The organism is Sulfoacidibacillus ferrooxidans, from assembly GCF_022606465.1.
Lineage (GTDB): Bacteria > Bacillota > Bacilli > Alicyclobacillales > SLC66 > Sulfoacidibacillus > Sulfoacidibacillus ferrooxidans.
The window spans coordinates 1-48,990 of record NZ_JALBUF010000014.1 but is presented as its reverse complement, the minus strand read 5'-3'; the positions used below and the strand labels follow the sequence as shown (position 1 = coordinate 48,990).

General features: G+C 43.7%; 49 protein-coding genes. 14 read left to right on the top strand and 35 right to left on the bottom strand.

Annotated elements, in window-relative coordinates; all coding sequences use genetic code 11:
• Positions 1–1,013: 1,013 nt before the first annotated feature.
• Both MM817_RS13780 and MM817_RS13775 read left to right on the top strand, forming a co-directional pair.
• A complete protein-coding gene (locus MM817_RS13780; protein WP_241716183.1) occupies positions 1,014–2,012 on the top strand; it encodes a 2-oxoacid:acceptor oxidoreductase family protein in 999 nt (332 codons plus the stop codon).
• Between the two features lie 29 nt (positions 2,013–2,041).
• Entirely contained in the window at positions 2,042–4,327 is a 2,286-nt protein-coding gene (locus tag MM817_RS13775) for a thiamine pyrophosphate-dependent enzyme (RefSeq protein ID WP_419723404.1), read from the top strand.
• Between the two features lie 1,073 nt (positions 4,328–5,400).
• Here MM817_RS13775 and MM817_RS13770 read toward each other — a convergent pair.
• Complete coding sequence (locus MM817_RS13770; RefSeq protein ID WP_241716179.1) at positions 5,401–6,285, bottom strand: hypothetical protein; 885 nt, start codon at positions 6,283–6,285, stop codon at positions 5,401–5,403.
• A gap of 301 nt (positions 6,286–6,586) precedes the next feature.
• On the opposite strand from MM817_RS13770, the gene MM817_RS17475 reads away from it, so the two are divergent.
• Both MM817_RS17475 and MM817_RS13765 read left to right on the top strand, forming a co-directional pair.
• On the top strand, positions 6,587–6,805 hold the full coding sequence (locus MM817_RS17475) for an ArsR family transcriptional regulator (RefSeq protein ID WP_419723406.1): 219 nt from the start codon (positions 6,587–6,589) through the stop codon (positions 6,803–6,805).
• Between the two features lie 59 nt (positions 6,806–6,864).
• A complete protein-coding gene (locus MM817_RS13765; RefSeq protein ID WP_241716177.1) occupies positions 6,865–7,548 on the top strand; it encodes a PIG-L deacetylase family protein in 684 nt (227 codons plus the stop codon).
• Between the two features lie 627 nt (positions 7,549–8,175).
• On the opposite strand, the gene MM817_RS13760 is transcribed toward MM817_RS13765, so the two are convergent.
• From MM817_RS13760 to MM817_RS13740, 5 genes are all read right to left on the bottom strand, one after another.
• Positions 8,176–8,523 carry a hypothetical protein gene (locus tag MM817_RS13760; RefSeq protein WP_241716175.1) on the bottom strand — a complete coding sequence of 116 codons (348 nt, stop codon included), beginning with the start codon at positions 8,521–8,523 and terminating at the stop codon, positions 8,176–8,178.
• A 3-nt stretch (positions 8,524–8,526) separates the two neighbouring features.
• Positions 8,527–10,185 (bottom strand): single-stranded-DNA-specific exonuclease RecJ, encoded by a 1,659-nt coding sequence (recJ, locus tag MM817_RS13755; protein WP_241716173.1) that lies wholly within the window; start codon positions 10,183–10,185, stop codon positions 8,527–8,529.
• A complete protein-coding gene (locus tag MM817_RS13750) occupies positions 10,166–10,582 on the bottom strand; it encodes an ASCH/PUA domain-containing protein (RefSeq protein ID WP_241716171.1) in 417 nt (138 codons plus the stop codon). The genes recJ (MM817_RS13755) and MM817_RS13750 overlap by 20 nt, the downstream gene beginning before the upstream one ends.
• Positions 10,583–10,694: 112 nt before the next feature.
• Complete coding sequence (locus tag MM817_RS13745; protein WP_241716169.1) at positions 10,695–11,618, bottom strand: Rpn family recombination-promoting nuclease/putative transposase; 924 nt, start codon at positions 11,616–11,618, stop codon at positions 10,695–10,697.
• Between the two features lie 67 nt (positions 11,619–11,685).
• A complete protein-coding gene (locus tag MM817_RS13740) occupies positions 11,686–12,315 on the bottom strand; it encodes a hypothetical protein (protein WP_241716167.1) in 630 nt (209 codons plus the stop codon).
• Positions 12,316–12,999: 684 nt separating this feature from the next.
• Here MM817_RS13740 and MM817_RS13735 point away from each other — a divergent pair.
• On the top strand, positions 13,000–13,782 hold the full coding sequence (locus MM817_RS13735; RefSeq protein ID WP_241716165.1) for an SDR family NAD(P)-dependent oxidoreductase: 783 nt from the start codon (positions 13,000–13,002) through the stop codon (positions 13,780–13,782).
• Positions 13,783–14,173: 391 nt separating this feature from the next.
• On the opposite strand, the gene MM817_RS13730 is transcribed toward MM817_RS13735, so the two are convergent.
• From MM817_RS13730 to MM817_RS13680, 11 genes are all read right to left on the bottom strand, one after another.
• Complete coding sequence (locus tag MM817_RS13730) at positions 14,174–15,022, bottom strand: methyl-accepting chemotaxis protein (RefSeq protein WP_241716163.1); 849 nt, start codon at positions 15,020–15,022, stop codon at positions 14,174–14,176.
• An 82-nt stretch (positions 15,023–15,104) separates the two neighbouring features.
• Positions 15,105–15,470 carry a chemotaxis protein CheW gene (locus MM817_RS13725; RefSeq protein WP_241716161.1) on the bottom strand — a complete coding sequence of 122 codons (366 nt, stop codon included), beginning with the start codon at positions 15,468–15,470 and terminating at the stop codon, positions 15,105–15,107.
• A gap of 55 nt (positions 15,471–15,525) precedes the next feature.
• On the bottom strand, positions 15,526–16,464 hold the full coding sequence (locus MM817_RS17040; protein WP_336605179.1) for a globin-coupled sensor protein: 939 nt from the start codon (positions 16,462–16,464) through the stop codon (positions 15,526–15,528).
• A 53-nt stretch (positions 16,465–16,517) separates the two neighbouring features.
• Entirely contained in the window at positions 16,518–18,836 is a 2,319-nt protein-coding gene (locus MM817_RS13710; RefSeq protein WP_241716159.1) for a chemotaxis protein CheW, read from the bottom strand.
• Positions 18,833–19,195 (bottom strand): response regulator, encoded by a 363-nt coding sequence (locus MM817_RS13705; RefSeq protein WP_241716158.1) that lies wholly within the window; start codon positions 19,193–19,195, stop codon positions 18,833–18,835. The genes MM817_RS13710 and MM817_RS13705 overlap by 4 nt, the downstream gene beginning before the upstream one ends.
• A 72-nt stretch (positions 19,196–19,267) precedes the next feature.
• A complete protein-coding gene (locus MM817_RS13700) occupies positions 19,268–19,711 on the bottom strand; it encodes a chemotaxis protein CheX (protein WP_241716156.1) in 444 nt (147 codons plus the stop codon).
• 167 nt (positions 19,712–19,878) lie between these two features.
• A complete protein-coding gene (locus MM817_RS13695) occupies positions 19,879–21,588 on the bottom strand; it encodes a methyl-accepting chemotaxis protein (protein ID WP_241716154.1) in 1,710 nt (569 codons plus the stop codon).
• 47 nt (positions 21,589–21,635) lie between these two features.
• Positions 21,636–21,770, bottom strand: coding sequence for a hypothetical protein (locus MM817_RS17035; RefSeq protein WP_272880000.1), 135 nt, complete (start codon positions 21,768–21,770; stop codon positions 21,636–21,638).
• A 534-nt stretch (positions 21,771–22,304) separates the two neighbouring features.
• Complete coding sequence (locus MM817_RS13690) at positions 22,305–23,579, bottom strand: methyl-accepting chemotaxis protein (RefSeq protein ID WP_241716152.1); 1,275 nt, start codon at positions 23,577–23,579, stop codon at positions 22,305–22,307.
• Positions 23,554–23,781 (bottom strand): hypothetical protein, encoded by a 228-nt coding sequence (locus MM817_RS13685; protein WP_241716150.1) that lies wholly within the window; start codon positions 23,779–23,781, stop codon positions 23,554–23,556. Before MM817_RS13685 ends, MM817_RS13690 begins: the two co-directional genes overlap by 26 nt.
• Before the next feature lie 1,267 nt (positions 23,782–25,048).
• Complete coding sequence (locus MM817_RS13680) at positions 25,049–27,247, bottom strand: bifunctional diguanylate cyclase/phosphodiesterase (protein WP_241716149.1); 2,199 nt, start codon at positions 27,245–27,247, stop codon at positions 25,049–25,051.
• Between the two features lie 202 nt (positions 27,248–27,449).
• Here MM817_RS13680 and MM817_RS13675 point away from each other — a divergent pair, with 202 nt between their 5' ends.
• The gene (locus tag MM817_RS13675; protein WP_241716146.1) at positions 27,450–27,737 is read left to right on the top strand and encodes a hypothetical protein; all 288 of its coding nucleotides are present in this window, start codon (positions 27,450–27,452) and stop codon (positions 27,735–27,737) included.
• Between the two features lie 230 nt (positions 27,738–27,967).
• Positions 27,968–28,192 (top strand): IS3 family transposase, encoded by a 225-nt coding sequence (locus MM817_RS17470; protein WP_419723405.1) that lies wholly within the window; start codon positions 27,968–27,970, stop codon positions 28,190–28,192.
• A gap of 249 nt (positions 28,193–28,441) precedes the next feature.
• On the opposite strand, the gene MM817_RS17465 is transcribed toward MM817_RS17470, so the two are convergent.
• From MM817_RS17465 to MM817_RS17030, 4 genes are read right to left on the bottom strand one after another with little or no spacing between them, the layout of a single operon-like run.
• Positions 28,442–28,654 carry a DoxX family protein gene (locus tag MM817_RS17465; RefSeq protein ID WP_419723403.1) on the bottom strand — a complete coding sequence of 71 codons (213 nt, stop codon included), beginning with the start codon at positions 28,652–28,654 and terminating at the stop codon, positions 28,442–28,444.
• Between the two features lie 43 nt (positions 28,655–28,697).
• Positions 28,698–29,474 (bottom strand): DODA-type extradiol aromatic ring-opening family dioxygenase, encoded by a 777-nt coding sequence (locus MM817_RS13670; RefSeq protein WP_241716144.1) that lies wholly within the window; start codon positions 29,472–29,474, stop codon positions 28,698–28,700.
• A gap of 34 nt (positions 29,475–29,508) precedes the next feature.
• Entirely contained in the window at positions 29,509–29,817 is a 309-nt protein-coding gene (locus MM817_RS13665; protein ID WP_336605180.1) for an alpha/beta hydrolase, read from the bottom strand.
• A gap of 43 nt (positions 29,818–29,860) precedes the next feature.
• A complete protein-coding gene (locus tag MM817_RS17030; RefSeq protein WP_272879999.1) occupies positions 29,861–29,995 on the bottom strand; it encodes a hypothetical protein in 135 nt (44 codons plus the stop codon).
• A gap of 401 nt (positions 29,996–30,396) precedes the next feature.
• On the opposite strand from MM817_RS17030, the gene MM817_RS13660 reads away from it, so the two are divergent.
• The gene (locus MM817_RS13660) at positions 30,397–30,609 is read left to right on the top strand and encodes a winged helix-turn-helix transcriptional regulator (protein WP_336605178.1); all 213 of its coding nucleotides are present in this window, start codon (positions 30,397–30,399) and stop codon (positions 30,607–30,609) included.
• Positions 30,610–31,166: 557 nt separating this feature from the next.
• On the opposite strand, the gene MM817_RS13655 is transcribed toward MM817_RS13660, so the two are convergent.
• Positions 31,167–31,820, bottom strand: coding sequence for a metal-dependent hydrolase (locus MM817_RS13655; RefSeq protein ID WP_241716141.1), 654 nt, complete (start codon positions 31,818–31,820; stop codon positions 31,167–31,169).
• Positions 31,821–32,256: 436 nt separating this feature from the next.
• On the opposite strand from MM817_RS13655, the gene MM817_RS13650 reads away from it, so the two are divergent.
• From MM817_RS13650 to MM817_RS13630, 5 genes are all read left to right on the top strand, one after another.
• A complete protein-coding gene (locus MM817_RS13650) occupies positions 32,257–33,747 on the top strand; it encodes a spore germination protein (RefSeq protein WP_241716139.1) in 1,491 nt (496 codons plus the stop codon).
• On the top strand, positions 33,744–34,940 hold the full coding sequence (locus tag MM817_RS13645) for a Ger(x)C family spore germination protein (protein ID WP_241716137.1): 1,197 nt from the start codon (positions 33,744–33,746) through the stop codon (positions 34,938–34,940). The genes MM817_RS13650 and MM817_RS13645 overlap by 4 nt, the downstream gene beginning before the upstream one ends.
• The gene (locus MM817_RS13640) at positions 34,937–36,058 is read left to right on the top strand and encodes a GerAB/ArcD/ProY family transporter (protein ID WP_241716135.1); all 1,122 of its coding nucleotides are present in this window, start codon (positions 34,937–34,939) and stop codon (positions 36,056–36,058) included. The genes MM817_RS13645 and MM817_RS13640 overlap by 4 nt, the downstream gene beginning before the upstream one ends.
• 84 nt (positions 36,059–36,142) lie before the next feature.
• Positions 36,143–36,895 carry an iron-containing redox enzyme family protein gene (locus MM817_RS13635; RefSeq protein WP_241716133.1) on the top strand — a complete coding sequence of 251 codons (753 nt, stop codon included), beginning with the start codon at positions 36,143–36,145 and terminating at the stop codon, positions 36,893–36,895.
• A gap of 78 nt (positions 36,896–36,973) precedes the next feature.
• Entirely contained in the window at positions 36,974–37,681 is a 708-nt protein-coding gene (locus tag MM817_RS13630; RefSeq protein ID WP_241716131.1) for a glycosyltransferase family 2 protein, read from the top strand.
• Between the two features lie 21 nt (positions 37,682–37,702).
• Here the strand turns inward: MM817_RS13630 and MM817_RS13625 are convergent, their stop codons facing one another.
• The 6 genes from MM817_RS13625 to MM817_RS13600 are packed head-to-tail and all read right to left on the bottom strand — an operon-like array spanning position 37,703 to position 41,916.
• The gene (locus MM817_RS13625) at positions 37,703–37,900 is read right to left on the bottom strand and encodes a hypothetical protein (RefSeq protein WP_241716129.1); all 198 of its coding nucleotides are present in this window, start codon (positions 37,898–37,900) and stop codon (positions 37,703–37,705) included.
• 16 nt (positions 37,901–37,916) lie between these two features.
• Positions 37,917–38,504, bottom strand: a complete 588-nt coding sequence (locus tag MM817_RS13620; protein ID WP_241716127.1) for a tektin family protein — start codon at positions 38,502–38,504, stop codon at positions 37,917–37,919.
• A 1-nt stretch (position 38,505) separates the two neighbouring features.
• Entirely contained in the window at positions 38,506–39,342 is an 837-nt protein-coding gene (locus MM817_RS13615) for a glycosyltransferase family 2 protein (RefSeq protein WP_241716125.1), read from the bottom strand.
• A gap of 1 nt (position 39,343) precedes the next feature.
• Positions 39,344–40,066: a glycosyltransferase gene (locus MM817_RS13610; RefSeq protein WP_241716123.1), complete on the bottom strand. Its 723-nt coding sequence runs from the start codon at positions 40,064–40,066 to the stop codon at positions 39,344–39,346.
• 20 nt (positions 40,067–40,086) lie between these two features.
• The gene (locus MM817_RS13605; protein WP_272879998.1) at positions 40,087–40,830 is read right to left on the bottom strand and encodes a glycosyltransferase family 2 protein; all 744 of its coding nucleotides are present in this window, start codon (positions 40,828–40,830) and stop codon (positions 40,087–40,089) included.
• A 12-nt stretch (positions 40,831–40,842) separates the two neighbouring features.
• A complete protein-coding gene (locus MM817_RS13600; RefSeq protein WP_241716122.1) occupies positions 40,843–41,916 on the bottom strand; it encodes a glucose-1-phosphate thymidylyltransferase in 1,074 nt (357 codons plus the stop codon).
• 217 nt (positions 41,917–42,133) lie between these two features.
• On the opposite strand from MM817_RS13600, the gene MM817_RS13595 reads away from it, so the two are divergent.
• Positions 42,134–42,418 carry a hypothetical protein gene (locus MM817_RS13595; protein WP_241716120.1) on the top strand — a complete coding sequence of 95 codons (285 nt, stop codon included), beginning with the start codon at positions 42,134–42,136 and terminating at the stop codon, positions 42,416–42,418.
• A gap of 192 nt (positions 42,419–42,610) precedes the next feature.
• Here MM817_RS13595 and MM817_RS13590 read toward each other — a convergent pair whose 3' ends face one another.
• The 7 genes from MM817_RS13590 to MM817_RS13560 form a co-directional block, all read right to left on the bottom strand.
• The gene (locus MM817_RS13590; protein ID WP_241716118.1) at positions 42,611–43,498 is read right to left on the bottom strand and encodes an IS3 family transposase; all 888 of its coding nucleotides are present in this window, start codon (positions 43,496–43,498) and stop codon (positions 42,611–42,613) included.
• Positions 43,499–43,509: 11 nt separating this feature from the next.
• The gene (locus MM817_RS13585) at positions 43,510–43,797 is read right to left on the bottom strand and encodes a transposase (RefSeq protein WP_241716116.1); all 288 of its coding nucleotides are present in this window, start codon (positions 43,795–43,797) and stop codon (positions 43,510–43,512) included.
• Between the two features lie 742 nt (positions 43,798–44,539).
• Positions 44,540–44,725 carry a hypothetical protein gene (locus MM817_RS13580; RefSeq protein WP_241716114.1) on the bottom strand — a complete coding sequence of 62 codons (186 nt, stop codon included), beginning with the start codon at positions 44,723–44,725 and terminating at the stop codon, positions 44,540–44,542.
• A gap of 281 nt (positions 44,726–45,006) precedes the next feature.
• A complete protein-coding gene (locus MM817_RS13575) occupies positions 45,007–45,354 on the bottom strand; it encodes a hypothetical protein (protein WP_241716111.1) in 348 nt (115 codons plus the stop codon).
• Between the two features lie 3 nt (positions 45,355–45,357).
• Positions 45,358–47,016, bottom strand: coding sequence for a single-stranded-DNA-specific exonuclease RecJ (gene recJ / locus MM817_RS13570; RefSeq protein WP_241716109.1), 1,659 nt, complete (start codon positions 47,014–47,016; stop codon positions 45,358–45,360).
• Positions 47,017–47,272: 256 nt separating this feature from the next.
• Entirely contained in the window at positions 47,273–48,232 is a 960-nt protein-coding gene (locus tag MM817_RS13565) for a PLP-dependent cysteine synthase family protein (RefSeq protein ID WP_241716107.1), read from the bottom strand.
• 249 nt (positions 48,233–48,481) lie between these two features.
• Positions 48,482–48,835, bottom strand: a complete 354-nt coding sequence (locus MM817_RS13560) for a hypothetical protein (protein ID WP_241716105.1) — start codon at positions 48,833–48,835, stop codon at positions 48,482–48,484.
• Between the last annotated feature and the right edge of the window lie 155 nt (positions 48,836–48,990).

The following is a 48,990-nucleotide window of genomic DNA, read 5'->3' as shown; positions in this document are numbered from 1 at the left end:
CCCTGTACAATTCCAATCAATGTATTTCAAAAAAGCGAACAAAAAGGCAAGCTAAATCCAAGGTGCAATCCGTCAGACTGTTTTGATATTCTTTGTTCGGTGTGTCCACCATATTGACTTAATACCAATCATCTTGCAAAACAAGACGATCCTCAGGAGTAAGTCTTACATGTGGTGAGAACTCGCCCCACGGTAGAGATCGAGTTATGTCAACTGATTAGTTATAATTCGATGTTTTTTATGTATGTTTTTTGCTCATCACGCCACGCGAAATACTCATCCATATTCAGGGTATATATGTCCCATCTGCTAGTTCTTGTCCATCTCCATCAACAATGCGCCCATGAGTCTGGGTACGGAATCTCGATTCCAATACATACAAATCATGCGATCACGGTGATGGATCTCTTCGTTCAGCCGCTGCAGCCTTGTTCCCATGCCCATTAGCCAACGAGCTATTTCTACGTTGGATCTATCGAGACAAACGCATACTTTACACGACCTCTAGTCATAAAGACTTCTATGATCCATTCGTCTTTGATCACCTGACCCATAAGGACGAAGCGATGTACGATCTGCAGGTCGCGTACGACAAGATGATGTAGGCAGGTCAGTATACTCGTTTCTGCCTTGATATTCGAATCCAAGAGACACGAAAACTGAAAAGTGTGTTTAACCCACGCATCATTGAAGGTTGACTATACCTGCTGTTTTTGTGAGCACATAAAAACAGCCACGTTTGTTGTGATTACTTTATCCACTTCATTCCACTTCTATCACTGATTCAACTCCATGGCCATATGAATCAAATAATTCACATGAGGAACCATCCAAGAGAACCTGAATTTGATTACATAATGCCGATATACATAGATCCAATGTACTTACAACTCACTTTAGGACTATTTTTTGCTGATGATTTTATACTAATCAATACCACTCAAATGGAGTATGCCAATCTCCTCCCGTTCTGTCACAATAGGTATAGAGGGATGAAGGAGGTAGTAGGATAGATGACCCATTTATCCATGTATGTAAATATGGAAGGATTCTACGAAATTCGCATGGAATCCATCGGAGGTTTAGGTGCAAATCTTGCTGGGAAAATGTTGGCTGAAGCAGGTGTTTTATATCAAGGATATAATGGATCTAATTTTTCATCCTATGGATCCGAAAAAAAAGGAACGCCCGTAACAACATGTATTCGTTTTTCGGATTCGGAATTGGAGATTCGGTCTTCATCGCCAATTGAAAAACCTCAATTAATTGTTGTGTTTCATGAATCTCTTTTGCGCACAGAAAAATGCATGGCTGGTTTAACGAAAGATGGAACACTCATTGTGAACACCGAAAAGAAACCGGATGAAATCAGAAAAATGATTGGACTACAATCAGGCACAATTGTTTGTGTCAATGCCCTTAAAATTGCAGTAGAAGAAAAATCACGCGTTAATACAGCCATGCTTGGTGCTATTTGCCATGCTGTTCCTTTTCTTGATGAACAAGCAGTCATACAAGTGATAACGGATACATTCTCTAAAAAATACGCCGCTTTAGTTTTTGCCAATATACAAACCTTTCATCGTGGTATGAATGAATGTCATGTCCAAATATTCGAATCCAATCATGAAGAAATACAGGCCACATTTAGTCGTTCATCATCCATTCTTGGATATGCAACTCAGCCGTTAGGGGGAGCCATCATTAATCCAGGCAACTCGACTCTACGTGATCTGAGTGCATCTCGCTCAGGATATATCCCAGAATTTCTATCCGATGCTTGCATTCATTGTGCTGCTTGTGATCTGACCTGTCCTGACATGTGCTTCGTGTGGACGACTATACAAGATCATCATGGCCGGTCATTTCAACATTTGTTGGGCATTGATTATCAATATTGCAAGGGTTGTTTGCGATGCATTCATGCTTGCCCTACAGAGGCATTACGTACGATTCGCGAAACGGATGGATTTGCAGATGAGCATCGAGTGATGCGTTCAGTCAACTCATAAAAATATGTACAAAAAGGAGCTGTATGAGCATGGCATTAGAACAGCAAGTGATCTCAACTGCACTTCCTTTCTTACAAACGACGGACTTCCGTTCCGGGAATGAAATGGCTGCAAAAGCTGCTGCGCAAATTGATTATCATATGATGGGTTATTTCCCGATTACACCGTCTACAGAAATTGCGGAATATTTAGATGAAATGAAGGCTAATGGAGAACATCACATCGTCATGATTCCTGCTGATGGTGAACACGGATCAGCTGGTATCTGCTATGGTGCAGCTGCGGCTGGTGGACGTGTATTTAATGCAACATCGGCACAAGGCTTCCTTTATATGTTAGAAGAACTTCCTGTCCAATCAGGCACTCGATTCCCCATGGTACTTAATCTAGTCACTCGTGCTGTTTCTGGTCCGCTCGATATTCGTGGGGACCACTCTGATCTTTATTATGCTCTCCATACAGGTTGGCCTATCTTATTAGCAAAAGATCCACAAGCCGTTTATGATTTAAACCTTATTGCACTGCGACTTGCTGAACATAAGGATGTTCGTCTTCCTGTCATTGTTGCATCGGATGGTTTTTTTACTTCACACCAAAAAAGAAGGGTGCAATATTTTACTGAACAAAAAGATGTACAACAATTTGTTGGGGAAATGCCAAAACCAGCAATTGATGCACTTGATCTTGAACATGTAGTGACCATAGGACCGTATATGAATGATCCTGATCTAATCAATACTCGATTCATGCAATCAGAAGCTATGTATCGTGCACAAGATGCCTATTTGGAAATTGCGGAGGCATTCAAGAATATAACCGGTCGCTCCTATGAATGCTTGCATCAATATCACATGGATCATGCAGAAGTTGTTGTTGTGCTACTCAATTCTGCTTCAGATACAGCTAAGGATTCAGTTGACCATTTGAGGGCAAAGGGAATTAAAGCGGGTGTACTCGCACCAATACTGATCCGGCCGTTCCCTAAAGAAGCGATTCAAAACGCGCTTCGCTTCGCTAAGGTCATATTAGTTGCTGAGCGTGCCGATTCACTGGGCGGTCATGGAGGCGTTATCAGTCATGAAATCAAAGCAGCTTTGCAAGAGGTGCACTCCACAGCGACTGTTCTGACAAGAATCTATGGTCTTGGTGGACGAGATTTTTATCCAGAGGATGCAGATCGTTTTTTTGAGCTGTGTTTAACGGTGTTGTCTGGGAAGGAAGTTCCCTATTTTGATTACTATGGTGTAACTGCTGGGGATCCTACATTGGCACCAAGTGAACGAACAAAACCATTAAAAAAAGAACAAAAAACAGGATTTATTCAAGTGATACAAGATCCAACTAGTGATCAATTGCAAGTTAAGGTACCTTCACAGAGAGCATTAACTGCAAAAGCTCAACGTATCGCGCCGGGACACGGTGCTTGTCCTGGATGTGGCATTTTCCCTGGACTCAATACTTTCCTCAAAGGTATTGAAGGTGATGTCATTGTTTTGTATCAAACAGGGTGTGCCATGGTAACCACAACAGGGTATCCATTTTCTTCACACAGAGTCACCTACATCCATAATTTATTCCAAAATGGCGCAGCGACTCTATCGGGATTGGTGGAGATGTTTGATGAACGGAAACGTCGTGGAGAAATTGAATATAGTGACGATGTGACTTTTATCATGATTACTGGTGATGGAGGTATGGATATTGGCATGGGATCTGCTATAGGAACGGCATTACGCAACCACAAAATGATCATTCTTGAATATGATAATGAAGGCTATATGAATACAGGCTCGCAGTTGTCTTACTCTACACCTTTAGGTCATATGACATCAACTTCTAATGTTGGTTCTTTTGAACAGGGGAAAACATTTCAACACAAGGATACGGCTCAAATTATGGCAGCAACCAATATCCCCTACGTCTTCACTGGTGTTGAAACGTATGCACAAGACTTAATTAAAAAGGCAGCAAAAGCACAATGGTATGCCCAACATGAAGGCATGGCCTATGGCAAAATTTTAATTGCTTGCCCACTTAACTGGAAATCTGCAGAGGAAGCAGGACGTGAGATTGTTGGTCTAGCCGTCGATAGTTGTTTTTTTCCTCTCTATGAAGTAGAGCACGGAATCACTACCATCACGTATAATCCAGAAGAAAAAAATAAATACGTCCCAGTAAGTGAATGGTTAAAAACCATGGGGAAAACAAAACACTTATTAAAACCCGAAAATAGCGATCAATTACAACTATTTTCAGATGAAGTCGAAAGGCGATGGATTCGATTAAAAGCTAAGCATCAAAATCCAAATTTATAATATAGCCCTTCATAAAAATATGTACGGAGAGGGCTAATAGACTCATGCTCTTCTGTAGGGACTGCTGAACGGGTGTTAAACCGCCAACTTAGCTTTTTCTTGGGCGATCAATACACCAATCACACAAAAATCAATGGCTCAGATTACATGTGTGTGTTTAGCGATGTTAGTCTCCGCGATGAGGTCGGGACCGGCAAGTTGGGTCCATTCGTTAATTTTGCTTCTATTGCATCTTATATTTTACTTTTAGCGTCTTCCTTAAGTTGGGAATGAATGTCGTACATTTCGAACCTAAGTAGCCTCTCGGTATTGAAGGGTTGGAAAGGTCCAAAGGATAGGTCTCATGACAATATTGAACTGGGAATGAATAAAAATCTGTACGATCCGCTCCGCTCCGTTCCTTGAACATGAGCATAGGCAATCAGGCGACGACTTTCGTATTTTTACGAAGGCCCTCGCTGTGGATGGTCAACCGAGGCCCCTATCAAGAGGACAGATGTGAAGACAAGGTTTTCCTCACTTCGCTCCATTCGACTTGTTGGTGCAGATACCACGCATCCATGTGCTGACACATCATGATGCCATAGATGCGCATGATCCACATCTGAGTAGAGCGATGTCTGCCGGACTCGAGCTTGTAGTCAATCTTCTCACGTTTGTTGGAGCGCTCCATGGACTTACGGCGTTGATAGATGAGCTTCCACTTTTCTGAACCACGGATGGTCTTCGGAAACAATCGGAGATGGTCACTGCTGTGCGTGTGGTATGTGCGTCCATACTTGGCAGTTGAACAACCACACGATGGCGTGCATCGCCACTTTTGGCGCTTTTGAGACTTGTCGTATCCGTTGGGACGCATCTCATGACCATTTGGGCAGATAGGCTTACCTGCGGGCGAAATGTGGATGTCGCTGTCCGTTGCTTTGTTTTTTTGCTCCGGATGTTCAGGTCGATAAAGGGTTCGATCTTCTGATGATCGAGCAAGAGATAGATGTCCTCGGCATCATGAGCGGCGTCGAGAAGCATATTATCTAGCGTGCCCAAGGTGAAACGTTGTTTGAATTCAACTGTGCTCATGACAAAACTGACGGCATCGTGCCTGGAAGCAGGCTGTAGTTTTGGGTATAAAGGCACATCGTATGGACTATCTGCTGCAGAGAGCATGTACATGTGGTATCCGTTGAGTACTTTTCTCTCGCACTGTCCCACCCTGAGTCGCAATCGGGCTGGGTATACAGACGAACATGGTTGCATTTGGCAAGGCCTTGGGCATGACAATCACAAGTCGATGTATTCCTGGGATAAGCGGCAGTGACAATCGGGATGCCATCACCGGTTACACTGAGCCCGTTCACATCGCCGAGCAAACCAAGCTGCGCAGACACAGCAAGAAGGTGTGTCTGAAAGAAATGAAAAAGTCTATCGGTAGGTAAAGATGTCTTCGAGTTGGCATGACGTATCATCCAATGGACAAGTCGCTTGATGCGACCTGGTGTAGCGATTGGAGCTTTTTTGCCTTTCTTTTTTCCTTTTGGGGGTTTGAACTTGCGCCTCTGGAACTTGGATTTGAGATTGTTATCGACTGCGGGCCAAAGACGCTTGAAGAAGTCGTAGAAGGTTTCAACACCAGGGATGCGATTACAATCAAAGCCACTCGCAATGGCGTACATGGGTGTACGTTTCATCACGTTGACCCACTCGGTGAGACCTTTATCAGGATGTATCATGAGGAAAACCAGGAAAGAACGTAGCATAGAGGCAGGATCTTGCGGCTGTGGGCCACGATCGGAATAGACATCATGAAGCAAGGTCGTGATGGAAGAGAGGTCCGTCATCCACAACTTCGTACGAAGGGGCCAGTCTTTGTTGATCATGACAAGACCCGACCCGTCATACGATTGAAGCTGTTGAAGTACAGAGGTTTGGTAGGAATGATGTGGAACAAAACTAGGTTTCACGATGAACACTCCAACCGAAGGTAGTAAGGGAAAAACAAACCCTTTCGCGACGATTGTTGGGATGATTTTAAAAAGTCAAGTCCATTCAGTCGTGTTCCGAAAAAAATCTAATGTCCAATGATAAGCCGGGATCGATACACAGATCTCCTGTGAAAATAGGAGGATTGCAAAATTGGTGGGTCAAGAAAAACCTTGTCCCATCAGCCTCGGCGAATGCGAAGAGGCTAGAAGGACGCTGCAACACATCATTCTACAGTTGTCTGAATAATAAGCATTATTGGCATTGATTTCAACTAAAATAGTGTGTCTTGACAACAGGGTTCATCTTACAAATTTTCGTATTGATTTAACAAACATCGGGATCAAGAAGAAAAAACCATATGGACTTTGCGTTCAGGACTTTGTAGCTCATTTACAGTTACCACAATCGACCGTATCTCATCATTTATCCTTGCTTTCGCAATGCTGGGCTTGTACGGAGTGTGAAGAATGGGTTGTGGGTGTATTACTACCGAGATGAACGCGCAATAGAACTATTCAAACGTGTAGTGGAATCTCTATAGCGGGAGGTTATTTATCATGCAAGGGAAAAATGTATTGGTTTGCATAGCCCATCCAGACGATGAAGTATTTTGTTCAGGTACTATTTTACGCCTTTCTGATGCAGGGAATAGCGTAACTTTAGTGGTTGGAACGCAGGGTGAAAAGGGAAGCCATGACCCAACGATGTCACCAGATTCCATTGCTGAATTGAGGAAACTAGAACTTGATGAGGCAGCTAAACGACTTGGAATTCACAAAGTCATCCAACTAGGATATCGAGATGGAGAATTACAGTATGCCAGTGATTTAAAAGAAACGTTATTTCGATTGGTAAGATCTGTTCAGCCAGACGTCGTAATTACGTTTGATCCTTGGAAAAGGTATGAAATACATTCTGATCATAGAATTATTGGTTTTGCGATGATTGAGGCGGCCCACTTAGGTGCGAATTGTTGGTACTATCATGACCAACTAACGAATGACATCATTTGTCATAGGAGTCAAGAACTTTATTTGTTTAATTGCGACGAACCTAATTATTATGTGGACATCACGGAAGTATTTGAACGCAAGCTACATGCTGCAGAGGCGCATGCTAGTCAGTTTGGAGGAGAAATTAATGAAAGTCGTCTGCGTCAAATAGTGAATCAAATGAATCCTGACGTCCAAATGACCATTGAACCTCTCCACAAAATGTGGCACTCACAGCTTTATCTTTAATGAGACACAGGGAGAGCTTCATGTTTAGTGGAGCTAGTATAAGATGCTAGACACGAAGGTAATGGACGAAAATGGTTTTTAATAAGTTGTAAATATACTCAAAACCATGATTATATTTTGTGATAGAGTAGGCCGACCTCTTTCGAGTCCAGCCCCTCAATGAATGGCTCGTGCGGTTTTCCCGCAAACCGCTCTACGTCACTTACTCTCGAACTTGTGTACACGTTCCTGTGCTCGCTCGTATGCGGCCACCCGTCTGGCCCAATAGGCTGTATCGTGAGCCTTGCGTTGTCGCTTGGCTGTGGCCGCCTTCTCCCTACGCCTAAGGATAATCTCCAAAGTATTGACCATCGGTCAACGGGATTTCCGTGGCTACATCACGGATAGTTCGTTCGACGTATTGGATCTAGTATAAGGTAGTAGACACACATGAACGAACTCATGAAGCAATGCATCCATGATCATCCATCACCAGAGCAGTTTTATACCCCATACCTGAATGGATGCGATTTCGTTTATACCAACTCCCCATATATTCGACGATCTGTAACATTACCTGTACACACCTTGTAACGTTATCATCAACGTCTCTTATTCGCTTTGTGAATCTGTATATCCACACTTCCCTCAACCAGACTCCGTTTCTTTGCCCACTAAAATAGAATAAATCCCATCAAACTGTTGCCCTATATACCTTGCTCGCTGGTAATCGTAACGCGACAGTGAAGCGAGTAACTTTTTAGCGGGATGACTGTGATCTTCGTTTCTCATTCTTTGACCAGAGGCGATACGTAGAGCCACTGCGGTGATCTTTCGCGTCACATATTCGGTGGGTTGAACCTCTTGCCGTAACCTCATCTGTTGAAGCACCTGCTCTAATTGATCACAATCCTGCTTGAATCGTAGTTTCTGACGATGGAAACGGGTGGTGTTTTTCGGAAGGTGGTAGTCAGGAATACAATTCAATCGTTCCACGTATCATTTCGCCTCCACCCATCGCATCTGAATCTGTGCCATGTCCCGATAGCGGTTCTCCTCCACATGGACGAGCACATGACGCTGGGTCCGTTCTAGCCATTGTGCAATCCGTTCCCCTTCTCCAAACGCGACGAGCGAATAGCTAGGTCCCGTTCCTTCTTTCACGCGTGCGCGTAGGTGTTGCTGTTTGGCGCCCATCGTCTGTACATCCCCAATGTGTACATCACGCAAGAAGAAAATAGGCTCGGGATTCGCTTGGCCAAACGGTTCAAGTCGCTTCAGATCGGTGATGAACTGCGGTGTCAACTCATGCACGTGTAGCGGTGCATCCACATCGATATGCGGTGGTTCCCACTCGATACCCTGTGCGACCGTTGCCCATGCACTCCGCAAGTCGTTGATTCGATCTGCGGGTAAGGAGAATCCGGCCGCCGCTGCATGCCCACCAAACGCCGTGAACACACTTGTCTGTGCTTGCACAGCTTGCAACAACGCATAAAGATCCACACCAGGTACACTCCGTCCTGATCCTTTGGCGACGCCATCTTTGATCGACAGGCACAGCGTAGGCTTGTACAGGTTTTGCGTGAGTTTCCCTGCAACGATCCCAATGACTCCTTCATGCCACGATTCACCTGCGACAACGAGTGTTTGATCTGTCCAAGCGTGTTCTTCGATCTGAGCTAGCGCTGACTGATAGATGTGCTCTTGAATGGCTTGTCGCTTCTGATTGAGTGCGTGAGCTTCAAGCGCTAGACGTTGAGCTTCTTGTGGATCATCTGCAAGAAGCAGTTCAACCGCACGCTTGGCATGAGCCAGACGACCGATGGCATTGATGCGAGGAGCCAACTGGAACGCCACGCGTGTTGACGTTACACCTTGCTTGCTGTTAGCCACATCAGCTAGTGCATGGATTCCTACGCTTGGAGACCGATTGATCTGACGCAAGCCTTCCTTGACGAAGATACGATTCTCGCCAATCAGTGGGACTTGATCGGCAATCGTAGCGAGCGCCACGACCTCCAGTAATTCTTCTGGGAAAACACCGAGTAACGCTTGGGCAAGCTTGAACGCCACGCCTGCCCCACATAGCTCAGGAAACGGGTAATCGCCGAGCGCTGGATGAACAAGTGCATAGGCGTCAGGCAGTTGATGGCCAATATGGTGATGATCCGTCACGATGAGATCGATCTCACTTGTACGCGCAAGATCTGCCGCTTCGAGTGCGGCAATTCCATTGTCTACAGTGATGATGAGATGGACACCTTGCTCCTTCGCGTCGATGACCGCTTGCGGACGAATCCCGTAGCCTTCGCAAAAGCGATCCGGCACGCGCCAAAGGGGATCTACGCCCAGTTTGCGCAGGGTTTTGACGAGAATCGTGACCGATGAAACGCCATCGACGTCGTAGTCACCAAAGATCATCACGGTTTCCTTGCGCACAATCGCATCCTGTATACGCGCTACTGCCTTGTGCATGTCGTGCATGAGAAAGGGGTCATGAAGTTGTGCACGTGATGGAGACAAAAATGCTTGTGTGGATTCGATATCGTAGCCACGTGCTGCTACAATGCGTGCAACCAGTGGGTGGAGTTGATGAGTCCGTGCGATTTGTTGAGCAAGTTCGATATCTGCTTTCCTACCTATCCAACGTTTCAAGACATACACCTACTTGCTTAGATTCTACGAGCATCAGTGCATCTTTTGCTATAGTTTGCGCATGTTGCAATGTATCGCATCGAACCAATTCACCAGTCGCGATTGCCTTGAGAGCCAATCGGTACAACATGAGTTGAGCTTCGGTAGATTCTTCCTGATTCGCAATAGAGAGTGCGCAATAGCCTTGATGGAGCCACGGTCCACCGTGATCAATGTGTGTGATCCTTCTTCTGCACTCAGATCCTGTATACGATGCAGTATCTGGATCGTACTCATGCAATAGAAGCTCATCACCCACTTCGTATCGGCGATCATCTTTTCGTAGCTCGACTGTTTTTTCTCCGCTTGCCACAGCTCGAAAATGCTCAGGCCAAATTTTTAGATCATGCGTTTGCATGGATGATCACCTCCGTTTTCTCCATTCCACCTAATCTACAACGTTCACGTGGCTGATGTAGCAAGCAAAAAACCGCCTACCTAGTGGTAGACGGTGTTGATTTCGTTATTAATTAGTGGATCGATTCTGCTATTTTCTTAATATCCTCTAGTGGAATATCGGTCAGGTTTGTGATTTCTTCAGGTGAAAGTTTCTTTGATAACATGTGCTGAATTAGTTCGATTCGGGCTTTTTCCATGCCTTGCTCAAGTCCTTGTTCCATGCCTTGTTCATGAGCTTTTTCAATACGTTCACGATAAGACGCTTCTCGACTTACCTCATCAAGAATGGCTTTTTTGCGTGAGATGTAGAGTGCCCAATTCTCTGGTTTGCGTCCGATTTCTTCTACTTCATCTAACGCTTTTTTTAATTCCACATCATTCATCGCCGCCACCTCCAATACATGGTGTATCGTTTTATTTTTACCGGATTCCAAGAGGAGTAACCACTTTTCTAATGGATCCTGTACAGCTTTTTCTAAATCGGTGATACTTTTGCGTAGCTTTGGCATTTCAACAAAGTGAACCTCTAATGCATCCGACAACCGTTCGTGCGTTTGATCCTCAACCACATGATAACTCGTATGATACCTGTCCGTCGATGGGAATTGCACAAAGTCAATCAGGTTAATCGTGATCACTCGATGCAGTTCTTGATAGGAAGCGCCTGATACCACTTGCCCACGATACAGTTCCGCCCAGTAATACAAGGTGCGTTTCGCCATACCGTAGTCATGCGCCACTTGCATTTCAATGTTGATTCGCTCTTGTTGATCCGTTTCTACGAACACATCCATGCGAGAGAGCTTATCTTCTCGATATTCTTGTGCCTGTTCTGTGTTACCAAATTGCACAGAGATGATCGGTGAAGCTAGGCTGTTTGTAAGCAACGCATTGAGAAAGGAGATCAATAAGTCCTTATTCCTCGCTTGTCCAAACAATTGCTTGAACGCGTAGTCAACCATGAGATCAATAGGTTCATTGTGATAGATTGGCATTGGTTTGTCTCCCTCTTATGTTGAGTATAACCAGCAAAAGCCCCCTTGAAAAGAGGGCTTTTGGTGCTTACAACGATACTTCCAACACGTGATCCATCGCCGCTTCAGACCGCATAAAGCCTTTGTGCGCGTCAAAAAAGGTGCGGTGATGCAACAACGTGCCGTCGGATAACAACGTGTGTAGAAACATGAAAACACTCGTTGCCGCCATCACATTGGTCATGAGACGTTGCGGTTGGGAGACCACGACTTCTCCACAATGCTGTTCACTAGGCAGGTTCTCCCCTTCCTCTGCTTCGAGCAGGTTAGGGAAGACTTCGCCTGGAAACGGCATCACGTCCTGTCCGTTTTTTCTCACTCCAACAACCACTTGCCCATCCCAACCGGTCGCTTTGATCTTCGCCAGCAGATACCGGTTGATGTGCTCTGGATCATCTGGAACCGTCACGCCACCGTTGCCACTGTCGATGTACACCGCATCACGAAGTGTGTGCACTTGTTCGTGCAACAGTTTTCGCGTGGGGGCATGATCGACGCAACCTACAATCACGAGTGTAATGGGTTCCACTCGACCATAATGTCTTTCTGGCATGTGTACACTCGCGATAAGATCCGTGATCGTTCGTTGGTCATCTAGGTACTCTGGAGAGGAAACGATGTCAATCCCATACGCGAGTGCATAGCGTTGTGCGAGCACGTCTGCTATTTCCAAAACTCACGGCAAAAAGTATGGGTGTAGTAGACTCGTATATTAAAATGTTATGATCACTTTTGTGCAAAAGAGAAACTTTGTAGAGTCGTAATCACCGTATAGTAGTCCTTCCATTGTTACTACCACTAGCTTAAGCTTGGTTATAGACTTACCCTTTTGCAGAAAGGGACGGACGAATGCCAAGCGAAATGGTTTTTTCACGATGCTCATAAACGGTCATCTCATCAGGTGCCCCTCTCGCTAATCTTCAGTAGTTTAAGAACGATACACTCAGTGTGCCAAAAAGGGGACGTCTTTCTCCTTGTCACCCGTTGCGGCCAAAGCATGCACACACATGATACACATTCAATGGATTGCTTATGCATCCGCATTCTTTCGTATTATCTTAATTCAGACTGCAAGAAGAACATCCAATGATTTCCGGGGTAATCTACAGATTATCGTCCGAGTTATGGGTCGTAGCATTTTGGGAGTAACATGGCACCTGCAGTTGCCACTGCATTCCGACATCCATCGTTAGACAGTGGAAATGCGGTTCAGCATTCGTGCTACTGACAACCTTGCGCATTGACCTCAACTGCACCACCTGTAGGTAGTATGAATGCCTTATCCAATCACTCGCCACAACATCCACCTCGATGATCATTCTGTCGTTACGTTATACTGTGTTTGTATCAAGTAAAATACGAAAAGGGACTCACGATTAAAGCACTCGTCACTGGCGCAAATAAAGGAATTGGTTTTGAAATCGCTCGCCATCTTGGAAAGCGTGGTTATGACATTCTCGTTGGGGCGCGTGATGAAGCCCGTGGGCAAGCAGCAGCCGAAAAACTTGTCGCAGAAGGCATATCAGCGACGTTCATCAAGATCGATTTGAATGAGTTGGATAGCTTGCACACAGCGGCTAACATGATTGATTCACTCGATATTGTGGTCAATAATGCTGGAATTCCTGATCGTGTCAAGCCTCGTCGCGCTTCGCTCGACATGACAAAGAACACATTTGACTATACAACCGAAGATTTACGTGCGACGATGGAGACGAATTTTCTCGGCACACACGCACTCACGAGAAATCTGTTGTCATCTCTGACAGACGCTGCGAAAATCGTCAACATCACCATTCCAATTTCGCCTACCGACTTTTGGCACCCACTCGCTTACATCACGAGCAAAGCAGCACTTAACGTGATGACACTGACTTTCGCCTACGAGTTTGAAAAAATGGGGAGCCACCGTCAGATTTTCGGTATCATGCCTGGCGCTGTCGCGACCGACTTGAACGGCATGCAAGCTGGTGCACATAGCGGCTTCGTCAAATCTTTCGAATCCGCTGGCCAGATGAGTACCGACATTATCTTATCTGACAAGAATCAAAACGGCCAAATGATTCAGTACGATGGAAAGATCGCCACGGATTATGAAGTTCAACTGAGAATAAAGCAACATTAAGTTTTATCAGTGATACGACTTGGGATAGCACCTTTCATTACGTAACAAGAATCTCAACGCGTGGTAACGATATGTCTCAGTTTTTACCTCAACGTTATCGACATCAAAATGATTGTGGTAACGCCTGATCAAAAGACGATAGTAGCCAATACTATGAACATGCCGTATATGCTCATCCAATCTGCACCTAATCACACTAAATCTTCGCGGCTAAAGGAGGCCACTGAAAAACTTACGATTTCACTGGAAAATCGTAAGTTGAGGTAAAGAATTGTGCCTTTTCTCTAATCAAAGATACTGCAGTGACCTCCTTGGAACGAGGTCTGTACCTCCTGAATATTTCAATTTGACACCTACATACGAACCAAAGTTGAACTTTTTTCTTATATCATCACCTTGTGGATGAATTTATGGCATCCTCATTGGAGAAGAGACCCCTTAATTCACTGGCTATCGCTTCAACTTTCATAGCCACATCTCGAATCTCAGCAGCACTTGCGGTTTGTTCTTCACCCACCTGATAAATTGATTGTGCTTTACTTTGCAAGAGACTTACAGAACTACTCAACACTTGAATGGTATGATGAATATCACTTGCAAACTTTTTGGATTCACTCGATAATTTTCTCACTTCATCTGCAACAACCGAAAATCCTCTCCCGTGTTCTCCTGCACGAGCCGCCTCTATGGCTGCATTTAAACCGAGTAAATTCGTTTGTGCAGCAATATTTTGGATCGTGCTACTTGCATCTTGCATATGTGAAAACCGCGTAGCAAAATCATCCATTCCTATATTGATTTCTTCTTGAATCGTGTTTACGTGTTGAGATGTTTCAATGAATGAATCGCTTATCGCCTGTAAAGATTGAACTAACTCATGAACTTCATGAACAACCTGGTTTTGTTTCTCTACGTGCTCTGTTGAAAGATAGTATCCCAGTGCACCCACACAAACCCCATCCTGAAATAAGGGGATGGCCTTCCCTACATACGATTGATTTAACGTAGTATGTTCCTGATCGACGATCGTTTCTTGAGTCGTAGTTTCATGTACGGCCTTAGCAATTAACCAATGAGGATTCAATGGATCACCCACACGAACATGAAGATCAAATTTTTCAGTCCAATGAGCTGCAACAATCTTCTCTCCATCACATGCAACAAAATAATAGGTTCCAAAGTGTTTTAAAACGTCATAATATGCTTCAGAAGCTGATACCACTGCATCCAGTATCTTCATCACATAACCCCCAACGACCATTTTTATCATTCGTCACTGAACAACCACGAAGTCGTTAGCTTCGTGGTTGTTCATAGTGTACTCATCCATTGGCTTCAAGGTCTTGCCACACAATCAATTGCCCTTCACGTTGCCACACTCTTTGTTCACCTACCACTTCCCATGCATCAAGCGCACAATCAGCGATATCTAGTGCTTCATCCACGACATACCCGTTGCCTTCAGATATTAACAACCGCGATTCAGCAGTCAATTCCTGTTCTTCGATATGCAATAAAGTCCTTAAATCGCTCACCGCAATCACACTACCACGCAAATTGGCCACACCAAGTATATGCGATGCTGCCCCAGGGACAGGACGAATCGGAAGCATGCGTTCAATCGATTGTATTTTTTCAACAGGTGTTGCGTATTGACTATCACCTAAACGATAAATCACGACTTTCATTCCCTATCACCATCCTCACCATCAGTCGATCAGTTGTACTTGCAAGTACATGCTTCTACTTACGTGCAAGATCATGAGCTACTTCGCGTAGCTCCATAAATGCTGCCGCAAACTCCTCTGTACTTGCTGTATGTTCCTGTGTCACAGCCGCAATCTCTTCAATAGCTGTACTTAACGTTTCAATACGCTGATTAACGCCTACCAGCTGTTGGCGAATTTGTTTTGCGTACTTTTTACTTTGCTCGGCCATCTTGCGCATTTCATCTGCGACAACGGAAAACCCTCGTCCCTGATCTCCTGCGCGAGCAGCCTCAATGGCTGCGTTTAACCCAAGTAAGTTCGACTGATCAGCTATCTCCTGTACATAAGTTGCAAGTGTCCTTGATTCATCCGCATCTGACTTCACCTGCAACGACTCGGATAAAATATCTTGCAACCGTTCTGCGATGCGAATCGTTGCGGTCGATAGTTGGTCTGAAATTCCCTTTAATTCATCCGTCGAAGCAACCACTTTTTCTCCTACCTCTTGTTGGATTCGTTGTACGTACTGTACATACGCTTCGGTCATCAGTAATTCGCGCAACCGCAGTCGCCGTGAACATGCTGGGATAAAACGTGGATCATCAATTTCATGTGCATACTCAAACATGTAATTTTGATAAATTTGCAAGGATGCGATCACATAGCTCTGCGATAATCCAATGCGATAATGGATTTCGCCAATGCGCATCACTTCTTGTTCACTCTCCATAGAATTGGACTCTGCCATTTGTAAAAAGAACTGTTTCTGTGCCATTTTTAACCGTTCAAGGGTTGAATGGTCATCGATGATGTGTCGCAACTCTGGAACAGCGTATACTTGGTCATAAAAACGGTCTACGACAGCCTGTGCATGGCGTTCAAAAAATGCATGTTGTGCAGCTAATACGCTAAAATCGTCCTCTTGAATGCCTATGAGTGCTACTACATCATGAAATCCTTTCACTATATCCACCTGACATTCAAACCCCTTCACTAAACAGCTCTTATTTATTCCATACAAAACGGCTAAAAAGCACCTGGATCCAACACTAAAGCAACCTGTCCATCCCCTAGAATGGTTGCTCCTGCGTAATACTTCACGTCTTTTACGACCTTTGGGAGTGGCTTCAAAACCACTTCTTGTTGTCCAATCACGTCATCGACAACAAGCCCGATATGATCTCGCCCACGTGCCACATACAATACATGTCCACGTTCCTGTGCAGGATCGAGCATAAAAGGACTCCTTACTCGCACAAGCGGAGTGACCTTGCCACGCCATACGACGACTTCCTGTCCACCACCTACCTGTTTGACTTCTGGTTCTTCTTGAATTTCCTCAATCGTCGCTAAGGGCACAGCAAAGGGATGCCCATCAATGCGCACCATGATACTCTGTAAAAGAGCGAGTGTAACGGGTAGTGTAATCGTAAACTTCGTTCCTTTGCCCTCTGTGCTCTCCACGTCTACACGTCCTGAGAGTGATTCGATCTTAGCCTTCACCACATCAAGACCCACACCGCGACCAGAAAGATCTGACACCTGATCGGATGTGGAAAAACCAGACGCGAACAACAAGTGATACACCTGTGCATCAGATAATGGATCACTGGCCGATACAAGCCCTCGCTCTACTGCTTTGCGAAATACACGGTCACGATGGATCCCATGGCCATCATCCTCGACCTCAATCACCACTCGATTGCCCATGGGATAGGCGCGCAAATAAATATGACCACTCGTTGATTTGCCCATGGTCTGGCGTACCGTCGCCTCTTCGATTCCATGATCTAACGAGTTTCTCAACAAGTGCATCAGGGGATCGGCTAGTTCCTCGACGACCATGCGATCAAGCTCGGTTTCTTCTCCACTCATGATAAACTCAATCTCTTTGTGTAAACTACGAGCGGTATCGCGCACCATTCTTGGAAAACGTTGAAATACACTGCCCACTGGAATCATGCGTATCGACATGATCAATTCTTGTAAATCGTTTGTCGCTCGACTCATATGAGCCACCGTATCCACAAGGCGCGCATCGCCAAATTCTGTCGCTAAACTCTCAAAACGAGTCTTATCAATGGCTATTTCAGAGAATAAATTCATCAATAAATCAAGCTTGTCCACATCCACTCTCACGGTGGCATTTGTTTTTCTTCCTTTAGTTTCTCCTTTTTGCTCCTTCGTGGGTGGCTGAACTACATTAGGCCCAGACTGTGCCTTCCCATCTTCGACCACCCATTCGCGCAACTGTACCAATTCAATATCCGATACCCCTTCTACAGCGCGTTTGACTCCTTCAACGCCCTCCGTACTCCACATGACAAAGAGGACATCACGCAAAAACGTTTCTTCTTCAATCTCGCGCATACTAGGTCGTGTATAGAGGAGTTGATCTTGGCCACCGATCGCTTCAAATACCATGTACAGGCGAGCACTTTTTAACACAGTCTCCTCATGTAAACGCACACCTACCTCATAGACACGCTTGTTTTGTTTTAATGCGAGTTCCACCACTTTGACCACGTAATCGTCATTGGTTACCCTTGTCTTTGGCAGCAATTCCACTCCGTGTTCTGCATGTCCACCATCTGTCATGCGCCACTCGCTAAGCGATACGATGACCACTTCGGAGATATCTGCGATTCTCTCCCCGAGTGTCTCTACATCCTCTTGTGTTGCCAACACAAGCGTCACTTCACCGGCATAGTCCCCTATTTCAAGAACGGTAGCATCAGGAATGGTCAACAAGAGCTCGTTTTGATCAATCCGCTGTAATAATTGGGCAAATCGCGCCATGGGCATGATGCATTCTGTTGCAAAGCCGATCTGCACTTCATACACGCGACTGCCTAGTTCCATGGCTTGTCTTGCGATATCTTGAATCATCTCAGATGGCACATGCTGATTCGTAGCCATCTCTACTTCTTCTCTTGTAGCCGTTGTTGATGCGATCTCCTGTGTAGCTATTTGAACTTGTGCAAGGCTAGTAAACGGATCCACGACGTCAGATATCGCATCAGCACTCTCTTGACCGGTCTCTTCCACATCAGAAAGTAAGCTTTCTAATTGATCCAAACTATGAAATAACAGATCCACTAACTCAGAATCTACATGACGTTTTCCTTGACGCACATCATCGAGCACATTCTCTGCGTTGTGTGTCACTTCTCCCATGCGCGTAAAACCCATGGTCATGGCCATGCCTTTAATGGTATGCGCCGCCCGGAAAATCGTCGCGATCGTCTCTGCGTCTTCATGCTTTTCTAAAATCAACATCCCATCCGACCAAGCCTGCAGATGCTCGCGCGTTTCGTCAATAAACATCGTCAAATATTCATTCATTTTGCCAATACCTTTTGAATCGCTTCAATCAATCTTGTTTCTTGAAAAGGCTTCACCACAAAATCACTGGCACCACCTTGAATCGCCTCGATCACCATTTGTTGTTGTCCCATGGCTGAGCACATGATCACCTTGGCCTGTGCATCCTGTCCCTTAATTCTTTTCACAGCCTCAATACCATCCATTTCAGGCATCGTAATATCCATGGTCACTAGGTCCGGTTTATGCTGTTGATATAGACTAATGGCTTCTTCCCCATTTTGCGCCTCAGCAACGACTTGATGACCTCCTTTTTCCACCATTGTTTTAACCATCATGCGCATAAATGCAGCATCATCCACCACTAAAATTCGTGCCATAGATACATATCCACCCCTCTGATTGATCCTATATTCACAAAATCTTCATGCCTAAGAATCGTATGATGGTTATTAACTATCCACCAATACATACATTTGAAATTCACCATATGATCCGAGAAATGGAACAAGGAATGCACTTGCTGTAGTACTCAATTGCGTGCTACCTTTTAGAACTACAGGTGGAGCAATCTCTACTCGCACCGTGGCTGAGATGCGAGTAGCCCAATTGCCTGATAGCATATTCCCTAATTCTCCAACAAACGAATCTAACATGTCTCCTTCAAGTTCCATCTCAAACATCTCTTTACTAAACTGCTTTGCGTATTCGTTCGAAAACATATAAATAAGCTGGCCTTTGATATCGCCGAGAAAGGAAACAAGCACACCCAAATCATGTTGTTGGAGTGGAGAAGCCACGCGACGTGCTTGTTGGCGCGTAAGTGGGACAGGAATCACTTCATTCACGGTCTCAATGGCACCATTAATTAAATGAAAAATTTGCTGATTATCCAATGACATCCTCCCAAAGTCGATCACTCTATGTCCCTATTCATCGGATGAATGCTAGGCATTCCATGCTGTAAGACATTGGATCTTTTATTTGACTGAGCATGGATGGCGAGTCCATGATGCAAGTTCTCTACATCCTAGCTACATGCAATCATGACGTGTCCTTTTTGTTACACGATAAATTGCTCAATCATGCCCTGTAAGGTTTCCGCTAAATGGCTTAAACTTTCGGCACCTGCTGTGACTTCCTCCATAGTTGCCAGCTGTTCTTCTGCATGTGTAGCAATCTCTGACACAGTGATCGAAGTGTGCTTGGCAATGTGAGCAATCGATTTCACTGCTTCTGTTGACTCGTCGGAAAGCATGCGCAATGAATTCGCTTTTTTTCCACCTTCTTGTGCTTCATGCGCTTGTTCGTTAGCCGTTGTAGAAAATGTATGAAATGCCATGCTGGATTCTTCTACGACATTCGTACAAAGGATTACATGTTCATCTGCACTGCGCACAGCAGCTGTCGTTTTAGTGACTCGCTCATTGACTGCAAGGATGAGCGTATGAATCGATTGAGCCGCTTTTCGAGATTGATCGGCTAGTTTTCTTACCTCTTCTGCCACCACAGAGAATCCTCTGCCTGCATCACCGGCTCGTGCTGCTTCAATAGCTGCATTTAAGGCCAGTAAATTCGTTTGCTCAGCAATGTCTTGAATCACATCCATGGTAGACATGATGGTACTAGCATCTGTTTCAAGCTGAGTCATCGTGACAGCAATGGCTGCAACCTCATCGCGAATCGTTCTCATTTGGTGAGCGGCAACATCTGCATTGTGTTTACCCGCATTAGCTTTATCCACATGGTCGAGAGATTCTTTAGCTAGCGTGTCGGTGATCGTAGCCATCGTCACCATCTCATGAGCTGTAGCTAATGATTTTTGTAGCGCAGCTTCAGCCTGAAGTTGTTGCTCATTGGCACCTTCAGCTACTTTTTGCACATGAATGGTTGATTCTTCTACTGCTTTCGCTGTTTCTTGAGCACTGGCTGTGAATTCTTGAGAGGAAGCCGTTAATTGCATCGCTGTATCTTGAATCCCACGGATCATTTGTCGCATTTCGCTAGCCATAGTATGTAAATCGGTGGACAGAAGACCCAGATCATCTTTGCGTTTAAATTTCTGTGGACGATCTGAAAAATCACCTTTCCCCATAAGATTAGCTTCTTCCGATAGATAGGCAATGGGACGTACGAGAAGACGAATGTACACGAGACTCCCTACGCTAGCAAGAACCGTTATGATGAGTAATAGTTCTGCAAGATCAGTAACCATCGCAGATTCATTGATGGTCCTCTGGACGAATTTTGAGATGTTGTTTTGTGCTAACGAACTAATCGTTTGTAAATCAGTTGTCAGCAAATTGGATACATTACTATTTGTCACGTACATTGTGGTTGCAGCTAAAGCATGATCGGTTTGATTGTTTTGATGAACGATATGCCAATAGTGTTCATAACCACTGGCAGCTGTCATGGCCTCATGGATGAGATGCTGTTCATTGGTTGTCAAATAGGGGAGTGCCGCCATGTCATGCAACGATTGATTCAGTTGACTTTCACCTTGTATGATTTGTTGCAATGTTTGAGTATATAGTGCTCCTGAAAACTTCGTACCCTCGAGGCCAACCAACATATTGGATTGATCATCCATATTTAAAAAACCTATAAATCCGTTATTTGAAATATTTAAGAGTTGTAGTTGTTGATTCTTTAATTTCTCAATATTTGCTTTCGTTTCTTGACTCATATGGAGAGTCACTGAACTCCCAAGTAGAACAACAACGGCTAATAGAATCCACGCAACGGTTAATTTTCGAGCTATGGTCCACAATATTCAATCACTCCTATTCATTTTTATTTTAAATACAATACGAATATCTATCTACTTAATCTAAGAACAAAAATAACTTCTTTTAGCTTACTTAACGCTTGTATCGCTTCTTTTGTAGCACCTTTAGCATTAACTTCATCATTTGAAAAAGTCGCTCTATGAGAATAATCAAGGCGTTCCAATACCCTAAAAAGACACCTGTACAATCGAGATAGAAGTCACAAAACAGACAGAGGTTATAAGAGCAATCATGTACCCTGAACCACTACGGAATGATATTGATCTGGTGCAAATATACTCTCTGTCAAATACAGGTGATGATACCCTTGGTGATCTTCTGCTACTAATTCAACAGACCAGGGTGCAAATGTTGTCAATCACCGCTAACGACCCTTGAAATGCGACTCTTACAATGAGATCCTAATTATTCTATATGCTTTTCTGAGGAAAGTTTCCTTTTCTCTATCAGAGAAATCCTAAAAACGACACGCTGGCAATTCTCCGCTATTTGGCACGTCAAGTTGAATGATGTAATAATCAATACCGTGACAAATTACTGGCCCATGTACCGTAGAACGATTAAATACATACTGTGCCTACGTGAGTTATAGCTACAATTTTTGATTTTGTTTACGCACCGTATACGTAGTTAATTGTGGCAAAACCAACTCCGTCCCCTGGCAATATAAATGTACATATTTACGCAAGTATTTTCTTTAAGCAAGAGTGAACGAAGCAATCTTAGCTGACAATTGCTCTGCCACATTTGTCAACGATTCAACACTAGAAGATACTTCTTCAAGCGAAGCTAGTTGTTCTTCACTTGACGCAGCTACCGCTTGAGTCGCGTCTGTTTGCTTAGAAACAGCATCCACGACTGCACGCACTTGCTGATCTGTCAAGGTAGCCTTCTCTCCAATTTGGTTGACTTCATTTACAATTTGCGATTCGCGCTGATCCCTTTCTTGTAAATCTTGCGTCAGTGCAAGAAATACGTCACCAGCTTCTTGAACCGCAATGACCCCAGCGCTCACCGTAACGTTCATCGTTGTAGTTTGAGCCTGAGTTTGCCCTGTCTGACTTAAAATTGTATGCAACACATCACGAATCTCGGTGGCGGCACTGCGCGAGGCTTCTGCCAATTTACGAACTTCTGTAGCCACTACAGCAAAACCACGACCTAGTTCTCCTGCGCGAGCCGCCTCAATAGCTGCATTTAATGCGAGGAGATTGGTCTGCCCTGCAATCTCCTCAATCATCGACAAACTGCGCGTAACAGATTCAGTGCTTTGCACAAGAACTGTCACTTGCGCCGCCGTCTGCTCAGCCACTTCAGCGATCCCTGTCATATGTGAAAGCGCCTCTTGGACCTTTTTTTCACCTAGTTGTGCTCGTTGCTGCATATGATTGGATAGTTCACGCATTGATTCGGTCTCGGTCGTGATCTCTGCGACAGAACAAAGTACATTTTGCATGTTATCAGATGCACGAACAGCCAATTCTTTTTGTGACGTGGAGGCTTCGGCCATCATAGAAACTGAAAGGGAGTTACTCTCTGCGGCGGCAGCCGTCGTTGTTGAAGCAGAACGCAACGCTTGCGCAGCTTCAATCAGACCAACTGTCACCTCGTGAACAGAAAGTAATGTATCGCGGACGTTTCCACTCGCATCATAAAGATCAGTCACAAGTTCTGCTATATCCGTACGTTGTGTTTGCTTATGTGAAAATCTCGAAAAATTACGCTGAGCTAAACGTGATATATCTTGCTGAAGATCGACAAGTGGACGACACAAATAACGCAAATACCCATAAATAAAAGAACTACCAATGATAATCACAAATGCAACAGCAAAAGCCAAAATTTGAATTGTTATATTTCCTGACTGATGAGCAAGAAATCCTACTATAATACTAAAAATAGTAACCGCTACAGCAGTGCCCATCATAATAGCAATAATCCGACCTCTAACTGTGTGAAGGAATCTCATCATGACTATAGATCCTCCCATACAATAAATTGCTTATCGTGTTGCCATACTTTTGTCCAACAATCTCTTCCCACGCATGCTGTAGACAATCTGCAATGTGAAGTGTTTCATCTAGCACGTATCCTTTACCTTTTGAAATCAGTAAACGCGACTCTGATGTTAATGTCCGCTTTTTAATTTCAGTAATTATAAGTAAATAATTCATACAAGTCACCCAATATGCCGATTTTCACCCATTTTCCTTTCAGTATGAAAAGGGAATAACGACAATCCTTTCTCTTTTAGTTAACTTTCTTCAATTGATATTCTCATCCATCTTTTCACTGTACGATACGAAGTAATGATGGGGATATTAGCAATTCGTTTGCCATTTATCTTGATGTCGAAATATCCAGAGTTTCGAACAGTCACTTGCCCTTTCTAAATACCCTCATATTTCCTTTGGGCATATCCACAACCGCTAAATTGTCTATTTGGGAAGTCAACATGCTACTTCTTCATATGTCGGTTCCCTTATAGGGCATCCATACTTGCCAGTGTTACACATCTATCTGATCCCCGTCCTTTGGCTCTTCAGACTTGCACGATCTCAGGAAGACTTGTGAATTTTGCTCTGGTATACTTGCACAAAGCATCATGATACTTCCTTTCTCTCTTACGTGACTTGTGACGCTTGATAGTGAAATTCTCTCTTCGTTAAGGTTTGAAAGGGACAATGACTGCTACCGTACAACTTATAACGCCCCTGCAGCTTTTAATGGTTGCCCATCGAGCCAAAGGCTGGAGAAGTACCCTTGAGTATTTACCTTCTGCAGTAGCACTTTCGAGCTAAGTTTGGTCATAGTAAGACTTTTACAGGCCTCTAGCTTTAGCCTGAAGTCTATCATTTATATCGACTCTGGAAAATATCTTCAATCGCTCGGCAATGAGACCCATAGCTACAGATAATTGATCGGAAATTCTTTAACTTATCTGTACGTAATCAATCTTCCTTCGTATCTTCTCTGGCTTGAACTACATCACAAGTGCTTCGTCATCCTTATCTGGAACCCATACGGTTAGCCCGTCTTCTCGTAAGAATTAGGATAGTCGGAGAACATCACGCAGATCCGTTTTTACTCTGTCCCCTTGACGAAAAGAAATAAGAGCCGGCGAAGCGTAAACAGTTAATATCCATGAATTTGAGCAACGGATACAGACTATATCCAGTAGGCCTAGGTTCGTAGCCATCTTCCGGGGCAGTAACTTTTTCTAACTGCCCAATCAATTTGCGAATGGCCTCAACAGGATTCAGAATGGAACCCATGTATCTTAACGTACTTCTACCGCTGTCAGAGACTTCGGCGGCAATCGATTCCTTTGAAACATCCAAGCCAATGAATTTTGTTATATTATTCAATTTAGCTAACTTCTTTCGTATTGTGACTTTGCACTGGCTGTACAGTTACAGTGTAATCCACGGGTCACTATGACTAATCATAGATACACATGTCCGATGGAACATATAATTCAGGATGTTCTAACGGTTTGCTCCAGAGATAACCTTGTTCATACTGCATACCGTAATCCCGAAACAGTTGTGCTTGTTGTAGCGTTTCTAATCCTTCACAAATAACTTTCACGTGTTTTTTTTTCGCGAAATGTTGAAAATACAGGACTAATTCCATCATGTCTTTATCTTCAGTTGCAAGATCAATCAATTGTTTATCAAGTTTAATCCATTCTGTTTGTAAATGTTTTAAACGTAATAAATCATTTTCCCCAGCTCCAAAGTCATCTTGCGCAAATTCCACTTCGGGTAATTGTATACGTAACTTTTGAAACACCTCAGTATCTATTTCATCTACATATCTCTCTAAAACTTCAAATACACAATGAAGCCCTGGTACTTGTTCTTGTAATCGACGATACCACGACGTAATTCGATCAATGTGATGTAAACTCCCTGCATACCAATTAATAAATAAACGCTTTCCTCTCCAAAATCTTGCTTTGCGAGATAGATATTCAAGTAAACTTTCCATACACTCAAAATCAGCTTGTATACGCTGTCCGTTTTGTTCTGCTAAATGGAAAAACTCAATTGGAGAAACATCTATTTTCCCCATGTGTGGACGAGCCAACGCTTCAAATCCAACAATACCTCCTTCGTGCGTGTCAATAATAGGTTGAAACACCCAACTTATCCCACCTCGCCAAAATGGAGATGTTATGAATTCTATGAAGTCTCGTTTCAATGCGTGTGCAATAACACCTTGATACCCTACAATTTTTCCGTCTTTCAATATTGACATCCACTGCGCATTTTCCCACCACAATGTACCATTTGGTTTCATTTTTAAAAGACATGTTTTATATATAGTTTGTTCATTTTCAAAATGTTTAAATAGTGTTTTAATTGGATAAACGTCATTAAATCTTCTTGTATTACCAATGGCCTGATCTTTTGAGAAACCCGTTATTTTTTCGTAGGCTGTATTTACCATATAAATTTGTTCTTTATGATCCAATAATATTTTTGCTTGTTGATCTGTACTCCACAGCCATTCCGTAGCAGTTACTAACCAGACAAGTTCATCCTCCATAGTAACTTCTGCATTCATTTCTACTTTATCATCATAATTTTGAACAAACTCCTCATTCGAGCGTACAAACCTATTTTTCCCGCTTCCTTTTGCAAAGAGTAACGCTTGATCTGCTAAGGAGGAAGCCATGTGGTCAAAGACTCCATAATGCCAGCCGATAGAAAGTTGTACCCGAATGGATAATTTTGAGGAAATAACAATTGGATACTCGGTTACAAGATCATGAAGACCACGCACAAAAGCGACTGAATTCTCTTCCGGAATATGCGACCATATTTGAAATTCATCACCACCAAATCGAACAAGAGCATCTGTGTCTCGCATCCCATTCTCCAATCGTCGTGCGACTTCTTTCAAAACTTCATCGCCTATATCATGACCATAATGGTCATTTATTTGCTTAAAGTTATCAATATCACAAAACAATACGGCTCCTATAGACTCTTTGGGTTCCCTCTTCATCCACTCTGCAAACCCATGACGTGTCATCGCTCCAGTTAACGCATCTCGATGTGCATTGCGTTTGGTTTGCTCTAAGCCATATTGATGTTTTAACCAAAATCTCACGTATAATCCCATCATAAGTGCTGCAACAAGACTGGTTTTTACAGAATCCCAGTGTTGCTCTTGGCTATGAAACTCATATACGACATTTATCAAGACAGCTATTCCATAAAGAAAAAAATGAATTGGACGGCGTTTAGAAAAGTAGTCGATCACAATCGTTATAAATTGTAAAATCAAAAAAAGTACAACCATCAAATCAATATCTTTAGGATTATGTGTAGAAAAAAAGGCCATACTAATGACAACTAAAAAAAATAATACACTTAAAAAAACTCGTTCATAGAGTTTAGAATGTAGAAGATAGATGCCAACAAAAATTACCCCATACACACCGAGGGGAATCGTAATTCCTAAACTTAAACGATCTAAAAACAACCCCAGCACAATAACAAAAAAAGAAACGTACGGTGTCCATTGACCTAAATATTTTTTTAACAAAAGATCCAAAAATTCTTTTGCTGATAAAGTTTGTCCCATTACAAGCCATATCATCATTACATTAGACAATTCATCCGCCATAGCGTCAACATCCATTCCACTACCTAGGTTAAGTGCTCAGCATCTTTGACATTGTAACATTCCTCCCCTTCTTTATCTTCCTTAAAAAAGACCATTTTTTCTAGCTTAATTGAATCATAATGTAGTCAATTTGAACTAGATGTCTATTTAAATAGACGGTTAATTCCGACTATATAGGCTGTTAAAAAGGTCATACATTCGGATGGAAAACAAAATTGCACGCCCGCGAAAAATGGTGAAATGGACGTACCACAACCACCATTCAACCAAAGATGCGAGGTGCATTTTTATAGATTTGCAGCTTGAATTGCTTCCGTACCACCACTATACCACACTGGGATTTGACGAGGAACTCATTGATTATATCGATCATGTGGACGATTCGATTGTGTTTAAGAAGATCGCTCCACTCTATAATAATGGTGGGCGAGAGATTGGTATTCAGTCAATAGGGTGGACACCTCGAACAAAAAATATCAAAACAGTCTGATGGATTGCACTTTGGATTTAGCTTGCCTTCTTGTTCGCTTTTTTGAAATACATTGATTGGAATTGTACAGGCGTCTTATATCCAATCGACGAATGAATCCGTAGCCGGGTTTACCACATATCGATGTACTTCCAAATGTCCTTCTTTGCGCGTTTGGTAATTCTCCAAATGTATGAGCTTGCGTTTGATGACACTATGGAATCAATCAATGCAAGGGTGAGTAGCCCTGCATTGCATGGTTTCATAGTGTACTCAAGCGTGAACTTGTCTATCTGGAAAAGTTCACAACGAGGGAGCAAGCAAAGAAGCGAATGTTCAAGTATATCGAAGTGTGGTATAACCGTGAGCGCATTCAATCATCGACGGCTTACATATCACTGATGGAGTACAAGAGAAAAATATTTCCAAACGCTGAGAGTTCTAGCAGGGTAGGAGAACAGCATATTTTTATCTGAATATTAAACCTATATTTTCTCTGTTTTAGTGTCTCCATTATATTGACTTAGTACCAGATTACAGTCATGCTTCTTTTGGAAACTCTATACGGTTGCGTCCTGAAAGTTTTATGGCGTTTGACAAATTTAGTGCTCTCGGACCATTCAAGGCAAGTGAAATCAATCCAGCAATCTACGCAAGTTCAAACACGTACATATTTACAAATCCCAAACTAATTTTATATGTGAAGATCGTCAGAATCATATCAATTACAAGAAGCAAGGTGAAATTTTACTGTCGATACCAACGATGAGCGATATACCACCTAAAAATTCAATCAACCTGAGAACCGGTACTGCAATATGGGCGAAATACTTAACGAACCCTGTCGGTTGACTCAATTTCAAAAATCCATGAATTATGAAGGTAATGCCAAGAACTAGTCGGATGATAATTGGTGCATACCTTGAGGTTGATGACATTTGTATTTCCCCCCTTTTCGGAAAATCTTTAACTTGGTTTCGTTTAGCCGAACTGCCATACACTGTGACTAAGGTTTCCATATCGATAACTTCGGTGTAACAATGTTGCCTTACGAACTTCATCAGCAGCACCCATTGCATAAAATATCGGGATAAAATGCTCATTCCCATGAGGGGGCACCGCGAGGCTTGCATTAGGTGCTAAAGTATCATACTGATATAATGAATCAAGATCCCATTTCATAAGGTGTTTCTCTAACCACTGGTCGAATTGGAGAGCCCAGTCGTTTATTTGATTTTCTTGAAACTGGACGGCACGCAGATTATGAACCGTTCCCCCACTCCCAATAACCAAGATATTGTTTGCTCGTAAAGTCCTTAAGGATTGCCCGATTTTGTACTGTTGTTCAGGGGTCAAACATGGATTTACAGACATCGCAATGACTGGAATGTCCGCGTTTGGATAGAGCAAGCGCAAGACAATCCAAGCTCCGTGATCGAGTCCACGCTTAGTTTCTGATTCAAACGGAATGCCGTTTTCCGTAAAAAAATTCTTTATTTCCTGAACTGTTTTATGATCCCCTTTTGCAGGATATCGTATTTGATAAAGCTCATTTGGGAATCCGCCAAAATCGTAAATAGTCTCGTAGTCTTTAACTTCGCTGACCTTTTGAATACCCGTTTCCCAGTGTGCAGAAAACAGCACAACTGCTTTAGGGCGTGTCATTTTTTGCCCCAATTGATTTAAGAACTGCGTGTAATCATTATCTTCAATCGCTAAAAGTGGGGCACCGTGTGCAATGAATAGCGTTGGAATCATATTTATACCTCCTTGTACTTTGCTGAATCATCGATTAACCTAAGTTGAAAATCATGCAAATATTCCACATTATCGTATGCGGTTCCGGATACGTTCGAAAAGTAACATTGGCACTTAATCCTCTAAAGAATTCTTCATTTGCTCTACCCCATTCATAAGGCAACACCTGATCCATTTGATCATAATTCAGTTTTATGTTGTATTCTTCCTTTACGAAGTCTGGGATGTACCCGCTAAGTTCAGCAATGACTCCCTTACTGTGATTTCCAGGTATGAACCCAAGTGTCATTGCAAGAATTGCTCCTTGATTAAACCCAAGCAAGTACAAACGGTTCGAGTCTATTGGGTACTGGTCACACGATCGTTGATGAAATTCGTGAGCCGAGTTATCGCGTTATCGAAACCTTCTCTGTGCGGTTTGCCATACCCGTAAAGTAAGCAAAACCAGCTACCTGCGGAATATGACCTAGGATACTAAAGATGAAAAAAGATTCCTCCAAACCTTCAATAAATGAAAACATGTTTTTTTGTTACTCCCGATACCATGCATCACAAACAACACGGGATACCTCTTTCCAGGTTCAATGTTCGTTGGACGGCAAAGTTCATACACCATTGATTGTTTAAACCGTATCATCTCTTTTATTATGCAAGATGAATTGCGTAAGCATCGGGTCCAAAGAGTGCAACCCCAACACAATGAGAATTTACCAACAAACCGTAACCCACAACTTATCATCATATTATTAATTTGATTACTTTCATTTTGTGAGTTGTACCTTACAACTAATACTATACAGTAGTAACTTATATTTTATCAATAAGTATGTTAAAATAAGCTTGTGAACGGACGTGCTAAAATGATACAAGTTCTTAAACTCTGTCTACAATTTGAATCCGCTTTTGAATTGTTAGGAAAGAGATGCACGGGTCTCCCCATCTGAGTGACAAAATGCTCGTTGAACAACTCAAGGAGTTGGACACACCAGGGATAGTAGAACAGCATGTTTACACCGAAATGCCAGTACGTGTGGAATATGAACTTACGGTGAAAGATCGCGAACTTGAACCTGCAATGTCTCAAGTCCAAAAATGGGCGAATAAATGGGTTGTGTTTTTGTCCAGATCAATGTGAGCCACTGTGATCGTCTCAAAGGTGAACCACCCAGCCTCCTAAATAGGAAAGTTCTTACTATGTCCTCATCTCTGAGGGGGTGGAAAATTGGATGCTTTAGTATTTTTTATTCTGTTTTTTCGTCATCTTTACGCGATATGATTTTCCGGAACCAATACGACTTACCATTCTGGACCTAGTATAAAGTTGTGGACACAAAAGAAGGAATGTGTGACAATTAGCGCAAAAGCCTAGATCAATCACCTTTTATGCATACTACCAGTTATTTATGAATACTTATTTTATAAAACCCATTCATGTGTGATCCATCTAACACAATGCATGCCTTTTTATAGGGGAATTCAAAAATATCCTTAATTTCCGTGTCGCAATTTCAACCATATTCATGTATACTATGGTTGCCGTATTGAGCACTTTCCGTTGCTGCTGTCCCCACAGCTAGCCATCGGAATCCCTTTGGCCGATGGTATTTACATCGACCTTTTTTCATTATCCCGGTGTACATCTGGCTTGATCGTCGATCACTTTCTCCTCCGGAAGGATGATGCTTAGTATATCTATGCCGTACTTCCCTTATGCACCCACTGAATGCCTTGTCGTGCAGGAAGTGGCCACAACAGGGGCACACCACCTGCAATTCCATCAGCAATCACATGAAGCTCATATCCTGCCATCGCAGCCTCCGCAGACACTGCCGACATCCCGTGCAAACTCATCATCATGCCCAGTGAAAACAGCCCAATTCCAAGCACGCTATGCGTGAACGTCCGATGACTCGTAAAGGCTGCCCCCATACTCCATGCAAAGAAGGCGAGTCCAGCCACTAATGGCATCACATGAGTGACCACACCGTAGATGGCGAACAGGCCCACAGCTCCAAGCGCGATCTTTCGCATCAGATTCGCTCGCGAGAACAACGTAAACGCCAGCAACGCATAACCTACTAGACTAAACGGCGTCAGTGGTACATGCCCTACATAGAGTACATACAACGCGATGAGAAGAAAAGCCATCCGCCCCACCATCTCTGCTTTCCTTGCTAATAGTGAATGTGATTCATCCAGATCCGGTACAAGCGAACCTAAGACCGCTCCTACCACCACGAGCGCTTCTGGTACAAGATTGACCGTCCTCATCGCTGAAATCGGCTCCCACGGAAAGCGTATCAACAGTGGCATGATGACCGTTGCTCCTAGTGCTCCGATGGCCATATAGGTGCGACCTAGCTAATCACTCCCTTCTCTCTTTAAACCATGATCCGAAGAAAAGTATTCATACTACAATCATTCCACAATGAGCACTACCCGACAGTCACTCGCTGAATGATACCCTCACGCTTTTTTCATTTATGGATAGAGGAAGGTTTCACTCCATCTTCGGTACAGGTTCATCTTGCCTATAAAATCAGCATCTGCGTCTTTTGTACGGATTCCTATTCTTTTGGCAATACGTTTGTTTACCCGTGTCATTCATATTAGTTGTTGCAAAGGGCATTTTCACAGCTTCAATGAAATAAGTACTATGCTCAATGATCTGGATAATAGTTGAAAAAGGAAAGAATAGTTCACAGATATCCTGCACATTCTATACATGAAATGTATAGAAAAATTACCTATTCAACCATTCGTAGTCTAAAGAGGTTTACAAATGATGATCCATGCCCTTTCACCGAATCTTGAAAGAAATAAACAACTTATACAAAATCTTTTTGGTCATAGTGATGATATTCAATATGAATATTTTCAAATTAACACGGTATATGCAGAACCCAAGCTGATCATGAGTGTCATGGTTTCAGGATTGGCAGATAAGGATCAAATTCACCCTAGTGTCATCACGCCCTTATTGCAACACACTTTTGTTCTAACAACATCTATGATAGATGAAGCACAAAACCATATTGCAATTAAAAATACCACCCGTTTTCACTCCATCGAACCTTGTTTAAGCATGCTTTTACAAGGGGGAGTTGCTCTTTTTTTTGATGGTGAAGAAGAATGCTTAGTGATCATTGCTCCTGCGTTACCCGAACGATCGATCGAAGAACCGGGATTTGAAATGTCTGTCCGCGGCTCACATGAAGGATTTGTAGAATCCATTGGAACCAATATGGCACTTATCCGCAAGCGTATTAAAGATCCACGTCTGCGTTTTCATCCCTATGAATTTGGTTCCATCACCCACACAAAACTGGTCATTGCATATATCGAAGGATTGACAGCGCCTGAAATTCTACACTACGTGAAACAAAAATTACAAGAAATACAACTAGATAGCATTACAAGTTCGGGAGAGATCGAGCAGATTGTTGAGGATAATCCTTTAAGTATCTTTGCAACCATCGGAAATACAGAAAAACCAGATCGAGCAGCCGCTCTTTTGACGGAGGGGAGAATTATCATCATTGTCGACGGCGATCCGACAACGCTTTATGGTCCCCATCTATTTGTCGAATCTTTTCAGGGTGTAGAGGACTATAGTTCTAGACCGTATTATGTCACCTTATTGAGGATACTGCGATTTCTTAGTTTACCAGTGAGTGTCCTTACTCCTGGTCTCTATATCTCCGCGACTAACTTTCATAAAGAAATGATTCCAACGGCGCTTATTCCCAGCTTTCAGGGATTTAATGAAAAAGCACCTTTTCCGGTTTCCTTTGAAATTTTTATCATGTTAATTGGCTTTGAATTAGTGCGCGAAGCGGGTATTCGTTTACCAAAAACAGTAGGATCTGCTGTGAGTATCGTAGGTGCGCTCATACTCGGACAAGTGTCTGTCGATGCTGGACTCATGACGCCTCCTGCAATCATTGTCGTAGCCACATCGATTATCTCTGGCTTTCTTTTAACCTCTATTGCGGATGTTGTTTCGATTTTACGTCTAATTTATTTAGTGAGTGCTAGTATATTTGGCTTGTTCGGAGTGATCATGGTTACGCTTGTGACCTTTACTCACATGGTTTCCCTGACTTCATTTGGTGTTTCTTTTATGGCTCCACTCGCTCCTCTTTATTTTTCTGATTGGAAAGATACTATTATTCGAATGCCGATTCGCTTTTTTAGTAAACGCCCCCACAGTATACCGGTTCAACAGCAAACAAGAATCAAAGAGTTACCTAAACGGAAAGGGCATCCATGAATATATCTCGATTTTTCTCTCAAATGATTTTGTATGGGTTACTATCCATCTCGGTCACTGGATGCTGGAGTAGTTTAGAACTTAGAGATTCCGCCATAGTTTCGGGAATCGGGATTGAGAAAGTGGGAGCACAACAGTTTCGATTAATCGTTGAAATTATTGGAGCACAAATGGGCAAAGGAGGAACGAGTACTAAGGGACGTACCATTCTCACTGGTACAGGTCAAACTGCATTAACGATTGAACGAGAAATGATCCGCGATGCAAAACGCCGCATTGTCTTTACACATACAAAGTCACTTGTTATGAGTAGCACCGTAGCGCGGGAAGATCTATACTGGGTTTTTGATACTTGGATTCGCGATCAACAACCACACCTTGCCGCCTATCTTTTTGTTACTCACGATCCGGTAAAACAAGTACTTCATGATTCCACCTCATGTGGGGCGAATGCTGCGTTTCCGCTTTCTTCCGGCATGGAAAATATCAGATTTATATCTAATTATACAACCCCTACGATGCGCGAGTTTCTTCGGGATATGTATGGACCGATGAACACAGGTTATTTACCCATGATCCATATTCAAAGGGATTTATCGAAAACACCCTTAGTAGAGTATGCAGGAACGGCAATTTTTCATCATAATCACATGGTTGGAGAATTAAATACGAGAGAAACGCAAGGACTCGTGTGGCTTCTAGGGCAGGAAAAGGGAGGGGCTGTCGATGTCGCAAATAGTAAAAGTCATTCACTACAAGCCCTTGAACTAACAAAGGAAAATACGATCATGCATATGCAGATGACGCACGGTCATCTAGTCGCTCATTTTCAATTCCATATTGAAGGGACCCTTGCACAAGATTCAGGGGATCATACGATGGATCCATCCATTGCTACAAAACAAATGGAAGTCGCAATCGCCAAAAAAGTACAAGCCATTCTCACAGACACCATCACTGTGTTACAAAAAAAAGATCACGCAGATATTCTTGATATTGGGTTGCACCTTTACCGAACACAACCCCAATTATGGCATCAATTGAGTCCGACATGGGATGACGTATTTACGCATGCACAGATTACCACTTCCGTAAAGGTACATATTGTGCATCCTGGTCTTGCTCGCTATGTCTACCCGAAGGTTCCCATGCCTTCACTACACATGGATTGGGAAGGTGGGTCAAACACATGAAGCATGCAACCGCCTGGGAAACTTTTTTTGCCATGGTGATGACACTGCCGATTATGGGTCATGAAGTGATGCTCCCCTTTTTATTGCAAACGGCTGGACGAGATGCTTGGCTATCGGTGCTTGTGTCTCTTCCTATCGCCCTGCTCATAATCATGGCCATTTGGAGAGTCAAGTTGCAAGTTCAAACAGCTCCTTTTAAGCAATGGATGAAAGAACAATTTGGACCCATGATCAGCCATTCCCTCGTGATCGTCATCGGGTTGTATCTGTTTTTTCTTTCCTGCAGTTCAATTGCGTTTTTATCCGATTTTATTAAAATCAATTTTTACCCAGATACGCCTTTGATTGCTTTAATCATATTTTTTTATTCTGGGTGTCTCTATGCCATTCTCAAAGGGACAAATATCATTTTACGAACGGCGATTATTCTTGGTATCTCGAGTCTGATCACGGGTACATCAGTGACGTTCATGAGTACCCCTATGAAGGATTTTAGACATCTCTTGCCGATCTTGGAGTATGGGATAAAACCTGTATTCTGGGGTACTTGGCTTGTACTCAGTATGTGGACAGAACTTTTATTTTTATTGATCATCCCTATTAAATCGGAAGATCATAATAAAATTTTTAAATTATGGTTTGCAAATATTGGCCTTCAAACTCTTATGATGATAACTCCAATTATAGGCGTGATTACAATATTCGGATTAGGCTTTGCGACGTCACTCACTTATCCATCTGAGGAAACGTTACGAAATATCCACCTCTATATCGTCGATCGTTTTGATGTGTATGGACTACTATTAATGACGCTTGGATCCTATGTCCGCACCATTCTTTATTTCCGATTAGGATGGGAACTCCTTTTCCCATCGAAGAAAGATCAACAAATGGTGTGGACTTGGAAACATCTGTGGATGCTTCTCACTTTTAGTTCGTTTGGAGTAATCGCTTGGTACCTCGCGAAGGATCACGCACGCATCGAACAAACCATCACCTTGTATACGATGTGTGGCATATTGAGTCTATTGCCTATCCTCATTTGGTTGATGTCATGGGGCAAACGGGTAATAGCCCATCTCAAAGGGCAACCCATACCTGCACCACAAACAGAATGACAATCACCGAAAAATTTTCACGTGTAGCAACCTAGCCTTATGCTATCATGAACATAAGTTTACACTATAAAAGGTGGTTTTAGCATGCTATTCTCATCAGATGAAATCATACTGAATCCTTTACAGTCCATTGAGGTAGCCATGGATCAAATTGTTCACGATTATTTTTATGAGGGCGTATTTTTTAAGACTTTACTTCGTGGTGACTATTCTATGGATCAACTTCGTTATTTTGCGATCCAATATAGCTACTATAGTCGACACTTTCCTCGCGTATTAGGTGCAGCCATATCAGCCATGGAACCACAGAGTGAGTGGTGGATACCCTTGGCAGATAATTTGTGGGATGAAGCAGGTCGTGGAATCATGGGTCGTGATCACGAATCCCTTTATCGCACCTTCCTCACTTCCGTGTACCCATCGATTACCCTTGATCAACATGGCATTCCTCTAGTACCCATGTCATCTTCGGTATCTGAAGCCATTACTGGGTTTATCCATTTTTTCCGCAATGCCACACCTATAGAAGCCGTGGCAGCAGTGGGATTTGGGTCTGAATATTTTGCAGGTACAGTCATGGGTATGATCGCTAAAGGGATGGAACACCCTCATTATCAGCGAGTGCATCCCATTGACGTGACATTTTGGACGGCTCACGCACATGAACATGAGCCTCATCATTATCAATTATGTAAAAATATACTCATGAAGGAGCAGAATCCAACAAACCTAGAGATCATGTATCGAACAGGGAAAGAAATTGCGATTTCCGAAGCAACTATGTATACCAACTTACATGAAGAAATGCTAAAACAATCGATCAATCCTGCACCGTAGCGCACATATAGTGACTATAAGCACTGTTTTTGCATAAGGTAAGATAAGCGACGACACGGGTTAGCGAGGAAGGTTAACATGATTCCTACCCATCCAAAAGTAACCATTGTCATCTGTTCATACAATGAAGAAATGCGAATCTCGAAGGCGTTACAGTCGGTACTTGATCAAACGACTGATGACTGGGAATGCCTGGTTGTCGATGATGGATCCACGGATCACACCATTGATATCGTTCGCTCCTTTCATGATTCACGGATTAAGTTAATCACTTTGCCGATTAATTTGGGAAAGGCACATGCATTAAATGCAGCGTTACTGCAAACCAAAGGGATCTATTTGTTAGAACTAGATGCCGATGATTGGTTACCCAATCTGGCAGTGTCTACTCTTTTGAGCGAAATGGATGATCAGAGTCACGAAGTGGGACTCCTCACCTCCTCCTATCATGTCTGGAGGCAAACAAGAAGAGGCCATCTGTTGTATCGTGGCATTGAACATTCTACACCGATTACCGTCTCGAAAGAGTATGCAAAAGTACCCATCCCCCGCTTCTATCGCACGGACCGATTACGGAGTTTTGGAGGATGGGATGTATCCGATTCTTCTTACGGCAGACTCTATGAAGATGTGGCTATGACACTTCAATTTCTGCAAAAAAGTCGCATTGCCATCATCAACCAGCCTCTATATCATCGTGTGATTCGCTCATGGAGTAGCAGTCAAGTATCCGATCACCCCTATTCTGCATGGGCACAAGTGAATCTGACTGATCCATTCCCATGAACAACGTCACGTTACATGGCACTAAACCAAGATCCGAACATAATCGATGTTTGAAGTAGAAATGGTCACGGTAATCGGCTGACCATAGACAATGGGTGGTTCCTGCACTTGAATAAAGCTTGTTTGTACAGACGTGAGTGTCCCTTCATACATGGATGACGGGACGACCACTTCTACGGTATCACCGATAAAAGCATGCAAAAATGATTCAAATGTCATCTTAACTCACCCCTCTTTATGAAATAGAAACGATTTTACCGTAAGGTATGACCACAATATCTCCTGTACTTTCAGTGATTTCAACGGCATTTGTGCCAACTAACGTCACTGTACCGGTGATGCTTCCCCCGCCTGTCGTCACAGTGACGACTTGATGTTGATAAGCTGTGAAATAGGCTTGAAGAACAGGATTAGCCGGCAATCCGCTGGCCAGTTCATTTTTCATCAGTCGCAGTTCCTTTTGAAGATCGCGCATTTGCTCTTCTTGTCGGTGCAATTCACGTTTCAACGTATGATCGATGTGATGAAGTTCTTTGTGCAACTCATGCAATTCTCGTCGAAGGGTATGGATTCTCTTTCGAATCGGATACCGTAACACCACTCGATGTCCTCTGACTTTGATGTGTTGCGTGTCTAAGCTACCTGCTTGAATGGTTTGTACAATCAGTGTCTTGCCCTTTATGTGGCCTGAACCGTGCGGCATGATTGGATGATCCCCTTTCCGTGGTGGATGGTGGTGACTGGTCGTCTCTTGTACCATATTCACGTATACAAGTGAGCGACTTGGCACAAAACTAGGAAAACATGTAATTAGGCAGGCCAACTTAAAATTCCTCATAGCGATACACCGGATCATCGGTCGGTGTGGCATTTTCCATTAAATCTACCCAGGTCAGATGATCCAATCGTCCTGCCCATTTTTGATTAAAGTACGCCCAACTACAATCAATCCACTGCTCTCCCTGATCCTCTAAGCGACGAAAAGAGCTGTGGTCATCATGCCAAACAAACGTATCTAGCGCGATCACGAGTTTCCAACCGGCAAGCCTGGCTCTCAAACACCAATCTGCATCATCTGCACCACAGATGCACTCTGGATCCAGACCACCAATCTCCTCATGTGCCGATCTTCGTATATACAAAAGCGTCCCTTGGAGTGTTTTCGCTGTCACTGCACATGGGATCACTGATTCAAGCGTAGCATTGACTGCCAGGAGTACGGCTTCACTATAGGCGTTCCCCGCCCATTCTCTTCCTTTATGATCTAGATCCTGTCTACCCCCGATGCCTCGCCCAATAGGGGCTACAGCTGCAATCTGCGGATCATGCATCAGATGGCGCTGTAAACGCGAAGTCCATTGCGGTCCAACGTACACATCGGAATTGACGTAGCACAAGTCAGAGGTGGGATGAAGATCGACATACACTTGATGAATGGCAGGGGCATACCCGACATTGGTCGTGTTTTCGATCACAGTCACACAGGCTGGGTGCATGTGTTGGTAAGTTCTGAGCATCTCTTGTGACCCATCTGTGGATGCGTTATCAATGACCCAGATATGAAAAGGAACATCCGTGTACTTCAATAAAAGAGCAAGACATCGTGCTGTTTTTTCACATGTATTACAACTCACCATGATCACTTCAATGGATGAACTCATCCTAGTCCACCCACGGTTCCAAGATAGGATGTTCGTCCAGCATGGAATCATAGTGGCTACGTGGGCAAAAGTCTGAATTCGGATCGCGCGACACATAAAATTGGTACTTTCGCAGCGTCTCTTCAACGGATCCTGCGTAGCCAAAATGTTTGATGCGAAGAGAAGAAGAAGTGCCCGGGAATTCCGATACGAGATTCATCGGTAAACTACCTCCGTGCAATGCTTGATGATTCCATCGATAGGTGGCTTGTGGGAGGTAGCGAAAGAGTCGAGGACCATATTGTACGGGTGCCCATAATTTATCCACACGATAGTGAGTCGTTGAATGCCAAAAATGATAAAAACGAAATGCATACCAATCCAGGAGAGTTTGATTGATCATCCCTCGAACATCGTCTTTAAATCGAGGTTCAAAACATTCATCTGCGTCAATCGCTAAAATCCAATCCGGTCTTGTCGCAAGCGTGCGACGAAATAAGCGTAATTTAAGGGCCATCTCATTGATCCCATAGAGTGAAGCATCTGATCGCCCCAGAGAAACCACTTTGGGGTAACTGGCGCAAATCGCAGCCGTATCATCAGTTGATCCATCGTCTACAATTACGATTTCGTCGACGTACTCAGATAAGTCATCCAGTACTTGTCGTATATAGCGATGAGATTCGTTACGAACTTGCATCATGGCCGTGAGTTTATTGTTCGTCGCTTTCCGATAATAAGTCACTGGTTTCACTCCTTTCTACATCATTGTGAATCATGCATAACATGCGCCCATTTTTTCTTAAAGTAACGCTCGCTCTCTTCAAACATGGAGCGAAGCTTTCCATGATCGTTACAACTTTGTCCCATGAGATGATAAATGGTGCTTTGTGGACAATACACCACACGATAGCCCTGATGCCGTGCATGAAACGAATAATCTGTTTCCTCAAAATAAAAAAAGTAATGCTCGTCAAACAGTCCTAACTCTCCAAGGAGATCACGACGAATAAGATACGCTGCTCCGCAAACACTCAAACAATCTTCCTGTTGATCATACTTTCCAGGCTCATCTCGCTCGAGTAACCCACGCGGGACATGGTGCGCTTCCGTTCCAACAACGCCAGCACCTGTAATGCGCCCGTGCTCATCGATCATTTTCGGGCCAACGACAGCAATCCGCGGATCACTCTTCATACAATGAAGCAAAGGCTCTAACCACTGTTCAGTCACCATGACATCACTATTGAGCAAAAGAATGTACGGACTTGATCCTGCGACAATCCCTTGGTTACACGCCTTTGCATACCCCTTGTTGTGGTTGTTGGCAATGACGATCAGATGGTCTGAGTTCACGTGACGAAGTGCTTGAACAGAGCCATCGGTACTCCCATTGTCAACAACAATGATTTCATGTGGGATGGAGGTGTGAGCCGCAATACTTTGCAAACACTGGAATAACATAGACTTCGTATTATAATTGACAATCACCAAATCAATCTCTGACATGCTCAACTCTCCTTATACACTGTGACATGCCCACTCCCATGTGGATGAATCTCCAAGCACCATATGAAAGGCGTGTGGGCTGTGCTTTGCACGATTGATCTGTACATTTCTCCCTAATAAACATTGATCTAACCTTGGACCCTGAACAATGGCACATCCAGAAAGAACGACGCTATATTCAATCTCCGTATCCACGACGGAAACGTCATCTCCAAGAGATGTATAGGGACCAATATAGGCATGATCAATATAACAATCGCACCCAATGGAGATGGGCCCACGCAAGGTTGTCTGCTTAATGATGGTTCCAGGACCTACATAAACAGGCCCGATCACAACAGACTGGTCATCGATGGATCCCTGAATATCCGTTGAAAGATCCTCCAGTAGCAGGCGATTCGCGTCTAACAGATCACAAGGGCGCCCCGTATCCTTCCACCAACTGGATACTTGCGCATACGTCACTGAATATTGCTGATCGACAAGCCACTGAATGGCATCCGTAATTTCCAGTTCTCCTCGTGTGGATGGTTGTATGGAATGAATCGCGCGATGGATGATCGGTTGAAACAGATACACGCCACATAGGGCAAGATTGCCCACATCCTGTGAAGGCTTTTCGATGAGACGAGTGACTTGATCCCCATGTACTTGAATAATGCCAAAGTGTTCAGGCTCATCAACAGGCCCAGAAAGCACCAGAGCATCGGGGGACTGATCGATGAATTGACGGACAGCATGACCTATACCACCATGTATGAGATTGTCTCCTAACATCATGGCAAATGAGCTGCCTGCTAAGAACGATTCAGCTTTCCATACGGCATGGGCAAGACCCAGTGGTTCTAGTTGCTCAATATACGTGATGCGAACGCCTAGCGACGAACCATCACCAACAGCTCGTTTCACTTCCTTTGCGGTACTCCCAACAATGATCCCAATGTCATGAATACCTGCATCCCGCATAGCATCGATAGCTAAAAAAAGAATAGATCGATTGGCAACGGGTAATAACTGTTTGGCACTGGTAAACGTGAGAGGTCGCAAGCGAGTTCCTTTCCCCCCTGAAAGGATCAAACCTTTCATTCGCATCCCCCTCCTTTTTCGTTATTTATCTATGGAAAAGCTGCCCCCAACACATGGTGGTTACTTCTCATTACACTATGAAGGATCAATGACATTGGTATGGACATCTTTCTGAGTATCGAAAAATAATTGGGAACATATAGGGTATCTGCTTCAAGACACGTGTTTAGACTGGGTTTGACTATATAGCATACGATATCCAATGGAGGGTAACTGAATGGAAATGGATGAAGTTCACATAAATGAACCCTATGCGGTTTATGGGCCAGGTACAGTTGAATATGGAAGAAATGTATTCGTTGCAGAACATGCCTGGCTATCTTTAGCCACGGAACATGCCTTAGTCACTGTCGGGGATAATACACAATTGGGTCGCTTCTTCACTATTGCAGCAGTAATCATCGCTCCACAAGAGTTTGAAATTCAACGTCAATGCTACCTATGCTTATATGTGAATAACAATCTCCTGTGTTACTTGGCTAATTGGAATTGTCAAATTTAGTTTAGCCCCGAAACTCGTAATACCGGCCCATGGCTACGCCTAGGGATTGTGGGTGAAGTCAAGGGAAAGGTGGAGATTTTCCAGACGTACTTTTCTGGAAAATACGACCTGACCTTGACGAATGAATCCCTAAGTAAAATGAAAAACGGTCTTGCGACAGAGGTTGGGAGTAAGACCTTAGCTACCCGCTTTTTATACCACCTTGGACAGCTGGTCTCGGTAATATTGACGACGTTTCATCAAAGGTGGATATCCATCGTTTGTTGTGTAAATTCGTTTCCGGTTATAGTGAATTTCGATAAATCGGAAAATCATGCTTTTGACCACCTCCATCTTCAATGTTTCTGTTTTAACCTTGTACATGCACTCTTTTTTCAGCGTGGCAAAAAAGGACTCCATTCTGGCGTTGTCGTAGCATCTTCCGGTATGGCTCATACTTTGCACCGCACCGTATCTGGCCAAGGTTTCCCGGTACATCTTGCTGGTGTATTGACTTCCTCGATCACTGTGAAACGTCATGCCAAAGGCTTGATGCTTTTGGACAGCCAAGATGAATGACGCGACACAGAGTTCTGCTCTCATGTGGTTCGCCATCTTAAACCCTACAATCGTGCCATCATAACAATCCAATACGGCGCTGACATACAGCTTGCCCTCTGCCGTGGGGATCTCCGTGATGTCCCCCAGCCACTTTTGATTGGGGGCCGTGGCAGTGAAATCCTGCTTAATCAGATTTTCGCTCGCTTGTGCAGCCGGATCCGCTTTGGTGATCCCCTTCGCGTGATGGTTCTTCTTCAGCATCAGCTGATGCGTTTTGCAAAGTCTTCGGACGACATAGTAGGTACCGGTATAGCCGTGAAACAGCTGCAAGGCCAAAAAGATGCGGTACGCTCCATAGTCCTTGTTTTCTGCACGAATCTGACGGATCTTCGCCAAAAGATCATCGTATATATAGGGCATGTTTTGAGTACGCCGCCAGCGATAGTAGCCAGCTTCGCTGACCTGCAAGACCTTACACATTTCCTTCACGCTGTGCTTGGCTTCGTCTTTTTCCTTTTGAATCCCTATAAAACGAAACAAATCTCGTGCAGCTACCTCTTTTGGCTCTCTGCGAAAAAAGCTAACGCCTTTTTCAGGATATCATTGGCGGATTCCAGTTCCCTGATCTTTTTTTCCAACCCCTTTAACTCAGCAGTTTTCGGATCGATACGCGGATGACCACTGCCTACAAATGCCAAGGAACCATGTTGCTTGCTTTGGCTCCTCCATGTGTACAGCGTTGTGGATGGGATCCCCAGTTGATTGGAGGCCACGGTTGGCCCGACTTCATAAGACAATTTTATTGCTTCTTCTTTGAATTCTTTGTCGTACACTCGCATCTGGATTCCTTCTTCCTTTTTTATCATTCTTTCCAGAATTACGAGTTTGTTGACTCAACTAAAATGATACTGCTCCAAATCAGTCATTGGCCAAGTAAATTGATCTTACACGAATTGTAGGTATCCACGCTTAGCTATTCCTCCTTGTCAATCATTCATATACGTGCTTGTCATCACTCCTCCTTCCTTTTAGGCATCAGGGGTGATTGCACAAACTATATCAACCTATTTTACATATACAATGTGCCCCCCGATGTAGATGGTTACTTCACATCTCACACATGAGATTCCACTCTTGATTTTTGATCCATTCTAGAAATTTACTATTTAAATGTAATAAACTCTATCTTTGCTGTTGAAAGAATCTGTCCTATAAAATCATCCGAATAGTATTCCTACTTGTAGAAATACTAAAAACAGCACATTTCGTGAAAAGGTGGTTGTGTATGTATCAACCTTCACCTCACAATATTAGCTATATCAGTTATCAATTATCCGATGAATGGGAATCACTACCTATCAAATGCCAAAACTGCATGTGGCGAACAGGCCGTGTGTGTATGTTCTCTTACTGTATAAAAGATAACATGACATCGGGCGATAGAGTAGGCCGACCTCTTCCAAGGCCAGTTCATCAATGAACGGCTCTTGCGTTTTTCCCGCAAACCGCTCTACGTCACTTACTCTCGAACTTGCGTACACGTTCCTTTGCTCGTTCATACACTGCGACCCATCGAGACCATTAGGCTGCATTGTTGGCCTTACGTTGCCGTTTTGCTAAGACTGCTTTTTTCCGATGCTGACGAATGATAGCCAAATATTCACCATTCGTCAGTGGTTGACCCATGGCTGCATCCCGAATGATTCTTTCGGCGTATCGAAGTCCTTCTCCTACAAGGCGTTCGTGAGTATAGATTATGCTGAGCATGTTGGCTCTCCTGTACGTCTTACTGCCACCTCTCTGAGATAGGCGACAGCGACGAATGGATTTAGTATAAGCTAGTAACCACACATGAACAAACTCATGAAGCAATGGATCCATGATCATCCATCACCAGAGCAGTTTAATACCCCATGCCTGAATGGATGCGATTTCGTTTATACCAACTATCCATATATTCAATGATCTGTAACGTTACCTGTACACACCTTGTAACGTTATCATCAACGTCTCTTATTCGCTTTGTGAATCTGTATATCCACACTCCCTCAACCAGACTCCGTTTCTTTACCCACTAAAATAGTATAAATCCCATCAAATTGTTGCCCTATATACCTTGCTCGCTGGTAATCGTAACGCGACAGTGAAGCGAGTAACTTTTTAGCGGGATGACTGTGATCTTCGTTTCTCATTCTTTGACCAGAGGCGATACGTAGAGCCACTGCGGTGATCTTTCGCGTCACATATTCGGTGGGTTGAACCTCTTGCCGTAACCTCATCTGTTGAAGCACCTGCTCTAATTGATCACAATCCTGCTTGAATCGTAGTTTCTGACGATGGAAACGGGTGGTGTTTTTCGGAAGGTGGTAGTCAGGAATACAATTCAATCGTTCCATACATCATTTCGCCTCCACCAATCGCATCTGAATCTGTACCATGTCTCGATAGCGGTTCTCCTCCACATGGACGAGCACATGACGCTGGGTCCGTTCTAGCCATTGTGCAATCCGTTCCCCTTCTCCAAACGCGACGAGCGAATAGCTAGGTCCCGTTCCTTCTTTCACGCGTGCGCGTAGGTGTTGCTGCTTGGCGCCCATCGTCTGTACATCCCCAATGTGTACATCACGCAAGAAGAAAATAGGCTCGGGATTCGCTTGGCCAAACGGTTCAAGTCGCTTCAGATTGGCGATGAACTGCGGTGTCAACTCATGCACGTGTAACGGTGCATCCACATCGATATGCGGTGGGTCCCACTCGATATCCTGTGCGACCGTTGCCAATGCACTCCGTAAGTCGTTAATTCGATCAGCAGGTAAGGAGAATCCTGCCGCCGCTGCGTGGCCACCAAATGCGGTGAACACACTTGTTTTTGCTTGCACAGCTTGCAACAACGCATAAAGATCCACACCAGGTACACTCCGTCCTGATCCTTTGGCGACGCCATCTTTGATCGACAGGCACAGCGTAGGCTTGTACAGGTTTTGCGTGAGTTTCCCTGCGACGATCCCAATGACTCCTTCATGCCACGATTCGCCTGCGACGACTAACGTCTGATCCGTCCAAGCGTGTTCTTCAATCTGAGCTAGCGCCGACTGATAGATGCGCTCTTGAATGGCTTGTCGCTTCTGATTGAGTGCGTGAGCTTCAAGCGCTAGACGTTGAGCTTCTTGTGGATCATCTGCAAGAAGCAGTTCAACCGCACGTTTGGCATGAGCCAGACGACCGATGGCATTGATGCGAGGAGCCAACTGGAACGCCACGTGTGTTGACGTTACACCTTGCTTGCTGTTAGCCACATCAGCTAGTGCATGGATTCCTACGCTTGGAGACCGATTGATCTGACGCAAGCCTTCCTTGACGAAGATACGATTCTCGCCAATCAGCGGGACTTGATCGGCAATCGTAGCGAGCGCCACGACCTCCAGTAATTCTTCCGGGAAGAAACCGAGTAACGCTTGGGCAAGCTTGAACGCCACACCTGCCCCACATAGCTCAGGAAACGGGTAATCGCCGAGCGCTGGATGGACAAGTGCATAGGCGTCAGGCAGTTGATGGCCAATATGGTGATGATCCGTCACGATGAGATCGATCCCACTTGTACGTGCAAGATCTGCCGCTTCGAGTGCGGCAATTCCATTGTCTACAGTGATGATGAGATGGACACTTTGCTCCTTCGCGTCGATGACCGCTTGCGGACGAATTCCGTAGCCTTCGAAAAAGCGATCCGGCACGCGCCAAAGGGGATCTACGCCCAGTTTACGCAGGGCTTTGACGAGAATCGTGACCGATGAAACACCATCGACGTCGTAGTCACCAAAGATCATCACGGTTTCATTACGCACAATCGCCTCCTGTATCCGCGCTACTGCTTTGCCCATGTCGTGCATGAGAAAGGGATCATGAAGTTGTGCGCGTGATGGAGATAGAAACGCTTGTGTCGATGCTACGTCATAACCACGCGCTGCTACAATGCGTGCAACGAGTGGGTGGAGTTGATAAGTCTTTGCGATGTGTTGAGCAAGTTCGATATCTGCTTTCCTACCTATCCAACGTTTCATGAAAAGATCCCTCACTAATTCTGTGTCTACTCAAGAATACACGAAAACAACGCTATCTGTTTTGTATTCTGATAGCGTTTAGAGAAGTCATCTATGAAGATGAAGGATGGGTAGTCTGGGGTTTTATGTTCAAAGTGGATTGCAGAATAGACGTGCAGATTTTCGCAAGAAGTTTCTCTATAGACGCTTGGTGATAGACGCACCCTATACTTCAAGAAGTTTGCCTCCATCTGCACAGAGCCCCACTACCCAGTATTTAAAATAAATCAGTACTTAAATATTTTAAACCACTATCATTTAGGGTCAACGCGATGTTGTTTCCTCTTTCTCTATCTCTCAGTAATTTAATTGCTGCGCTAACATTTGCTCCTGATGAAATACCGACAAAGGTTCCTTCAAGCCTAGCGAGGTCTCTTGCCGTCTCGCAGGCTTCGTTATCAGTAACCTGTATACATCCGTCTATCAAGTTTTTATTTATCTTGGGTAAATCCAATGCATATCCACATCCCTGAACTTTATGGCGCCCATTATTTGTAATAGGATACCCTGCATATATAGCGGCATTTTCCGGTTCAGCAATATAACATCGAATAGATCCATTTAATTCCTTTAACTTTTCGGCGCATCCTTCAAAAGTACCGCCGCTTCCAACGATATCGACGAAGCAATCTATTTGACCATCACTTTGCTCCCACATTTCTACAGCGGTATGAAAGAAATGTGCTCTATATGAACTATCCAGCTTGAACTGATCGGCGCGAAAGGCATCCCTTTCCCGTGCTAATTTTTGAGTCGTTTGTTCTACTAATTTTAGGTCTTCTCCAGACACTTGTCCTTTAACTGATGTCATAGCTTGTGGAACAATAACGACTTCCGCTCCAAGCGCACGCATCATTTTGGCTCGTTCCATCGAGTTTCCTTCAGACATACATGCGATAAATGGGTGTCCCTTTGCTTGACATACAATTGATAGTCCCGTACCCGTATTTCCACTTGTCAGTTCGATAACAGTCTGTCCCAACTTTAATTCACCGCTGGCTTCAGCTTCCTCAATCATCTGTAGAGCAGGACGATCTTTCTTGCTGAACCCAGGATTCAAGTACTCCAATTTCGCAAATATGTTTCCCTCTACCCCATAGTGTTTTGTAATTCTGCTAAGTCGTAACATGGGAGTTTCGCCAATAGCATCGTAAATATTGTCTATCAGTTTTTTCATTATACCTGTCCCCTTATAATAGTAACGTGGCATCTTGACCTATCCTGCCTCAATAGCGACACTACTGCTCTTCATTACCATGCATACTTATGCAATAACGGATGTACTTATAGGTTAGAATACAATCTTCTGATGATAGATATTTTGAATATACCATACTATTCAATTGGAAGATATACCTTTTCCCATGAGCATTTTCATGTATAAATATCGCCTACCGAGGGGTAGACGGTGTTAATCTTGTTTTATCTATTCGTTTTTCATCTGCTCAACCACTTGCCCATTCCAGCCGGTCGCTTTGATCTTCGCCAGCTGATACCGGTTGATGTGGTCTGGATTATCTGGAACCGTCACGCCACCGTTGCCACTGTCGATGTACACCGCATCACGAAGTGTGTGCACTTGTTCGTGCAACAGTTTTCGTGTGGGGGCATTATCGACGCAACCTACAATCACTGGTGTGATGGGTTCCACTCGACCATAATGTCTTTCTGGCATGTGTACACTTCCGATCAGATCCGTGATCGTTCGTTGGTCATCTAAGTACTCTGGATACGCAACGATGTTAATCCCATACGCGAGTGCATAGCATTGTGCGAGCACGGCTGCTCTTTTAGAAACTCATGCCAATAAGTATGGGTGTAGTAGACTCGTCTATAAAAATGGTATGATCACTTTTGTTCAAAAGGGAAATTTTGTAGAGTCGCAATCTCCGTATATCATTCCTTCCATCAGTGTACACTATTTGATCAAATTCG

Coding starts and splice junctions, on each gene's coding strand:
- MM817_RS13780 (WP_241716183.1), top strand. CDS start 1,014: ATGACCCATTTATCCATGTATGTAAATATGGAAGGATTCTACGAAATT.
- MM817_RS13775 (WP_419723404.1), top strand. CDS start 2,042: ATGGCATTAGAACAGCAAGTGATCTCAACTGCACTTCCTTTCTTACAA.
- MM817_RS13765 (WP_241716177.1), top strand. CDS start 6,865: ATGCAAGGGAAAAATGTATTGGTTTGCATAGCCCATCCAGACGATGAA.
- MM817_RS13750 (WP_241716171.1), bottom strand. CDS start 10,582: ATGCAAACGCATGATCTAAAAATTTGGCCTGAGCATTTTCGAGCTGTG.
- MM817_RS13745 (WP_241716169.1), bottom strand. CDS start 11,618: ATGCCAATCTATCACAATGAACCTATTGATCTCATGGTTGACTACGCG.
- MM817_RS13730 (WP_241716163.1), bottom strand. CDS start 15,022: ATGAAGATACTGGATGCAGTGGTATCAGCTTCTGAAGCATATTATGAC.
- MM817_RS13725 (WP_241716161.1), bottom strand. CDS start 15,470: ATGAAAGTCGTGATTTATCGTTTAGGTGATAGTCAATACGCAACACCT.
- MM817_RS13710 (WP_241716159.1), bottom strand. CDS start 18,836: ATGAATGAATATTTGACGATGTTTATTGACGAAACGCGCGAGCATCTG.
- MM817_RS13705 (WP_241716158.1), bottom strand. CDS start 19,195: ATGGCACGAATTTTAGTGGTGGATGATGCTGCATTTATGCGCATGATG.
- MM817_RS13690 (WP_241716152.1), bottom strand. CDS start 23,579: ATGATGAGATTCCTTCACACAGTTAGAGGTCGGATTATTGCTATTATG.
- MM817_RS13685 (WP_241716150.1), bottom strand. CDS start 23,781: ATGAATTATTTACTTATAATTACTGAAATTAAAAAGCGGACATTAACA.
- MM817_RS13680 (WP_241716149.1), bottom strand. CDS start 27,247: ATGGCGGATGAATTGTCTAATGTAATGATGATATGGCTTGTAATGGGA.
- MM817_RS13675 (WP_241716146.1), top strand. CDS start 27,450: ATGGAAAACAAAATTGCACGCCCGCGAAAAATGGTGAAATGGACGTAC.
- MM817_RS17465 (WP_419723403.1), bottom strand. CDS start 28,654: ATGTCATCAACCTCAAGGTATGCACCAATTATCATCCGACTAGTTCTT.
- MM817_RS13670 (WP_241716144.1), bottom strand. CDS start 29,474: ATGATTCCAACGCTATTCATTGCACACGGTGCCCCACTTTTAGCGATT.
- MM817_RS17030 (WP_272879999.1), bottom strand. CDS start 29,995: ATGTTTTCATTTATTGAAGGTTTGGAGGAATCTTTTTTCATCTTTAGT.
- MM817_RS13660 (WP_336605178.1), top strand. CDS start 30,397: ATGCACGGGTCTCCCCATCTGAGTGACAAAATGCTCGTTGAACAACTC.
- MM817_RS13655 (WP_241716141.1), bottom strand. CDS start 31,820: ATGGCCATCGGAGCACTAGGAGCAACGGTCATCATGCCACTGTTGATA.
- MM817_RS13650 (WP_241716139.1), top strand. CDS start 32,257: ATGATGATCCATGCCCTTTCACCGAATCTTGAAAGAAATAAACAACTT.
- MM817_RS13645 (WP_241716137.1), top strand. CDS start 33,744: ATGAATATATCTCGATTTTTCTCTCAAATGATTTTGTATGGGTTACTA.
- MM817_RS13640 (WP_241716135.1), top strand. CDS start 34,937: ATGAAGCATGCAACCGCCTGGGAAACTTTTTTTGCCATGGTGATGACA.
- MM817_RS13635 (WP_241716133.1), top strand. CDS start 36,143: ATGCTATTCTCATCAGATGAAATCATACTGAATCCTTTACAGTCCATT.
- MM817_RS13630 (WP_241716131.1), top strand. CDS start 36,974: ATGATTCCTACCCATCCAAAAGTAACCATTGTCATCTGTTCATACAAT.
- MM817_RS13625 (WP_241716129.1), bottom strand. CDS start 37,900: ATGACATTTGAATCATTTTTGCATGCTTTTATCGGTGATACCGTAGAA.
- MM817_RS13615 (WP_241716125.1), bottom strand. CDS start 39,342: ATGAGTTCATCCATTGAAGTGATCATGGTGAGTTGTAATACATGTGAA.
- MM817_RS13605 (WP_272879998.1), bottom strand. CDS start 40,830: ATGTCAGAGATTGATTTGGTGATTGTCAATTATAATACGAAGTCTATG.
- MM817_RS13600 (WP_241716122.1), bottom strand. CDS start 41,916: ATGAAAGGTTTGATCCTTTCAGGGGGGAAAGGAACTCGCTTGCGACCT.
- MM817_RS13595 (WP_241716120.1), top strand. CDS start 42,134: ATGGAAATGGATGAAGTTCACATAAATGAACCCTATGCGGTTTATGGG.
- MM817_RS13585 (WP_241716116.1), bottom strand. CDS start 43,797: ATGCGAGTGTACGACAAAGAATTCAAAGAAGAAGCAATAAAATTGTCT.
- MM817_RS13580 (WP_241716114.1), bottom strand. CDS start 44,725: ATGCTCAGCATAATCTATACTCACGAACGCCTTGTAGGAGAAGGACTT.
- MM817_RS13575 (WP_241716111.1), bottom strand. CDS start 45,354: ATGGAACGATTGAATTGTATTCCTGACTACCACCTTCCGAAAAACACC.
- recJ (WP_241716109.1), bottom strand. CDS start 47,016: ATGAAACGTTGGATAGGTAGGAAAGCAGATATCGAACTTGCTCAACAC.
- MM817_RS13565 (WP_241716107.1), bottom strand. CDS start 48,232: ATGAAAAAACTGATAGACAATATTTACGATGCTATTGGCGAAACTCCC.